Origin of the sequence: Pseudomonas sp. Sample_11 (genome assembly GCF_004307505.1) — a bacterium.
Lineage (GTDB): Bacteria > Pseudomonadota > Gammaproteobacteria > Pseudomonadales > Pseudomonadaceae > Aquipseudomonas > Aquipseudomonas atacamensis.
In genome coordinates this window covers 56710-97212 of record NZ_RCOD01000004.1, presented here as the reverse complement: position 1 = coordinate 97212, position 40503 = coordinate 56710, and the positions used below count along the sequence as shown (strand labels likewise).

Annotated in this window: 44 protein-coding genes and 1 pseudogene (1 of these 45 only partly in view); 25 read left to right on the top strand and 20 right to left on the bottom strand. The window is 60.5% G+C overall.

The genetic code is table 11. The annotated features are described in order from the left end of the window. The coding region (locus D8U60_RS00875; protein ID WP_130899285.1) for a phage infection protein at window positions 1–425 on the bottom strand (425 nt) is incomplete at its 3' end. 124 nt (window positions 426–549) lie between these two features. After that, complete coding sequence (locus D8U60_RS00870) at window positions 550–1119, bottom strand: chorismate mutase (RefSeq protein WP_130899264.1); 570 nt, start codon at window positions 1117–1119, stop codon at window positions 550–552. A gap of 199 nt (window positions 1120–1318) precedes the next feature. Between D8U60_RS00870 and D8U60_RS00865 the strand changes: the two genes are divergently transcribed. The 3 genes from D8U60_RS00865 (at window position 1319) to D8U60_RS00855 (ending at window position 4083) form a co-directional block, all read left to right on the top strand. Further along, window positions 1319–2677: an MATE family efflux transporter gene (locus D8U60_RS00865; RefSeq protein ID WP_130899263.1), complete on the top strand. Its 1359-nt coding sequence runs from the start codon at window positions 1319–1321 to the stop codon at window positions 2675–2677. A 74-nt stretch (window positions 2678–2751) separates the two neighbouring features. Beyond that, window positions 2752–3309 carry a YceI family protein gene (locus tag D8U60_RS00860; protein ID WP_130899262.1) on the top strand — a complete coding sequence of 186 codons (558 nt, stop codon included), beginning with the start codon at window positions 2752–2754 and terminating at the stop codon, window positions 3307–3309. Window positions 3310–3396: 87 nt separating this feature from the next. Next, window positions 3397–4083, top strand: a complete 687-nt coding sequence (locus tag D8U60_RS00855; protein WP_071171786.1) for a GNAT family N-acetyltransferase — start codon at window positions 3397–3399, stop codon at window positions 4081–4083. A 63-nt stretch (window positions 4084–4146) separates the two neighbouring features. On the opposite strand, the gene D8U60_RS00850 is transcribed toward D8U60_RS00855, so the two are convergent. After that, on the bottom strand, window positions 4147–4587 hold the full coding sequence (locus D8U60_RS00850; RefSeq protein WP_130899261.1) for a hotdog fold domain-containing protein: 441 nt from the start codon (window positions 4585–4587) through the stop codon (window positions 4147–4149). Window positions 4588–4746: 159 nt separating this feature from the next. Here D8U60_RS00850 and D8U60_RS00845 point away from each other — a divergent pair, with 159 nt between their 5' ends. Beyond that, the gene (locus tag D8U60_RS00845) at window positions 4747–5379 is read left to right on the top strand and encodes a TetR/AcrR family transcriptional regulator (RefSeq protein ID WP_130899260.1); all 633 of its coding nucleotides are present in this window, start codon (window positions 4747–4749) and stop codon (window positions 5377–5379) included. A gap of 216 nt (window positions 5380–5595) precedes the next feature. On the opposite strand, the gene D8U60_RS00840 is transcribed toward D8U60_RS00845, so the two are convergent. Together D8U60_RS00840 and D8U60_RS00835 are read right to left on the bottom strand one after the other, a co-directional pair. Then, the gene (locus D8U60_RS00840) at window positions 5596–6720 is read right to left on the bottom strand and encodes a P1 family peptidase (protein ID WP_130899259.1); all 1125 of its coding nucleotides are present in this window, start codon (window positions 6718–6720) and stop codon (window positions 5596–5598) included. 73 nt (window positions 6721–6793) lie between these two features. After that, window positions 6794–7897 (bottom strand): polyamine ABC transporter substrate-binding protein, encoded by a 1104-nt coding sequence (locus D8U60_RS00835; protein WP_130899258.1) that lies wholly within the window; start codon window positions 7895–7897, stop codon window positions 6794–6796. Window positions 7898–8008: 111 nt separating this feature from the next. Here D8U60_RS00835 and D8U60_RS00830 point away from each other — a divergent pair, with 111 nt between their 5' ends. Next, on the top strand, window positions 8009–8788 hold the full coding sequence (locus D8U60_RS00830) for a helix-turn-helix transcriptional regulator (RefSeq protein WP_122612162.1): 780 nt from the start codon (window positions 8009–8011) through the stop codon (window positions 8786–8788). Between the two features lie 37 nt (window positions 8789–8825). Here D8U60_RS00830 and D8U60_RS00825 read toward each other — a convergent pair whose 3' ends face one another. After that, on the bottom strand, window positions 8826–9767 hold the full coding sequence (locus D8U60_RS00825) for a class I SAM-dependent methyltransferase (RefSeq protein ID WP_130899257.1): 942 nt from the start codon (window positions 9765–9767) through the stop codon (window positions 8826–8828). Between the two features lie 198 nt (window positions 9768–9965). On the opposite strand from D8U60_RS00825, the gene D8U60_RS00820 reads away from it, so the two are divergent. The 4 genes from D8U60_RS00820 to D8U60_RS00805 all read left to right on the top strand — a co-directional run bounded on the left by D8U60_RS00820 (window position 9966) and on the right by D8U60_RS00805 (window position 12685). Further along, window positions 9966–10379: a response regulator gene (locus tag D8U60_RS00820; RefSeq protein WP_024013374.1), complete on the top strand. Its 414-nt coding sequence runs from the start codon at window positions 9966–9968 to the stop codon at window positions 10377–10379. 56 nt (window positions 10380–10435) lie between these two features. After that, entirely contained in the window at window positions 10436–11104 is a 669-nt protein-coding gene (locus D8U60_RS00815; protein WP_130899256.1) for an HAD-IA family hydrolase, read from the top strand. Window positions 11105–11455: 351 nt separating this feature from the next. Next, complete coding sequence (locus D8U60_RS00810) at window positions 11456–12253, top strand: SDR family oxidoreductase (RefSeq protein ID WP_130899255.1); 798 nt, start codon at window positions 11456–11458, stop codon at window positions 12251–12253. Window positions 12254–12274: 21 nt separating this feature from the next. After that, window positions 12275–12685, top strand: a complete 411-nt coding sequence (locus D8U60_RS00805) for an SRPBCC family protein (RefSeq protein ID WP_130899254.1) — start codon at window positions 12275–12277, stop codon at window positions 12683–12685. 131 nt (window positions 12686–12816) lie between these two features. On the opposite strand, the gene D8U60_RS00800 is transcribed toward D8U60_RS00805, so the two are convergent. Together D8U60_RS00800 and D8U60_RS00795 are read right to left on the bottom strand one after the other, a co-directional pair. After that, a complete protein-coding gene (locus tag D8U60_RS00800) occupies window positions 12817–14211 on the bottom strand; it encodes a HAMP domain-containing sensor histidine kinase (protein WP_130899253.1) in 1395 nt (464 codons plus the stop codon). Next, window positions 14189–14872 carry a response regulator transcription factor gene (locus tag D8U60_RS00795; protein ID WP_016775228.1) on the bottom strand — a complete coding sequence of 228 codons (684 nt, stop codon included), beginning with the start codon at window positions 14870–14872 and terminating at the stop codon, window positions 14189–14191. Before D8U60_RS00795 ends, D8U60_RS00800 begins: the two co-directional genes overlap by 23 nt. A 308-nt stretch (window positions 14873–15180) precedes the next feature. Here D8U60_RS00795 and D8U60_RS00790 point away from each other — a divergent pair, with 308 nt between their 5' ends. The 4 genes from D8U60_RS00790 (at window position 15181) to hcnC (ending at window position 19501) form a co-directional block, all read left to right on the top strand. Beyond that, window positions 15181–16110 (top strand): hypothetical protein, encoded by a 930-nt coding sequence (locus D8U60_RS00790; protein WP_130899252.1) that lies wholly within the window; start codon window positions 15181–15183, stop codon window positions 16108–16110. Between the two features lie 418 nt (window positions 16111–16528). Further along, window positions 16529–16843 carry a (2Fe-2S)-binding protein gene (locus tag D8U60_RS00785; protein WP_123442157.1) on the top strand — a complete coding sequence of 105 codons (315 nt, stop codon included), beginning with the start codon at window positions 16529–16531 and terminating at the stop codon, window positions 16841–16843. Further along, complete coding sequence (gene hcnB, locus D8U60_RS00780) at window positions 16840–18249, top strand: cyanide-forming glycine dehydrogenase subunit HcnB (RefSeq protein ID WP_130899251.1); 1410 nt, start codon at window positions 16840–16842, stop codon at window positions 18247–18249. The genes D8U60_RS00785 and hcnB overlap by 4 nt, the downstream gene beginning before the upstream one ends. After that, on the top strand, window positions 18242–19501 hold the full coding sequence (gene hcnC, locus D8U60_RS00775) for a cyanide-forming glycine dehydrogenase subunit HcnC (RefSeq protein ID WP_130899250.1): 1260 nt from the start codon (window positions 18242–18244) through the stop codon (window positions 19499–19501). The genes hcnB and hcnC overlap by 8 nt, the downstream gene beginning before the upstream one ends. A 147-nt stretch (window positions 19502–19648) precedes the next feature. Here the strand turns inward: hcnC and D8U60_RS00770 are convergent, their stop codons facing one another. Continuing rightward, on the bottom strand, window positions 19649–21457 hold the full coding sequence (locus D8U60_RS00770; protein WP_123442160.1) for a monovalent cation:proton antiporter-2 (CPA2) family protein: 1809 nt from the start codon (window positions 21455–21457) through the stop codon (window positions 19649–19651). Between the two features lie 250 nt (window positions 21458–21707). Here D8U60_RS00770 and D8U60_RS00765 point away from each other — a divergent pair, with 250 nt between their 5' ends. Continuing rightward, a complete protein-coding gene (locus D8U60_RS00765; protein WP_130899249.1) occupies window positions 21708–22622 on the top strand; it encodes a LysR family transcriptional regulator in 915 nt (304 codons plus the stop codon). Here D8U60_RS00765 and D8U60_RS00760 read toward each other — a convergent pair. Together D8U60_RS00760 and D8U60_RS00755 are read right to left on the bottom strand one after the other, a co-directional pair. Next, entirely contained in the window at window positions 22612–23382 is a 771-nt protein-coding gene (locus tag D8U60_RS00760) for a substrate-binding domain-containing protein (RefSeq protein WP_130899248.1), read from the bottom strand. The two genes, D8U60_RS00765 and D8U60_RS00760, sit on opposite strands and share 11 nt — an antisense overlap. 12 nt (window positions 23383–23394) lie before the next feature. Then, window positions 23395–24687 (bottom strand): MFS transporter, encoded by a 1293-nt coding sequence (locus D8U60_RS00755; protein ID WP_130899247.1) that lies wholly within the window; start codon window positions 24685–24687, stop codon window positions 23395–23397. 396 nt (window positions 24688–25083) lie between these two features. On the opposite strand from D8U60_RS00755, the gene D8U60_RS00750 reads away from it, so the two are divergent. Both D8U60_RS00750 and D8U60_RS27575 read left to right on the top strand, forming a co-directional pair. Beyond that, on the top strand, window positions 25084–25392 hold the full coding sequence (locus D8U60_RS00750) for an RcnB family protein (RefSeq protein ID WP_130899246.1): 309 nt from the start codon (window positions 25084–25086) through the stop codon (window positions 25390–25392). 87 nt (window positions 25393–25479) lie between these two features. Then, on the top strand, window positions 25480–25992 hold the full coding sequence (locus tag D8U60_RS27575; protein WP_177435430.1) for a hypothetical protein: 513 nt from the start codon (window positions 25480–25482) through the stop codon (window positions 25990–25992). Window position 25993: 1 nt separating this feature from the next. Here D8U60_RS27575 and D8U60_RS00740 read toward each other — a convergent pair whose 3' ends face one another. Together D8U60_RS00740 and D8U60_RS00735 are read right to left on the bottom strand one after the other, a co-directional pair. Continuing rightward, window positions 25994–26305, bottom strand: a complete 312-nt coding sequence (locus tag D8U60_RS00740) for a protealysin inhibitor emfourin (protein ID WP_130899245.1) — start codon at window positions 26303–26305, stop codon at window positions 25994–25996. A 14-nt stretch (window positions 26306–26319) separates the two neighbouring features. Continuing rightward, window positions 26320–27366 carry a M4 family metallopeptidase gene (locus tag D8U60_RS00735; protein WP_130899244.1) on the bottom strand — a complete coding sequence of 349 codons (1047 nt, stop codon included), beginning with the start codon at window positions 27364–27366 and terminating at the stop codon, window positions 26320–26322. Between the two features lie 131 nt (window positions 27367–27497). Between D8U60_RS00735 and D8U60_RS00730 the strand changes: the two genes are divergently transcribed. Continuing rightward, on the top strand, window positions 27498–27836 hold the full coding sequence (locus tag D8U60_RS00730; RefSeq protein WP_041477007.1) for an FKBP-type peptidyl-prolyl cis-trans isomerase: 339 nt from the start codon (window positions 27498–27500) through the stop codon (window positions 27834–27836). Between the two features lie 58 nt (window positions 27837–27894). Here the strand turns inward: D8U60_RS00730 and D8U60_RS00725 are convergent, their stop codons facing one another. The 5 genes from D8U60_RS00725 to ftrA form a co-directional block, all read right to left on the bottom strand. Then, window positions 27895–28230 carry a hypothetical protein gene (locus tag D8U60_RS00725; RefSeq protein WP_130899243.1) on the bottom strand — a complete coding sequence of 112 codons (336 nt, stop codon included), beginning with the start codon at window positions 28228–28230 and terminating at the stop codon, window positions 27895–27897. A gap of 8 nt (window positions 28231–28238) precedes the next feature. Beyond that, window positions 28239–28478 (bottom strand): pyocin S6 family toxin immunity protein, encoded by a 240-nt coding sequence (locus D8U60_RS00720; protein WP_130899242.1) that lies wholly within the window; start codon window positions 28476–28478, stop codon window positions 28239–28241. A gap of 14 nt (window positions 28479–28492) precedes the next feature. After that, window positions 28493–29713 (bottom strand): colicin E3/pyocin S6 family cytotoxin, encoded by a 1221-nt coding sequence (locus tag D8U60_RS00715; RefSeq protein WP_130899241.1) that lies wholly within the window; start codon window positions 29711–29713, stop codon window positions 28493–28495. 108 nt (window positions 29714–29821) lie between these two features. Further along, complete coding sequence (locus tag D8U60_RS00710; protein WP_130899240.1) at window positions 29822–30085, bottom strand: XRE family transcriptional regulator; 264 nt, start codon at window positions 30083–30085, stop codon at window positions 29822–29824. A gap of 247 nt (window positions 30086–30332) precedes the next feature. After that, window positions 30333–31307, bottom strand: coding sequence for a transcriptional regulator FtrA (gene ftrA, locus D8U60_RS00705; RefSeq protein WP_130899239.1), 975 nt, complete (start codon window positions 31305–31307; stop codon window positions 30333–30335). A gap of 101 nt (window positions 31308–31408) precedes the next feature. Between ftrA and D8U60_RS00700 the strand changes: the two genes are divergently transcribed. The 4 genes from D8U60_RS00700 (at window position 31409) to D8U60_RS00685 (ending at window position 35189) form a co-directional block, all read left to right on the top strand. After that, window positions 31409–31837: a rhodanese-like domain-containing protein gene (locus D8U60_RS00700; RefSeq protein WP_130899238.1), complete on the top strand. Its 429-nt coding sequence runs from the start codon at window positions 31409–31411 to the stop codon at window positions 31835–31837. 337 nt (window positions 31838–32174) lie between these two features. Then, window positions 32175–32954 carry an ABC transporter substrate-binding protein gene (locus D8U60_RS00695; RefSeq protein ID WP_071172858.1) on the top strand — a complete coding sequence of 260 codons (780 nt, stop codon included), beginning with the start codon at window positions 32175–32177 and terminating at the stop codon, window positions 32952–32954. 199 nt (window positions 32955–33153) lie between these two features. Next, complete coding sequence (locus D8U60_RS00690; protein ID WP_130899237.1) at window positions 33154–34266, top strand: succinylglutamate desuccinylase/aspartoacylase family protein; 1113 nt, start codon at window positions 33154–33156, stop codon at window positions 34264–34266. A gap of 206 nt (window positions 34267–34472) precedes the next feature. Next, the gene (locus tag D8U60_RS00685; RefSeq protein WP_130899236.1) at window positions 34473–35189 is read left to right on the top strand and encodes a dienelactone hydrolase family protein; all 717 of its coding nucleotides are present in this window, start codon (window positions 34473–34475) and stop codon (window positions 35187–35189) included. On the opposite strand, the gene D8U60_RS00680 is transcribed toward D8U60_RS00685, so the two are convergent. Then, window positions 35179–35736, bottom strand: a complete 558-nt coding sequence (locus tag D8U60_RS00680) for a hypothetical protein (RefSeq protein ID WP_071172855.1) — start codon at window positions 35734–35736, stop codon at window positions 35179–35181. The two genes, D8U60_RS00685 and D8U60_RS00680, sit on opposite strands and share 11 nt — an antisense overlap. An 84-nt stretch (window positions 35737–35820) precedes the next feature. Further along, window positions 35821–36594 carry a hypothetical protein gene (locus tag D8U60_RS00675; RefSeq protein ID WP_076563451.1) on the bottom strand — a complete coding sequence of 258 codons (774 nt, stop codon included), beginning with the start codon at window positions 36592–36594 and terminating at the stop codon, window positions 35821–35823. A 146-nt stretch (window positions 36595–36740) separates the two neighbouring features. On the opposite strand from D8U60_RS00675, the gene D8U60_RS00670 reads away from it, so the two are divergent. The 4 genes and pseudogenes from D8U60_RS00670 to D8U60_RS00655 form a co-directional block, all read left to right on the top strand. Then, window positions 36741–37277, top strand: a complete 537-nt coding sequence (locus D8U60_RS00670) for a chalcone isomerase family protein (RefSeq protein WP_041476996.1) — start codon at window positions 36741–36743, stop codon at window positions 37275–37277. Between the two features lie 131 nt (window positions 37278–37408). After that, entirely contained in the window at window positions 37409–38677 is a 1269-nt protein-coding gene (locus D8U60_RS00665; protein ID WP_241663507.1) for an Nramp family divalent metal transporter, read from the top strand. Between the two features lie 154 nt (window positions 38678–38831). Next, the gene (locus tag D8U60_RS00660) at window positions 38832–40052 is read left to right on the top strand and encodes a putative DNA modification/repair radical SAM protein (RefSeq protein WP_130899235.1); all 1221 of its coding nucleotides are present in this window, start codon (window positions 38832–38834) and stop codon (window positions 40050–40052) included. Then, window positions 40049–40503: pseudogene (locus D8U60_RS00655) on the top strand (TIGR03915 family putative DNA repair protein) (its annotated part continues 364 nt past the right edge of the window); the annotation flags it as partial. The gene D8U60_RS00660 and the pseudogene D8U60_RS00655, both read left to right, overlap by 4 nt.

The window sequence follows — 40503 nt, the reverse complement described above, 5'->3', positions numbered from 1 at the left end:
TCGATCAGACGATCAGAGCCACCTTCAGCGACGCGGCGTTCGATCAGACGATCAGAGCCACCTTCAGCGACGCGGCGTTCGAGCAGACGATCCGAACCGCCTTCAGCAACGCGGCGTTCGAGCAGACGGTCCGAACCACCTTCGGCAACACGGCGTTCGAGCAGACGATCCGAACCACCTTCGGCAACACGGCGTTCGAGCAGACGATCCGAACCACCTTCGGCAACACGGCGTTCGATCAGACGGTCCGAACCACCTTCGGCAACGCGGCGCTCGATCAGACGATCTGAACCACCTTCAGCCAGACGGCTTTCGATCAGCTTGTCCGAGCCGCCTTCAGCGACCAGGGTGTGAGCAGGCGTTACTGCAAAAGCGTTAACTGCGAAAACCGAGAAAGCGATGCCGAGAAGGGTTTGGCGTTTCATGATCGTGTGCTCCAGAAAGTTGTTTGTTTGTCTGGAGCCGATGTTACGCCGCGCAGTTTTTATGAGAACTTCATTGACGTGATGGTGAACATCGACGCCGATGATGTTTGCCAGGAGCGTTGATTCAGAGCGCTTTCGCCCGGATGCACAACTCGCCGCTGGCACGAATCAGCGCCAGGTCATGCAGCGAATCGGCGGCCAGACCGTTGCGGACATCGGCCAGCCAGGCCGGGCAATTCGGATCCTGGCGATAGGGCGCGAAGGCGGCGTACTGCTGCAACAAGCGCTTTTGCAGTTCATCCAGGCGCGGGCGGATCTGTTTGCCCAGATCCGGACGCGGTGTGTCCGGTGCAGCACCTGCCGCTTGCCATTGCGCGAGCAGACCGTATTGCACCAGTTTGTTCGCTTCCATCTGTGCGGCGATCAGTTGCGCGACGTCGTCCGGATCGAGTTTGTGTTCGGTGGCCAGAGTTCGGGCATTGGCGATGACCTGCGCCTCACGCGGGCTGTCCTGAACAGGCTTGCCGCTGTCCCATTTGGTCAACGCAACCAGATCACCGATGCTCAGGCGTTCATTCAAAGTGGCCAGTAGCGGTTTCAATGAAGCAGGCGCTGCTGCGGGTTCGGCTGCCTGCGCGTAGGCGGCCGACAGAGCGAGGAGGGAGCCAAGCAGAAAATTTGCAACGTTACGCATGAACCGAGCCTCAATAGTACGTGTCGACAGAGTCGCTGATTTACCACAGCCGCAACACTGACACAAAGCGATGCACGGCATTTACACAAATGCAAAACAGACAATCAACACCGTCTGGAAATGTTGATTGCACGCTGCACGCAACTCACCGAAGCTATCGTCAATCAGGCCTGCCGCCGTCGAGATGGACCTCCATTCAATGCATAGCGCCACCTTCGCCAAACCGCTCTGGCAAACCTATCTGCTGTTTCTCGCGCCGATGGTGCTGTCGAACTTCCTGCAATCGATGTCCGGGACGGTCAACAGCATTTACATCGGTCAGATGCTCGGCACTCAAGCACTGGCGGCCGTATCCGGTATGTTTCCTGTCGTGTTCTTTTTCATCGCCCTGGTCATCGGCCTCGGCGCTGGCGCGGGCGTGTTGATCGGTCAGGCGTGGGGCGCGCGCGAAACGCACATGGTCAAGGCGATTGCCGGAGCGACGCTGCTGCTGGGTGTGTTGATCGGTTTGGTCGCGGCGGTGCTGGGCACGGTGTTTGCGCGACAGGCACTGACGGGGTTGGGCACGCCGGCGGATGTACTCGACGACGCGGTGGACTACGCCCACGTCATGTTGTGGATTCTGCCATCGCTACTGGTATTCGTGCTGTTCACCCAATTGCTGCGCGGGGTCAGCGATACGCTCTCACCGCTGCTCGCGCTGATCGTCTCCACTGCCGTCGGGCTGGCGTTGACTCCGGCGTTGATTCGCGGCTGGCTGGGCTTGCCGCCACTGGGCATTCAGAGTGCGGCGTATGCCGGGCTGGCGGGGAATCTGTCGGCAATGGCGTGGCTGGCCTGGCGGCTGATTCGCAAGAGCCATCCGCTAGCGCCGGATCGAGAGTTCTTCGCCGCATTGCGACTGGACCGGGTGATCCTCGGTAAGGTTTTGCGCATCGGCCTGCCGACCGGGGTGCAGATGATCGTGCTGTCGTTGTCGGAGCTGGTGATCCTGGCACTGGTCAACCAGCATGGTTCTCAGGCGACAGCGGCCTATGGCGCAGTCACCCAGATCGTCAACTATGTGCAGTTTCCGGCGCTGTCGATTGCGATCACCGCGTCGATCCTCGGTGCCCAGGCGATCGGCGCCGGGGATCTGCAACGCATGGGTCCGATCCTGCGCACCGGGCTGTTGATCAATGTGTGCCTGACCGGTGGCCTGATTGTGCTGGGTTATCTGTTATCGCACTGGTTGCTGGGCCTGTTCCTCACCGAGGACTCGACCCGGGCGATGGCCGAGCATCTGCTGCACATCATGCTCTGGAGCCTGTTGGTGTTCGGTTTCCAGGCCATCATCGGCGGGATCATGCGTGCCAGCGGCACGGTACTGGTGCCGGTGGTCATTTCGATTATCTGTGTGGTCGGCGTGCAGTTGCCAGCGGCTTACTGGCTCGACGGGCAGTTCGGTTTGCAGGGTGTGTGGATGGCGTTCCCGGTTGCCTATTTGGGGATGCTGATTTTGCAGACCCTGTATTACAAATTGGTGTGGAAGCATCAGAAGATAGAGCGGTTGATATAGGCGCTGGCATAACAACGGGTTGTTTGCTTAAGTCAACCAAGGCCCTCGACGACACACGCCGCCCGGAGAATGTCATGCCGTTGCGATTGCTGCTGTTTGCCGCGTTTACATCGTGCGTCATGGTCGGTGCGCAGGCCGCTGAATACAACCGGGTCAACACCAGCGCCAGCCAGATCAGTTTCACCTACAACCAGATGGGCTCGCGAATGTACGGCACCTTCGGCAGATTCGAGGCGACGCTGGACTTCGATACCGACGACCTCGGCAAAGCCCAGACCACGCTGCATATCGATCTCGCCAGCATCGATGCCGGCAGTGAAGACGCCAATACCGAACTGGTGAAACCGGCGTGGTTCGACACCGGGAAATTCCCGCTCGCGGTGTTCAAGTCCAGCCGTTTTACTCAAGTGGACGAGCATCGTTACCAAGTCGCCGGTCAGCTCACGCTCAAGGGCATCACTCGCGAGGTCGAGGTGCCGGTGGAGTTGAAACCGGACAACGCCATCGGCATCTTCGACGGTGAGCTGGTGCTCAATCGAGAGGAGTTCGGCCTCGGCGCAGGGGAGTGGGCTGACAGCGTGGTGTCGAGGGACATCAACATCAAATTCAGGGTGGTGGCGCCACAACAGTAACGGTTCAATAGATCCGGCACGGTATGATGTCGCGGTTCGTCGACGGCTCTGATCATCGGCAACGTTTTTTATCGCCGGAGTTTGCCCATGCCACGCATCACCCACTACACCTCCCCATGCCCGGAAAGCGTCAACAGCCAGATCCTGCAAATGGTCGTCGACTACCTGACCGACATCAGTGCGGTCGGCCTCGGCCCGAGCAATCTGCTGTACAACGTTTATCAGTACGCGGTGGGTTATGAGGTGCATCTCTACCTTGAGGCGTTGAACGGCCAGAAGGGCACCGAGGTGGAATTGCTGGTGGCCACTAACGATGAAGACCCGGAGCAAGTCATCGGATTCCTCATCTGTCTGCCGGTGCAGGGCGATTGGGAGGCGTGCAGCGTCGCGTACATGGCGGTGCGTGAAGGCCATCGGCGCCAAGGTGTGGCGCGGGCGATGCTCGCGGACATGGTCGGGCGCTATCCGCATGCGGAAATGGCCTGCAGCATTGGCAAGGTCCCGTATTTCGAGGCACTGGGTTTTGAAGTGATCGGCCAGCGCGAAACCCAGGTGCTGATGAGCACGCGGCATTACCGCAGCAACGGCCTGCGCGGGTTCATCGACACCACGCCGATCTATCGCTCGCTGGAAGTGCAGCAGATTCACACCTATCTGCTGCAGAAGAACGGCAAGCGCGCGATGCTCGATGCGGAAAAACAACGCGATCGCCATCTGGACCAGACCAGCCGCCACGTAGAAGAATTCGTCCGTCAGCGCCTGACCCTGCACTGATCGTCGGCCAATCAAAAGCCCTTGCTGCGCATCCCGCGGCAAGGGCTTTTTTGTGCCTGCTTCTCAACCGAGCTTGACGTTCATGGTGATGCGCGCGGTGAAGACTTTTTTACCCTCGCAATCGTGAATGTCGACGTTGACTACCTTGTCGCCATCGCTTTGCCAATCCACACCTTCAGCGCTGGCCACAGCGGTGACGTCGGTTTTCGCCTTGGCCAGATATTCCACGGTCATGCCTTTGGGAATCCAGCGCGCGCCGGCCGGGATCGACACGTCGGTCATCATTCCGCCGGCCAGTTCCGCCGCGTTGCACAGGGCGATCGCATGCACCGTGCCAAGGTGATTGGTAATTTCCTTGCGAAACGGCACTTGTACGGTGGCGGCGTTCGGGCGCAATTCGCTGATCAGCGGATTGATGGTGCTGAAGTACGGGGCGAACTGACAGGCCATTTTGCTGAATGCATCCGCGCCGACGCTGTTGAACATGCTGAGAGATTGACTCATGGGTAGGCTCGCTGGGTAGTTTGCAGAATGATGTTCCGTTACAGAATAATGTTCTGTAACGGAACGGTATTCTGTTCGCGGCAAATCTGTCAACCTAGGCGCGATTTGTTCACGGGCACTTGATGCCTTTTTCAATCTCCGTTTTTGGACCCGAGCAGCATGGACACCGCCGATCTACTGGAACGCAGCTACCCCGGCCGCCGCGCCGAACTCAAACGCGATATCTTTCGCAAGGCCCTGAGCCTGTTCAATGAACAGGGGATCGAAGCCACCACCATCGAAATGATCCGTGCCGAGTGCGACACCAGCGTTGGCGCGATCTACCACCATTTCGGCAACAAGGAAGGGCTGGTCGCGGCGCTGTTTTTCACCGCGCTGGAGGATCAGGCGCGTCTGCGTGATGCGTATCTGGACGCGGCCAATACCACGGAGGAAGGAGTGCAGGCGCTGGTCTTCAGCTATGTCGACTGGGTCGAGCAGCAGCCGCAGTGGGCGCGTTTTCAGTACCACGCACGATTTGCAGTGACCAAAGGCCCGTTCAAGGAAGAGCTGGCCGAGCGCAACAAGACGCGCAACCTGCGCTTGGGCCAGTGGTTGGCCGAATCGGGTCGCGCCGCTGAGCTTAAGGATTTGCCTGCGGAGTTGCTGCCATCGCTGATCATCGGCCAGGCGGACAGTTACTGCCGGGCTTGGCTGGCAGGGCGAGTTAAGGGCAGTCCGATGGCTTATCGCGAAGTGCTTGCGCAGGCGGCATGGCGGTCGATTCGCGCCGAAGGTCTCGCCGAGAACTGAAATACGCAGACAAAAAAGAGCCTCCAAGCTCTTTGATGGGGAGGAAGTAGAGCCCGTGAGGCTCAAGAGGCGTGTGAAGCAAAGCGTGGGCTTGATTGAGGTTCAGAACACCCACGCCTACGCAGCGCCGGATCAATCCAGTCACCGCGTAGCTTCATCCTAGGAGCGTGCAATGGACGACTCAAGTACCGCCAGTCGTCCTTGCACAATGCCGGTTCACGCCGGGCGCGATCCAGGCCAACCGGATTTTTTCAGCGCCGCCAGAAGCGTCTGCCCATCCAGACCCGGCACCGAATGGCCGTTGCCCTCGCTGCTGTCGCTGGCGAGCAGGGCATTGATGATCGCTTCTTCCACGGCTTCGGTCGCGGCCAGAAACAGCTCGCTGATGTGGTCGTTGTTGACCATGCGCAAACCGTCGCAGGTGGCTGCGCGTTTAGCCTCGTAAGCGGCAGGCGGGACGTGATCATTGCCAGTGGCGAAGGCTATGAAGATGTCGCCGCTGTGGTCTTCGTTACCGCCGCCGGTACGCGCCAGGCCCAGGCTGGCACGCTGTGCCAGACGCGTGCATTGATGGGGCAGCAGCGGCGCATCGGTGGCCAGGCAGACGACGATCGAGCCCATGCCCGGGTGCGGCAGCGCTGCCCGCAGGAACGGTGAATCCTTCTGTTCCATATAGCGCCCGACCGGGTAACCATCGACGCGTAATTCACTGCGAATGCCGTGGTTGGCCTGCACGATCGCGCCAACGGTCCAGCCACCCTGGGCAGCACTCAAACGGCGCGATGCGGTGCCGATGCCACCCTTGAATTCGTGGCAGATCATGCCGCTGCCACCACCCACCGCACCTTCGCCTACCGGCCCATCCGCGGCGCCGTTCAGTGCCTCGGCGACATGCTCGGGTTTGACGTGAAAGCCGTTGATGTCATTGAGCAGTCCGTCGAAGGTTTCCAGCACCACCGGCATATTCCAGTAAAGCCGTCCGTCATCCGGCTGCTGCTCTCGGTCCAGCACAATCAGCGCATCACGCACCACACCCAGGCTGTGGGTGTTGGTAAAGGCAATCGGACTGGTCAGCAGACCGGCCTCGCGAATCCATTCCAGGCCGGTCGCATCACCGTTGCCATTGAGTACATGCACGCCGGCAAAGCACGGTTGCTGGCTGGTCGAGCCGGGGCGCGGCCCGATCAGCGTGACGCCGGTGCAGATGTCACGGCCGCTGCTGCTGCGACCACGTACATTGCTGTGACCGACGCGCACCCCCGGCACATCGGTAATTGCGTTGAGCGGGCCGGGTTGCATCTGGCCAATCAGGATATCGAGATCACGGGCACGCGGATTCATAAGATTCAGTCTCTTCATTGAAAAGGTCGGGCGGCTTACCGCTCGGATGAGGCAGGCAGATTTCTTGCGCGGGTTACTGGCCGTTCTTGACCTTGCTCCACACCCGCGTACGCACGCGTTCGACGGCTTTGGGCAAGGGTTCGAGGGTGTAGAGGGTGGCCATGGCGGCAGGGGACGGGTACACCGCCGGGTTGTCGCGAGTGGCTGCTGCCACCAGCGTTGTCGCGGCGCGATTGCCATTCGGGTACGACAAGTGATCACTGACCGGCGCGATCACTTCCGGTCGCAGCAGGTAATCGATAAACGCCAGGCCTTGGGCGCGATTGGGGGCGTCCTTGAGCAGCACCAGAGTATCGAACCACACCGGCGCGCCTTCCTTGGGCAGGCTGTAGGCGATCTTTACGCCGTTATTGGCCTGCTCGGCATTGGTCTTGGCTTCGAGCATCGCCCCGGACCAGCCAACCGCCACGCAGATATTGCCGTTGGACAGATCGCTGATGAACTTCGAAGAGTTGAAGTAGGCGATGTGCGGGCGCAGCTTGAGCAGCAGTGCTTCGGCTTTTTTGTAGTCCTCGGGATCGGTGCTGTTCGGCGGCAAGCCCAGGTAATGCAGGGCGACCGGCAGCATTTCCGACGGCGAATCGAGCATCGCCACGCCGCACTCGCCCAGTTTGGCCAGATTGGCTTCGTTGAACAGCAACTCCCAGGAATCCACCGGCGCTTTGTCACCCAGCGCGGCGCGGACTTTGTCGACGTTGTAGCCAATGCCGTTGGTGCCCCACAGGTAAGGCACGGCGTACTGATTGCCCGGATCGTTGACCGCGAGTTTCTTCAGCAGATCGGGGTCGAGGTTTTGCCAGCCTGGCAGTTGATCGCGAGGCAACGGGGCGAGGGCGCCGGCTTTGATCAGGGTCGGCAGGCTGAAGTTGCTCGCCACGACAACGTCGTAGCCGCTGCGGCTGGTCATCAGTTTGCCTTCGAGCACTTCGGCGCTGTCGAAGGTGTCGTACACCGGCCGGATGCCGCTGTCGCGCTGGAAATCATGCAGGGTGTTCGGCCCGATGTAGTCGTACCAGTTGTAGACATGCACGCTCGGCTCGTCTGCCGCCATGGCAACCGAGGAGAGACAAAAACAGGCCAGCAGGCCCGGGTTGATAGATCCACGGTGACGACGCATGATGCGGCACTCCTGGCCTGTCGCAGGCCGGTGATGAACTGGAGTGGTCAGGCTAACGGGCCGGTCACACCAGCCCTATTCCCATCATGGGTTACTCGAAAGGGGTAGTGCGTGGACGCGTTGTTGCAGGAACTGCCGGTGCATCAGAGTCTGGCGCGGGTATTTTCTCACCTCGGGCAGGACGGTTTCTGGCGCGCGCTGGTCGACACCCTGCGCCTGCTGGTGCCGCTGGACAATGCCCTCGTCGCCCTGATGCAGGCCGGCCAGCCGCCGCGTTTGCTGATCGACTTCGACAGCAAGGGCTACGTGGACGACCAGCAGGAGCTGGCCGGTTATACCGCCGGCATGTACCTGCTCGATCCGTTTTATCAAGCCGCCGTCAGCGGGATCAGCGACGGCCTGCACAGCCTGGCCTCCGTTGCGCCGGATCAGTTTCTGCACAGCGAGTATTACCAGAGCTACTTTCGTGCCGTGGTGGGCGAGGATGAATTGCAGTTTCTGATCAACGTCGAAGGCGCGGTACTCGGCTTGTCCCTGGGCCGCTCGACCGCGTTTGGCATGGCCGAGCAGGGCCGACTGTTGTGCGTTCGTGACTGGGTATTGGCGGCGATGCGTCGCCACATGCAGTTGCTGCCGCCGCAAGGGCCGGTGGCTGAAGCGGTGGTGGGTGATCTGGCGACGTTGCTGGACCGTTTCGATGCCCGGCTGACCGCGCGCGAGATCGACACGGCGCGTCTGATCCTGCAGGGCTTTTCCAGCAAGGCGATGGCCCAGCAGATGGGGATTTCGCCGGAGACCGTGAAGGTGCATCGGCGCAATCTCTATCACAAGCTCAATGTCACCGGGCACGGTGAGTTGTTTGCACTGGTGCTGCGGCCGACGGTTTTTTGATCCACACAGAACTTGTGTGGGGGCGAGCCTTGGTGTTTCAGCTGATGCGCTGGAAGACCAGGGCTTTCAGGCCGCTCTCTGGATCGATATCGGGAAACTCCGGCGGGTTGTCCAGCCGATGCTCGAAGCGCAGGCTCGGCGCTTCCTGGGTCACGCCATCAATCAGAAAATCGGAACCGAACGACGGGTCGTTCATGCACGCGAGCACCGTGCCTTGCGCGGTGAGCAGTTCCGGCAAGCGGCGCAACACCCGTTGATAATCCTTGGTCAGCAAAAAGCTGCCTTTCTGAAACGACGGCGGGTCGATGATCACCAGATCGTACGGGCCGCTGTTGATCACCTTGCCCCAGGACTTGAACAGGTCGTGGCCGAGAAAGCTGACCTTGCTCAGGTCGTGGCCGTTCAAACGGTGATTGTCACGTCCACGGCTCAGCGCGGCGCGGGACATATCCAGGTTGACCACATGGCTGGCGCCACCCTCGATTGCCGCCACGGAAAAGCCGCAGGTGTAGGCGAACAGGTTCAACACCCGCTTGCCCACCGCCTGTTCGCGCACCCAGTTGCGTCCGTAACGCATATCGAGAAACAGCCCGGTGTTCTGCTTGCGCCCCAGGTCGACGCGGTACTGCAAGCCACCCTCGACGATGGTCATTTCTTCGATTTCCTCACCGATCAGCCATTCGGCCGTGCTTTGCGGCAGATAACGGTGCTGGATCAGCAAAGTGTGCGCGCCGGACTGCTGCCACTCGGCCGAGGCGGCGAGGAGCAGCAGCGAATCCCGCAGATCTTGCAGCTGCTCAGGCGCCGGTTCCTTGAACAGCGACACCAGCACCACGCCCTGCAACCAGTCCACGGTCAGCTGCTCCAGCCCCGGCCAGCAGCGCCCGCGGCCGTGAAAAAAACGGCGGGTTTCGCTGGGCGCCGTTGCCAGTGCGGGCAGCAAATGAGCGTGGAGGGTCGCGAGGGCTTCAGGGGTCATGGATCAGGATCGGCCAGTCAAAGGGCCGGCATTTTAACCACAAATGAGGGGATTCGATGGGCGCTGCGCTTCGAAAAACAACACCTTGGCGAAATCCTCTGTATCAAAAATGAATTTCTTCAGGGCGCGCTGCTCATACCAGATAAGCAGCGGATTCAAAACCGCTTATCAAAAATGTAATTCGGGGGAGTGCTGTTCATGTGCCCTACACCTACGTCGAGCGCGCACCTTCCTGGCGGGTTGATTCTGATTGTCGAGGACGACCCGTTGATTCTGGAGTTTCTCTGCGAAATTCTCCAGGAGGAAGGGTTCAAGGTCGAACCGCAAACCAGCGCCGACGCCGCCTCACTGTATCTGGAAAAACATGCAGCCGACGTTGCGCTGCTGCTGACCGACATCACCATGCCCGGCACGCTTAACGGCGCGGACCTGGCCAATCTGTTCGGCGACCGCTGGCCGGAGAAACCGGTGATGGTCATGTCCGGCTATGAAACGCCCGAGACTTCCGGGGTCAAGCATTCGGTGGCGTTCATCAAGAAGCCGTGGGCGATCGGTCAGTTGCTCGATTGTGTGGAAAGCGCGTTCAAATCCAAGGCGCCGCAGTTGCACTGACAAGTGCTACATTGCCGGGCCAGGCTGCCCGGCCAACTGTCAGAGGATTTGCTCTCTTGTCTGCACAAGCATCGGTTTTTGATCGCGCGTTCGGCGCGTTCCTGTTCGACATGGACGGCACCGTCCTCAACTCCATCGCCGCCGCCGAGCGCATCTGGTCAGCGTGGGCGGTGCGCCATGGCGTTGATGTCGAGACGTTCCTGCCGACCATCCATGGCGCGCGGGCGATCGACACCATCACCCGGCTGAATCTGCCGGGGCTGGATGCTGAGCAACAAGCAGCGTTCATCACCGCAGCGGAAATCGAAGACGTTGAAGGCATTGTCGAGATTCCTGCGGCGGCAGCCTTTCTCAACGCGCTGCCGAAAAATCGTTGGGCGATGGTGACGTCGGCGCCTCGCGATCTGGCGTTGCGGCGGATGGCGGCGGCGGGGATTCCGGAGCCGGCGGTGATGATCACGGCGGAAGATGTAAAGGCTGGCAAGCCTGATCCTGCGGGGTATCTCTTGGCTGCAAATAAGCTGGGAGTCGAGCCGGCTGACTGTCTGATTTTTGAAGACGCCACGGTTGGTATTCAGGCTGCGGAAGCGGCGGGCGCGGCGTTGATGATTATCACCACCACGCACCAGCACCCGATAGAAACGGCGCATGCGACGTTGGCCAGTTACGATGCGATCGGCGTCAGAGTCGGCGCCGATGGTCTGCTTCGTCTGACGGAAATCTGATCTGTTCCGAAATGCCCCTCACCCTAGCCCTCTCCCGCAGGGAGAGGGGACTGACCGGGGGATATTCAGGTAATACGCCGACGTGAAAGGTCTTCTCTGAATCCATAATCGCTATGGTCTTTCAGGTCGACGTCAAGTTCAGCACAACTCGGTCGGTTCCCTCTCCCCCGGGAGAGGGCTAGGGTGAGGGGCTACGGTCTGCCAGACACAGGGGATCGTCGATCAAACCACATCCCCGTCACCGGTCGGCAGCTCGACCATGCCGGCAATATCGCAACTACGCTGATTCATGCTTGTGAAATCGTCGCCAAAGTCGAGCGCGGTGGAACTCCTTGCTAATGAGGTAAACGCATGAAGATCGATCTAAGTGGAAAACTGGCCATCGTCAGCGGCAGTACCGGCGGCATCGGTCTGGGCATCAGCCAGTCGCTGGCTGAAGCCGGGGCGACGGTGGTGGTCATCGGTCGCGACACGGCCAAGGTCGAGCAGGCGCTGGCGAGCATTCGCCAAGCGGTGCCCCGCGCGCAGTTGCGTGGTCTTACCGCCGATCTGGGCACGGCCGAGGGCGCGGAAAAGCTTTTCGCCGCCGAACCGCGCGCGGACATTCTGGTCAACAACCTCGGCATCTTCAACGACGTCGATTTCTTCGAGACTCCCGACAGTGAGTGGACGCGCTTCTACGAGGTCAACGTGATTTCCGGCGTGCGCCTGGCGCGGCATTACGTGCCGGCGATGGTCGAGCAGGGTTGGGGCCGGGTGATCTTTCTGTCATCGGAATCCGGGGTGGCGACGCCGGCTGACATGCTCAATTACGGCGTGACCAAAAGCGCCAACCTCGCGGTGTCCCACGGCCTGGCCAAACGTCTGGCTGGTACCGGGGTCACGGTCAATGCGATCCTGCCGGGGCCGACTTTCACCGATGGCCTGCAGGACATGCTCAGAGACGCGGCCGCCGAATCCGGGCGCGACCTGCGCGACGAAGCCGACGCCTTTGTGCGCAAGGCCCGTCCGACTTCGATCATCCAGCGCGTAGCGGATGTTTCGGAAGTGGCGCATCTGGTCACGTACATTGCATCACCGCTGTCCTCGGCCACCACGGGCGCAGCGTTGCGCGTCGATGGCGGCGTGGTCGACAGCCTGACTATCTGAAATTTCCGAAAGAGAGGTTTTATGCCAACAGCATCTGCAACCATCGACATCCCGGCCTCGGCCGATCAGGTCTGGCAATTGATCGGCGGCTTCAACACGCTGCCGGACTGGCTGCCGTTGATCACCAACAGCGAACTGAGCGAAGGCGGGCGAGTGCGCACCCTGCAAACCGCTGACGGCGGCGTGGTCGTCGAACGTCTGCAGACCTTCGATAACGCCGCAAAAACTTACAGCTATTCGATTGAACAGGCACCGTTTCCCGCCAGCGATTATCTGGCGACGATCAAGGTTGAAGCCCAAGGGCAGGGTGCGCGGGTGACGTGGTCGGGGCGATTCAATGCGGTCGGCGTGAGCGATGAAGAAGTGGTGGCGTTGTTCAACGGCATCTACCAGGGCGGGCTCGAAGCCTTGCGGGCGAATTACCCAACCTGAGACGCCGATCGTTCCCACGCTCTGCGTGGGAATGCAGCCCGGGACGCTCTGCGTCCCATTTCGAAAGCCGGAACGCGGAGCGTCCCTTGAGGCATTCCCACGCGGAGCGTGGGAACGATCGGCGCGAGACGTCAGGCCTGACTGATCAAACTCTGCCGACAATCCAGTACCAGTTTCGCCCCACCCAAATCACTGCCGCCCACCTCAAGACTGAAGCCGTGCAAGCTCACAATCGCCGCGACAATCGACAGCCCCAGACCAAAACCACTCTGCGGCTGGCTACCCTCGGTGCGGTAAAACCGCTGGAACACCGCCTCACGTTCCGTCTCGGGAATTCCCGGGCCTGAATCGTGCACCTCGATCCGCGTCTGGCCATTGGCATTGACCCCACGCAACATCACCGTGCCGCCGGGCGGGGTGAATTTGATCGAGTTGCTCAGCAGGTTCGCCAGCGCTTCGAACAGCAACGCGCGGTCGCCATTGAGCGGCGGCAGCGTCTCCGGCATGTTCAGTTGAAAGCGCAGATCGCCTTCCTCGGCCAGCGGCAGATAGAACTCGTGCAACTCCTCCAGCAAACGCACCGGATCAAGTTCGACGAAACCTGAGCGGCGCTGGCGATCCTCCAGCTCGGAAATCCGCAACAAACCGCGAAACCGCGCCATCAGCGTGTCCGCCTCAGCCAGAACCAGATCCAGTTGCGCCGCTTCTTGCGAACCTTCACCCGCCTGTTGCTGCATCCGATACAACTGCGCGCGCAGGCGGGTCAGCGGTGTGCGCAAGTCGTGGGCGATATTGTCGCAGACACCTTTGACCTCGTTCATCAAGCGCTCGATGCGCTCGAGCATGGCGTTGACGATGGCGGCGAGCATGTCCAGTTCATCGCGGCGATTGGACAGCGGCAAGCGGTGCGTCAGGTCGCCGGCAACGATGGCCTGGGCGCTGTTCTGGATCGCGCGGATGCGCTGCAGCGGTCGACGCCGCAGCAGATGCCAACCGGCGACCCCGGGAATAATCGTCAGCGACACGCCCCAGAACAGCGCGTGCAAAATGATCCGCGTCACTGCGAACAGCGAGCCGTTGTCACGCAGCAGCACCAGCCAGCGCCCGTCGCGAGTCTGGGTGGCCACAGCATCGCAGCTGTCGCTGGGCAGAGTCGGATCGTCGGAATCGGCGCACTCGGCGAGCATGTGGATCTTGCCGTCGAGCGGCAGTCCTTCGGGAATTTGCTGAAGTGCGCCGCCCAGGTAAACGCCGTCAGCGCTGAACAGACCATAGGCGTCGATACCACGAATATCGAAGGTCATGCTCGCCGCGAGCGCGTCTTCGAGTTGCTCGCCGCGAAAATGCGAGAACAGATGCTGGCGTTGCATCAACGAATGTTTGGCGAGTTTGTCGAGGTAGCCGGACACCTCGTAATACATGACCCCCATGAGGATCGCGCTCCAGGCCACAAACAGCGAGCTGTACAGCGCCAGCAAGCGGCTGCTGGAGGAACGCCAGCCGTCAGACGGGTTCGGCAATGACATAGCCGGAGCCCCGTACCGTGCGGATCAGCGGAACGTTGCCGGCTGCGTCGATCTTCTTGCGCAGACGGCCGATGTGCACGTCGATCAGGTTGGTGCCCGGGTCGAAGTGATAACCCCAGACCTCTTCGAAAATCATCATCCGCGAGAGAATCTGGCCGCTGTTGCGCATCAGAAACTCGAGCAGTTTGTATTCGGTGGGCAGCAGCGTCAGCACCTGTCCGGCGCGGCGGGCTTCATGGCTGATCAGGTCGAGTTCGAGGTCGGCGACGTTCAATGTCGTGGCCTGGGTGGCGACGCTGTTTTGCCGACGCAGCAACACTTCGACCCGCGCGGCCATTTCATCGGTGGCGAACGGTTTGGTCAGGTAGTCATCGCCACCGGCGCGCAAACCGCGCACTCGCTCATCGACATCGGAGAGGGCGCTGATCATCAGAATCGGCGTCGCCACGCCCATAGTGCGCAGGGTGGTGACGATGGCCAGACCATCCAGCTCGGGCAACATGCGATCGAGGGTGATCAGGTCGTAGTTGCCGCTGACGGCGCGGTCGAGGCCTTCGCGGCCATTGTCGACCCAGTCGACATCCAGCCCGTGGCTGCTCAGTTCGGCAACGATTTCCCGCGCGGTCACGGCGTCGTCTTCGATGGTCAAGATACGAGTCATAGGCAGGCCTGCTGATCGGTTCAAACGGAATGGCAGCATTTTGCCAAGAATTTACCGTGACGCTTTAAATTAACTTTCATCTTCGTCGCGACGGTGAATCGGAACTGATCGGATTTGCCAGTCAGTCATCAATGCAGAAAACCCGCAGGCTCTGACCATTTATTGCAAATTGCACGGATCAGCGAAGTTCAAACTTTCTAACCTGTTGAAAATAGACAGTTTATTTAGTTTCTGTAACTGGCACGGTCACTGCAATTCCTCACCTGACGAGTTGTAACACCATTTTTCATGCCTGGAGCAGTACAACAATGAATAGATCCCCTGATGGCTATTATCCTGCCGTGGAAGAGTCGAGCAGCGTCTCAGGCGTGTCCTGGGGCGCGATCTTTGCCGGTGCTGCGGCGGCCGCTGCGCTGTCGATGATTCTCGTGCTGCTCGGTTTCGGTCTGGGCTTTTCGGCGGTTTCACCGTGGGCCGGAGAGGGCGTGAGCGCCAAGGGCCTGGGCATTTCGACGATTGTCTGGCTGGCTGTGACGCAGATCATTGCTTCCGGCATGGGCGGCTACATTGCCGGTCGTCTGCGGGTGAAATGGGCGAACATGCACGGTGACGAAGTCTACTTCCGTGACACCGCCCACGGCTTCCTCGCCTGGTGCGTCGCCACGCTGGTCACCGCTGTGCTGGTGGTCGGTTCGGTCAGCAGCGTCGTCAGCGGCGGTGTGCAGGCTGGGGCTAACGTCGTCGGCGGTGCTGCCGGTGCGATGAGCCAGGCCGCCGGTTCTGCCGCAGCCAATACTGACAGCGATCAGTACGGCTACTTCGTCGACAGTCTGTTCCGTGACGACCGTCCGGCTGCCGTCAGCGATGACGCCGCACGCGGCACCGTGACCCGCATCTTCGCCCAAAGCCTGGCCAACGGTCAGCTCAGCGCCGAAGACCGCACCTACCTCGCACAACTGGTATCGCAACGTACCAATCTGAGCCAGGTCGATGCTGAACGTCGTGTCGACGAAATCTACGCCAACACGCAGAAAGCCATCGCTGACGCGAAACTGAAGGCCCAGCAAGCTGCCGACACCGCCGCGAAAGTCGCTGCCTACACCTCGCTGTGGATGTTCGTCGCGCTGCTGGCCGGTGCGTTCTTCGCCAGCCTCGCAGCCACCTTCGGCGGTCGTCGTCGCGATGCAGTCGAGTACGTTGAAGTCGACACCTACACCACTACCACTCCGGTCCGTTAAAAAGGAGAGTCACCATGCGCTCATTACTGCTGTTCTTCCTCGGCGTACCGATCCCGATCATCATCCTGATCGCCCTGTTCGTACACTGATCCCTCTGAGGCAGGATGCCTCTGCCGCTTTCATCTTCGGGTGAAAGCGGCTTTTTCGCTTTCTGCGGGGCCAGTTCGTCTTCTCCAACTAACCGTTTCCATCCCGCCATTTTCACTGGCCTGGATCAATATTTCCCCTGGCGATATCGCCTACCGTAAATGATCCAGGCCTTTGCTGAGGTATGAGCTACAGTGCTTGTCGCGCACCTTGTTGCGCTGACGAAGTATCCGCGTCGACGTTGAAAACACAGCAATAAAAGCGTCGACGAGGCGTAGTGCAGCAAGGAGCTGACACAACCTCAACTGAATCTTCACGGACGAACACCGTAATGAACTGCCTAGAAAGAACCTTCGATATCCAGCCCTTGGTGCAGGCGGACATGACCGTGCACATCAACGGCCAAGCGGTCAGCGCCGCCATTGGCGAAACCGTTCTCAGCGTCATCCAGTCCCTCGGCGTGCGCCAGATCGCACGCAATGACCATGATCAGATCAGCGGCGCCTATTGCGGCATGGGCGTGTGCCAGTGCTGTCTGGTGAAAATCAACGGTCGCCACAAACGTCGCGCCTGCCAGACTGTGGTGCGCGACGGCATGCTGATTGAAACCCGAGTCAACCGCGTCGTCGCGCAGGAGGTTGTATGAGCCTGCAACCGTTGATCGTCGGCGGCGGGCCGGCGGGGATGGCGGCGGCCATCGAACTGGCGCGCCACGGCGTGCGCTGCACCTTGCTCGAAGAGGCTTCGCGCCTCGGCGGTGTGGTCTATCGCGGGCCGTTGCGCGATGGCGTGCAGCTGGATTATCTCGGGCCGCGTTATTCCGAAGCACTGGACAAACTGCACGGTGAATTTCAGCAGCAGTCAGGGCTGATCGACGTGCGCCTCAACCATCGGGTGGTCGGCGCCGAAGGCACCCGCGCAGTGGTGGTGCTCGACGGTGATGAGCAACTGCACGAGATCGCTTATCCGCAACTGCTGTTGGCCGCTGGATGTCACGAACGCAGTGTGCCGTTTCCCGGCTGGACGTTGCCGGGAGTGATTCTGCTCGGTGGTCTTCAATTGCAGATCAAGAGTGGCGTGGTCAAGCCGCGGGGGCCGGTGATCATCGCCGGCACCGGGCCGTTGCTGCCGCTTGTCGCGACCCAGTTGCATGCGTCTGGCGTGCGCGTCGCCGGCGTCTATGAGGCTTGCGCATTCGGCAAGATCGCCCGCGAGAGTCTGGCACTGCTGAACAAGCCGCAGCTGTTCCTCGACGGCTTGAGCATGCTCGCTTACCTCAAGTTGCACGGCATCCCGATGAACTACGGTTGGGGGGTGGTCGAGGCCCACGGCGAGGGCGAATTGAAAAGCGTCAGCGTCGCGCCGTATTCTTCGGCGTGGGAGGCAGATCTGTCGCGGGTCGAGCGTTTCAAAGCGCAGACGCTGGCGGTCGGTTACGGTTTTATTCCGCGCACGCAATTGAGCCAGCAGATGGGCCTTGATCACGGCTTCAGCGCCGATGGCTATCTGCGTGCCAATGCCAATGTCTGGCAGCAAAGCAGCGTGGTGCATGTGCATCTGGCCGGCGACATGGGCGGGATCCGCGGCGGCGAAGCGGCGATGCTCGCCGGCAAGATCGCCGCCACTTCGATCCTGCTGCAACGCGGTGTGCTCGACGCCGAGCTGGCCCGGGTGCGCCGCGATCGTTACGCGAGCAAGCTCAGAGCCATCGTGCGCTTTCGTGCGGCGGTGGATCGCTACACCGAGCGCGGCGTTGGTCAGATCGCTTTGCCCGCAGCCGACACGGTGATCTGCCGCTGCGAACATGCGACCCGCGCCGACATCGATCTGGCCCTGGAGCAGGGTGTGCAAGACATCGCCAGCCTGAAAATGCGCACCCGCGTGAGCATGGGCGATTGTCAGGGGCGGATGTGCGTCGGCTATTGCAGCGATCGCCTGCGCCATGCCACCGGACGTCAGGATGTCGGTTGGTTGCGCCCGCGCTTTCCAATCGATCCGGTGCCGTTTTCCGCGTTCCAGTCCCTCGGCAAGGAGGGCGCTTGCCATGAGTAAGTTCTACGACGTGGTCATTGCCGGTGGCGGCGTGATCGGCGCCTCCTGTGCCTACCAATTGTCCAAGCGCAAAGATTTGGAAGTTGCGCTGATCGACGCCAAGCGCCCCGGCAACGCGACCCGCGCTTCGGCGGGTGGTTTATGGGCGATCGGCGAATCGGTCGGCCTCGGCTGCGGGGTGATTTTCTTTCGCATGATGTCGGCCAACCGCAAGCGCGAAACCCAGGGCGCCGCAGTCGCGGTGGACGCCAGTACGCCGCATATTTTGCCAGCGTCGTTTTTCGATTTTGCCTTGCAATCCAACGCGCTGTACCCGGCGCTGCACCGCGAACTGAAAGACAACCACGGCATGGATTGCAAGTTCGAGAAGACCGGATTGAAATTCGTGATCTATGACGACGAAGACCGGCTCTACGCCGAGCACATCGTCGGCTGCATTCCGCATCTGGCCGATCAAGTGCGCTGGCTCGATCAGGCGGCGTTGCGCGCGGCTGAACCGAGTGTCAGCCATGAGGCGCGCGGGGCGCTGGAGTTTCTCTGCGACCATCAGGTCAGCCCGTTCCGCCTCGCGGATGCCTACATGGAAGGCGCGCGGCAGAACGGCGTCGACATCTTCGTCAACACCAACGTCACCGGCGTGTTGCATCACGGCACTCGCGTGACCGGCGTGCAGACGGCAGAAGCGGGCGTGTTTCACTGCAAGACGCTGATCAACGCCGCCGGTGCCTGGGCGGCGGACTTGAGCGAGTGGGCGACGGGTATCCGCATTCCGGTGAAACCGGTGAAAGGGCAGATCCTGCTGACCGAGCGCATGCCGAAAATCCTCAACGGCTGCCTGACCACCAGCGATTGCTACGTGGCGCAGAAGGATAACGGCGAAATCCTTATCGGCAGCACCACCGAAGACAAAGGCTTCGACGTCACCACCACCTACCCGGAAATCGCCGGGCTGGTGCAGGGCGCGGTGCGCTGTTTGCCGGAGCTGGCGGACGTCAACCTGAAACGCACCTGGGCGGGACTGCGTCCGGGCTCACCGGATGAGTTGCCGATCCTCGGGCCGATGCGTGGGATCGAGGGTTATCTGAATGCTTGCGGGCACTTCCGCACCGGCATTCTGACGTCGGCGATTACCGGTGTGCTGCTGGATAAACTGGTGAATGACGAACCGCTGCCGCTGGATATCACACCGTTTCTGGCGGATCGGTTTGCGGTTGCAGGCGTCGAGCCGGCGCCCGCGCTGGAACTGGCCTGATTCTCTCCCACATGATCGTTCCCACGCTCTGCGTGGGAATGCCTCAAGGGACGCTCCGCGTTCCAGCTCGGGAAGTGGAACGCGGAGCGTCCCGGGCTGTGTTACCACGCGGAGCGTGGGAACAATCAAATCAAAAGAACGCATGCATCAGGATTTGCGGGCTTCCTCTTCGAGCTGATCGGACTCGAACAATTTGGCCAGTTCCGCCCGGGCTTCCTGGGCGGTCTGCAGGACTTTGGCGGCGTCGTCGTAGACGGCGTGTTGCGCCTCCAGCACCTGTTCGTCGTGATGCTTGAAACGCTTGATCCGCGCATCGGCCTGGGCTTGGGTCAGACCGAGGCCGACCAGCGTGCGCCGGCTCATTTCCAGGCTCGAATAATAGGTCTCACGAATTGCTTCCGCGCCGACATCCACCAGGCGATGCACGTGCTGACGGTTACGCGCGCGGGCGATGATTTTCATGTGCGGATAGTGCTTGTGCACCACTTCGGCAGTCTTGATGTTGGTCTCCGGATCGTCCGTGGCGATGACGAAATACTCCGCCTCGCCAACCTTCGCCGCGTGAAGGATTTCCGGGCGCATCGGGTCGCCATAGAACACCGGCACACCGCCGAAGCTGCGCGACAGTTCGATGGTTTCCACCGAGGTGTCCAGCGCAACGAACTTGATGTTCTGCGCGCGCAGAATCCGCGCCACGATCTGGCCCATCCGGCCCATGCCGGCAATCACCACGCGTGGCGCCTCGGTATCGATCTCTCGGAATTTCTCCGGCACTTCCACCGGCTGCACTTTCGGGCTGACCAGCCGTGCGCAGATCAACAGCAGCAACGGCGTCAGCGCCATCGACAGGGTGATGGTCAGCACCAGCATGTCGTAGAGACGCGGCTCGAACAGGCCCTGATCGCGACCGATCTTGAACACCACGAAGGCAAACTCACCGCCGGCAGCGAGGACGATGCCGAGGCGGATTGCGCTGATCTTGTTCAGTCCGCCTGCCAAGCGCCCAACCACGAACAGCAGCGGCAACTTCAGACCGATCAGTAGCAGGGTCAGGCCCAACACGGTGATCGGCGCGCTCAACAACAGGCTGAGATTGGCGCCCATGCCGACGCTGATGAAAAACAGCCCGAGCAGCAGGCCCTTGAACGGTTCGATCTGCGCTTCCAGCTCGTGGCGATATTCCGAGTCCGCCAGCAGCAGACCGGCGAGAAACGCGCCCAGCGCCATCGACACGCCGACCAGATCCATCAGCCATGCTGTGCCGATCACCACAAGCAACGCGGTGGCGGTGGACACTTCCGGCAGACCGGTTTTCGCCACCACGCGAAACACCGGACGCAGCAGATACCGCCCGCCGATCACCACCACGGCAATGCCGCCGAGCACCTGCAAGCTGTGACGAATATCGTCGGCGGTGCTGGTGTGGTGATCGACACCGGCGAGCATTGGCACCAGGGCGATCAATGGAATCGCCGCGATGTCCTGGAACAGCAGAATCGCAAACGCCAGCCGCCCGTGGGGGCTGGTCAGTTCCTTGCGTTCGGCGAGGCTTTGCAGGCCGAACGCTGTGGAGGAGAGCGCCAGACCGAGGCCCAGCACAATGGCGCTGTTCAGCGGCTGGCCGAACACCGACAGTGCCAGCACGCCGATCACCGATGCGGTCAACAGCACCTGCGCCAGACCGACGCCGAACACCGATTTGCGCATCACCCACAAGCGGCGCGGCGACAGCTCCAGGCCGATGATGAACAGCAGCAACACCACGCCCAGCTCGGAGATATGCGCAACGCTTTGCGGGTTGCCGATCAGGCCGAGCACCGACGGGCCGATGATCACCCCGGCAAACAGATAACCGAGCACTGCGCCCAGTTGCAGACGTTTGGCCAAAGGCACGGTGAGCACGGCCGCGAACAGAAACACGACAGCGGCTTGCAACAGATTGCCTTCATGGGGCATTGGAACGACTCCTGACTACGGGTACGGCGGGGGGGACAAGGATAAGGGTTACGCGGTCTCCAGACCATTCGAGATCCAATGTGGGAGCGAGCCTGCTCGCGAATGCGGTGGGTCAGTCACCTATGCATTGACTAATGCCCCGCATTCGCGAGCAGGCTCGCTCCCACAAGGCCAGCTTTCATCAGGTCTGTAATAATTTGCATCAACTGGTTACATTTATAACCCCTGCGCATCAATTTCCGGAAACGCCATGGCCATCAACTTCGACCTCAACGACCTGCAAGCCTTTCGCGCGGTGGTCGAGCAGGGCAGTTTTCGCAAGGCTGCCGACACCGTGCGCCTGTCACAACCGGCGCTGAGTCGGCGCATCGAAAAGCTCGAAGACGCCCTCGGCGTGAAACTGTTCGAGCGCACCACGCGCAAGGTCAGCCTGACCCAGGCCGGGCGCGGCTTCATGCCCAGCGTCGAGCGCTTGCTGGATGATCTCGACATTGCCTTGCTCGGCATCAGCGAAGTCGCCTCGACGCGTCTGGGCCATGTCACCGTCGCCTGCGTGCCGTCGGCGGCGTACTACTTCATGCCCCGCGTGGTCGCGCGCTATCACCAGCAGTTTCCACGGATCAAGGTCAAAGTCCTCGATTCCAGCGCCCACGATGTGTTGAGTGCGGTGGTCAATGGCGAGGCGGATTTCGGTTTGAGTTTTCTCGGCACGCAGGATGCCAAAGTCGAGTTCGAACCGCTTGTGCAGGAGTGCTACGTTGTCGCCTGTCGTCGCGATCATCCGCTGGCCGGGCGCTGCAGCGTCAGTTGGGACGAGTTCTATCAACAGGATTACATCGCGCTGGACAAGACTTCGGGCAATCGCTTTCTGCTCGATCAGGCCTTGGGCGGGGTGGTGCCGCAGCGGCAGAGCATCTGCGAGACGCGGCATGTGACGACGATGATCGGTTTGGTGGAGGCGGGGCTGGGCGTGGCGGCGGTGCCGTTGATGGCGATGCCCGGGCCGGATCATCCGATCCTGACGCGGGTGCCACTGATTGAGCCGCAAGTGATGCGCAGTGTCGGCATCATCAAGCGCCGGGATCGCACGTTGACCCCGGCGGCTTTGGAACTGGAGCGGCTGGTCGTGGAAATGCGCGTCCAGCCGCCAACGATCAACGCTTGACCGAATCCAGCCCGGTGGCCTGCACGTCAGCCTGAGCGGCCGGTGCAGCGAGGTAGGCGAGCAGGGCCTTGGCTTCTTGCGGATGCTCGGCCTTGACCGGAATGCCAGCGGCAAAACGCGTCACCGACTGCACCGATTCCGGAATCTTCGCGACGAAGCTCACGCCCGGCACCGGCAGCAATTCGCTGACCTGCTGGAAGCCCAACTGATAGTCGCCAGTGGCGACCACCGAGCCGACCGGGATCCTGGCGATCATCTTGGCTTTCGGTTTCAACTGATCTTCGATGCCGAGTTTCTTGAACAGCTGCTGCTCGATGTACACGCCGCTGGCGCTGTCGGAGTAGGCCACCGATTGCGCATCAAGCAGGGTTTTCTTCAGGCCATCGACGCTGCTGATGTCCGGTTTCGCCGCGCCTTCACGCACCACCATGCCGATCCGCGAATCCGCCAGTTCAACGCGGGAGGCCGGGTCGACCTTGCCTTGTTTGATCAGCTCATCAAGAGCGTAACCGACCATGATCACCACGTCGGCGTGCTCACCGCGAGCCAGACGATTGGGAATGGCTTCCGGCGCCTTGCCCATCGACGGGCCGAGGCTGGTGGTCAGGGTGTTACCGGTGGCGGCGGCGAATTTCGGCCCGAGGATCTTGTAGGCGGCGGTGAAGCCACCGGAGGTCATCACGCTGAGTTCTTCGGCCTCGGCCGCGAAGTTGAAGGCGAGACCGGCGAGCAGGGCGGTGACAGTAAAAAGTTTTTTCATGGCGATTATTCCTCAGGCCGCGACAGGTTGTAGACGACCACCGGCACGGCGGTACAGATAAAGCGTGGCGCACAGGGCGCACAGGGCACCGATGCTCATCCAATAACCTGGCGCGGCTTTGTCGCCGGTGTACTGGATCAGGAAAGTCGACATCGCCGGGGTGAAACCGCCGAAGATCGCGGTGGCCAGGCTGTAGGCCAGGGAGAAACCGGCGACGCGCACTTCCACCGGCATGATTTCGGTCAGCGCCGGAATCATTGCGCCGTTGTACAAGCCGTAGATAAACGACAACCACAGCAGCGACAGCAGCATGTTGGTGAAGCTCGGCGCCTGCACCAGGAACGACAGCGCCGGATAAGTCGTGGCTAGCGCCAGCAAGGCCATGCCGATCAGCACCGGACGACGGCCGATGCGGTCAGACAACGCACCACCAATCGGCAGCCAGAAGAAGTTCGACACACCCACCAGCAGCGTCACCAGCAGCGCGTCGGAAGTGCTCAGGTGCAGCACGGTTTTACCGAAGGTCGGCGCGTACACGGTGATCAGGTAGAACGCGGTGGTGGTCAGCGCGACCATCAGCATTCCGCCGAGCACCACGCCCCAGTTCTGGCCAAGGGTGCGGAACACTTCGCGCATGCTTGGACGGTGTTTGCGTGCGGCGAACTCTTCGGTTTCCGCCAGATTACGACGCAGGAAGAAGATGAACGGGACGATCATGCAGCCGACAAAAAACGGAATGCGCCAGCCCCAGGCGGCCACGGCTTGCGGCTCCATCCACTGGTTCAGACCGTAGCCCAGCGCGGCAGCGACGATGATCGCCACTTGTTGACTGGCCGACTGCCAAGCGGTGAAAAAGCCTTTGCGACCCGGCGTGGCGATCTCGGACAGATACACCGAAACACCGCCCAATTCCGCACCGGCCGAGAAGCCTTGCAGCAGTCGTCCGATCAGCACCAGTGCCGGGGCGAACAGGCCAATGGTTTCGTATCCGGGCACCAGCACAATCAATATCGTGCCGCTGGCCATGATCGACAGGGTGACGATCAGACCTTTGCGCCGGCCGACGTCATCGATGTAGGCGCCGAGCACAATGGCGCCCAGCGGACGCATCAGGAAGCCTGCGCCGAACACTGCGAAAGTCATCATCAGGGAGGCGAACTCACTGCTCGCCGGGAAGAACACCGCCGCGATCTGCGTGGCGTAGAAGCCGAACAGAAAGAAGTCGAACTGTTCGAGGAAGTTGCCCGAGGTCACCCGGAAGATGGCACCGGCCCGCGAGCTGTTGGTAGGAATTGAGGCTGTCATTGAAAAGTACTCCACCGCTTTTATGACGTGCGCTACGGAGAAGCGGCGCACGGTTTTTATTGAGGTGGATGGTGGCGCAGATGTAACAATCTGTTAATTGCATTGTTGGCATGGATTGATGCGTGGGGCGGATCAATGGCTTCAGTGCTTGGCGCATTTGTGGGAGCGGTGGTGATCAGAGAATCAGCGTTCGCCAAGACTTGTGGGAGTGGAGCTCAGGTCAAAACTGTGGTGTAACACCAACCCTGTGGGAGCTGCGGTGCGACGATTCGAGTTGCCAGCGATGGCGGTCTGATGGACAAGGCCTCCTACGGCCACCTCCAGCAAAAAACAAGGAATGTTTCCAGCGCCACGCAGTCGGAGTTCAGGTACTACCCATCCGAAAGAGGTTCACCGATGAACAGTAAAACCCTAATCGCCAGCCTGGCCCTCGTTGCCGGTATTGCCGGGATCACGCCCATTGTTCAAGCGGCGCAAACCTCCAGCGAACCCGCCGTGCAATCGCCGACCAGCGACCGCCAGTTGAAGGTCAACGACCGCGCTCCAGAAATGTACCAGCGCAAAGAGGAGGCTCTGAAGAACTGGAAAGCCAAAGGTCTGAAAGCGCCGATCGACCAGTCGCAGTGGGTGCAGATCAATGACCAGTACGTGATGGTGATGATCACCAACGGTACGATTGTCGAGATGCAACCCGTCGAGCGATAGATCAGGTTTACAATTGGCCACGGATGGCCGATTGCATTCGAACGCCGTTCCAGTAAAACAGCGGACGTCTGGATGAGGAACAAGGGATTGGACAAGAAACCGCTCTATCGCAAAGTGAACACTCGTACGTGGGGTGTTCGTCGCCACGAATCAGTTGCGCATTATCGCGATCAGCGCAACAGCAAAGCTGCAAGCCGTGACGAAGGCATGCGAAGTTCGATGCACGCAGGCAAACAATACGGGCGAGATTACACGCCGTTGTTTCGCTTCCTGCTGTCTCGGGTGGGCGGTTCTTGGGATGCCATTTTCAGCGAAGCTGTGGCCCGACTGGATCAATCAGCGCCGGTTTTCTGGATGGTTGCCATCCATGAGAAGGATCGCGAAGAAGTCGTGCGACTGGGTGAGTCCAGTTATTTCAACGGGCTGTATGTCGACGAGAAAAATCTCCTGCAAATGGTCAATCCGAAGCTGCAGGCGCAGGACATGACGCCGAGCTGCGAGTGCTGTACCCACACGTTCAACGGTGTCGTATTCGGCCAGAACGCGGGCTTTGGCCCGCGCACATCGTCAGTTGTCGACGCAGAAGAGCCGCCAGCGTGAATCAGAGCAGCTCCCCCTTGTCCCACAAATGCACCAGCTCCCCCGGCGCCCGATCCTCCGGCACCTTCAACACCATTTCCCCGGACTGATAGCGCACTTCAATCTGGTAGAAGCGCTGATCCCCACGGCCCGATTCGCTGCTATCGAGTGGCAGGCAACCCTCAAGCACCGAGCAGATCCTTGAACGCTGACTGATATCGCACTGGGCAAATTCGATTTCCCGTGGTCGGCTCAGGCTGTGAATCGCTGCAACGCCACCCTGGCGAGATACGCGCAAAACGGAATCTTTACCCAGCTCGGGTAGCGTTTTCATACGGTCTCCTCGGATTATTCGATGCCGACCTGTGCCCAGGCTTGCTGCACCGTGTCGGCTGCTTCGGCGCCGAAACGCTCGCCGGCGTGGTTGATCGTCAGTTTTGCGAACGCGTCAAACGTTGCGTCCTGTTTCAAACGGTCATCACACAGCGTGTCGTACCAGACGCGTCCGGCTTTTTCCCAGGCGAAGCCGCCAAACGCTCGGGCTGCCAGGTAAAACGCGCGGTTGGGAATGCCGGAGTTGATGTGTACGCCGCCATTGTCTTCGCTGGTGATGACGAACTTGCGCATGTGATCCGGTTGCGGATCCTTGCCCAGCATCGGGTCGTCGTATGCCGTGCCGGGGTGCGACATCGAGCGCAGGCCCTTGCCTTGAATCTGTGGCATCAGCAGGTCGGCGCCGATCAACCAGTCTGCCTGCTCGGCGGTCTCGCCGAGGGTGTACTGCTTGGTCAATACGCCGAACACGTCTGACAGCGACTCGTTCAACGCGCCGGACTGGTTGGCATAAATCAGCCCGGCTTCGCTTTCGGTGACGCCGTGGGCCAGTTCATGGCCGATGACGTCGAGCGAGCGGGTGAAGCGCTGGAAGATCTCGCCATCGCCGTCACCGAAAACCATCTGCGCGCCATTCCAGAACGCGTTTTCGTAGGCTTGCCCGTAATGCACGCTGCCGATCAGCGCGAATCCCTGATTGTCGATCGAGTCGCGACCGAGCACCTTCCAGAAGAAATCATAGCTGGCGCCCAGCGCATCGTAAGCCTCGTCGACCGCCGGATCCCCCGATGCCGGTTGGCCCTCGAGGCGCACCGGCATGCCCGGCAAGAGCATTTTGTTCTGCGCATCATGCACGCTGCGCCGTGCCAGGCCAGGCTTGCTCGCCTCCGGCAGAATCGCCCGCGCCGGCGGTTGCGAAGGACGGCCGGGGTTGGGCAGCAGGCTGCGCACATGATTGAGCGTCTGCATCGCGGCGTTGCGCTGCGGCTCGGAACCGTGGGCAATGATGCGGTTGAGAATGTAGGGCGGGATGAAACTGCGCAGCAATCGAGAGTCGGTCATCTAAGCATCCTTGTCGTCATACGATGTCGATACACATGTGAGCGGCAAGGCGTGTTTTCGGTTCCATGGATTGCCATCGACGCCGGATTCTGCGAAAAACGCCGCCTGCGAACATCTCAAGAGCCAACGACATGACAGACGAACTGCAAATCATCGACCTGCAACCGGGCGACGGCAAAGCCGCGGTGAAAGGCGCGCTGATCACCACCCAATACACCGGCTGGCTGGAAGACGGCACTGAATTCGACTCGTCCTGGAGCCGAGGCAAACCGTTTCAGTGCGTGATCGGCACTGGGCGCGTGATCAAAGGCTGGGATCAGGGCCTGATGGGCATGCAGGTCGGCGGCAAACGCAAATTGCTGGTACCGGCGCATCTGGGCTACGGCGAGCGGACCATGGGCAAGATCCCGCCGAATTCGAATCTGGTGTTTGAGATTGAGTTGCTGGAGGTTTTGACGCGGGAGGATTGAGGTATGACGTGCGTCTGGATGAAGCAACCCTCATCCAAACGCGTTCAACTTCGGATGCTCAGGTGAACATCTCTATATCGTCAATCGTGTCCTCAATGACGCCCTGCAACGAGGGCATCCGACGCCTTACGTTTTCGAGCGCCGGCAAAACGGTTTCGGTATTCAGTCTTCCATGTCGACGAGCGATATGGCCCAGGGCGGTGATGGCAGAGGCAGCGATCGCTTCGGTTTCGCTGGAGAGATATTGGAGGCAGAAAGACTGGGCCCACATTGGGTCTTCCTCGCTCATACCGATGGATACTAATCCTGCTGCCATATTTTCGGCGACACCACTTGCAATAAGTCTCATCGCCACGTCGCGGGAAATAGATGAATCTTGATAGATGAGGCTCATCGTCGACGCTAGCCCCTGACGCCGATGAATAAGTCCAGCTCCTTCGGCAATTGCTCTCCAAGTATTTCGCTGATTCGTTGAGTTTGGTCCGCAGTCAGCAGCCATTCTCCGTCGGGACTTAGACTGAGATCTGGCCAGCCCATTACGGCCAATATCGGACGCTCAGATTTCGAGTGGACCGACAGCTCGAATTTCAGCGTATCGTCCTCGCTTTCGTCTGGTAAAAAACCACTAATCCATAAATACATATTTTTATTCCTCTTCACTTTGGAGTCCATCGCTCGGGATCGGCAGGATCGATTTGCTCGCCCGTTTCGTGATTAAACTCACCTAGATGTTTGCCTTGCTTGTTATAGAGTTCTATAGCCCCTGTTTTGCTATCCCATTCATAGATTCGACCTTTCTTGTCTTTCCATCTGCTGCGCTTGCCGCCACCACCTTGAACACTGCTTTTGGATTTGACGGGATAGGTATCCGGGAATGCTGGGAGAGTTACGGGAGGCCGGTGATATTTGATGTCACCGCCAAGAGTAGGTCTTGAAAGCACAACGTATAGAGGCTGTACTCCAGAGTCCGCCGGAAAGACCAGAATAAAGTCCTGGTATTCAGGCGGGTAAACCGGATTGACGATGATTTTGTCCGCCTGCTCGGTCGGCGGGTATATCCAGATGTGTGGAACCTGCGGCGCACCCTCCAATGGCGGAATTGCCGATCCCCGTGATGAGTCTACAGAGGGAGTCCAGAGTAGGGTTGACCCATTCCCAAAATCTGCGACGTACGAGGCGCCTTGCTTGACGAACTGGATGACGGGAATCATTTCCCAGTCGCTGCGCGTTTGAGTGTTGTATCCGTATCCTTTCAACGTCCCATCGGGCTGCTGTTCCACATGCAATCGAACCCGAGTCCGAGCCGTCTCAAGCGACTGTAGCTGCTCCTCTGTGTAGAGAGCACTATCGGCGAGACTCGATGGCCACAGCAGCGCAACCAACCCGAGCAACCCGCCTGCGACGACACCGGCGGTGGCCAGGCTTGTGGTTCTTGCGGCGGCAGTGCTGGTGCTCAGACTGCCAGAGCTGCCGAGAGCAAAAGCTCCGATCGACGCTTGCAAACTGGTCGCGCCAATTGTCTTGAGTGCGATATTCCCGGCCGAGTCGCGTTCATGCCCCGCAAGCAAGGAGAGCGTTCCATAATCCGAAATTTTCCCAACCGGTATAAATCCGGATGGATTGGCATCATTGATGACGCCGTTCGGCAGCTTGCAACTTTTCACGAAAACACAGCCGCTTATATTTTGCTGTTCATGTATGACCTGGTGGCCAAGTCGATCTTCGTGGGCCTGCTGCCGAGCCAGCATGTCTTCATAAGCGCCTTGTGCGGCCTCGCGCGCAGCAAGTTCGCTGGCAGTCATGTAGCGGGTGGTGATGTGGTGTCCGTCTCCCTCTGGCGGGTTCTGGATCCGGGGGATGTCTTTCTTGCAAGCCATGAGCGTCCTTGTCCGCTGTTTAATAACGAAGCGGACGCTAAAGCAACGAAGGAGTGATGGATGTAGGACGCGTCTGAAAGTGTTGCTGTTGTTACAACCGTAAGAAGATCAAGAAATTATCGAGTTCAGGTGTTCCAGATCACCTACAGAGAAAGCGCTGATATTTCCGCTGAGCAAATTATTCATCTTCGTCTTTGTGATTCTCATACGGGCGGATGCCTGTTCGTTTGCAAGACCTAAGGCTCGCAAGTTTTTTTGAAGATTGCGCAGTAGTTCTGCCCGCAACCGCATGGTGGCGGCCTCTTGCGGTGTGTCTTCCAGAGCTTCCCAGATGCTGGAGAAGCGCGTGGATGAAGCTTGATGATCATTCATGGTTGGAATTATTCCAAGCTAGTGGCGAGGCGTCTGTCTAATTGGCAAGCGATCAGTTCAGATCACTGAGTGCAAGCCAGCTTACTGGCGACGGCCAGCTCGCAAAAGCCAGCGGATTCGGGCGTAGCTGTAGGCAATGGCGCAAGATGCTGTAGCCTCTTGCTAGCCGGGAGAACGCTGCGTTTACCTGACGATTGGATTGGGAAATACCAGACGGAGCATTTCAATAAAGCCATTGCCAGACAGGTCAACAAATCGCCTTACCCGACCGCCCAAACCGCTCTCGATAAACCGACGGCGGTACGCCCACCACGCTGCGAAACGCCACACGAAAACTCTCCACCGAGCGATAGCCGCAGCGCTGGGCGATCTGCTCGGTGTGTTGATGGGTGCTCTCGAGCAGCTCTCGTGCTCGCGCCAGGCGTTCATGTTGCAGCCAGGACTTGGGCGTTTGCCCGCTGGCTTCGGTGAAGCGCCGCAAAAACGTGCGCTCGCTCATTGCCGCTTCGCTGGCCAGATCGCGGACTTCCAGTGGTTCGTGCAGGCGTTCGCGGGCCCATTGCATGACGCGCGACAGGTCGCTGCGGGGTGTCGGGCTGACCGGGGTGGGGATGAATTGGGCCTGGCCGCCGGTGCGTTGTGGCGACATGACCAGTCGCCGCGCGACGGCGTTGGCGACATGCGTGCCGAAGTCACGTGTCACCAGATGCAGGCAGGCGTCGATGCCGGCGGCGCTTCCGGCGGAGGTGATCAGTTGACCGGCGTCGACGTAGAGCACGTCCGGATCGACCTCGATCGCAGGGAAGCGTTGCGCCAGTTCACCGGTGTAGCGCCAGTGCGTGGTGGCGCGGTGGCCGTCGAGCAGGCCGCTGGCTGCAAGGACGAACACCCCGGAGCAGATCGACAGCAACCGCGCGCCTCGGTCATGGGCCTGACGCAACGCGTCGATCAGCGCAGGCGGTACCGGGGCGTTGCGGCAGCGCCAGCCCGGAATGACGATGGTGCGCGCTTCGGCGAGCAATTCCAGGCCACCATCGGCCAGTACCTGAATGCCACCCATGGCGCGCATCGGGCCTGGATCGACTGCAGCAATCGCATGCTCGTACCAAGGGAAATCGAACTCTGGTCGGGCCAGGCCGAAGATCTCCACGGCAATGCCGAACTCGAACGTGCAGAGGCCATCGTAGGCCAGAATGGCAACCAGATTGGGCTGAGTGAGCATTTGGCGGAAAACTCCCGGTCGGTGTCTTGCGCGCCACTGTAGCGGCAGGCGCCGTCTCGATAAAGTCTGTTCATCCCCCACAGACAAAGGAGCAACACAACATGACCAGCCTGGTTCGCGAAATCCCCGCCGCACCTTCGGCGATTGCCCTGATGCATTTCAGCAATCGTCTGACCTTCGAAACCGATTGTTCCGACGTGTTCAGTAGCCACGAGGCCGGGGAGGTCGATTTTGTTCTGGTGGATGTGCGCGGCCCATTGGCGTTCGAGGGCGGCCATGTGCCCGGCGCGATCAATATCCCGACCCGCTTGCTCACGGCGGAGCGCTTGGCCGATCACCCGAAAAGCACGTTGTTCGTGGTCTATTGCGCAGGGCCGCATTGCAATGGGGCGAACAAGGCGGCGGTGAAGCTCGCGGCGTTGGGTTATCCGGTGAAAGAGATGATTGGCGGTGTCACCGGATGGCTCGATGAGGGTTTCGAACTGAGCGTGGCGTCAGTGGCCAATACACCTGTCGCCTGCGAATGCTGACGTTTCTGTAGGAGCTGCCGGAGGCTGCGATCTTTTGATCTTGATCTCAAAAAAACAAGATCAAAAGATCGCAGCCTCCGGCAGCTCCTTGTACAGGAGGATCGGTGTTTCTTGCTCTGAAAACAGTCTTGTCCTACAGCCTTCGCACCACCACGGCGCACGCGTTGACCCTCGTCAATGCGTGCGCCGATGTTCTGTAAGTAATTGTCGCTTAAAAACAATTGCCTCCCTGCGCGCCGCCATAGACTGCCGGCCACGTCGGTTTTTGCCGTTAGAACGCCATGACCGAACGCTGACTCGAAAGCTGCCAATAAAAGCCTCCGCACGGGAGTAATAAATGAAAAAGCTAGTGATGTTCGGTGCCCTGGCACTGTCGATGTTGTCCCTGACCGCCGTGGCCGAAGACGCCAAGCCGATCCGCATCGGTATCGAAGCCGGGTACCCGCCATTCTCGATGAAAACCCCTGACGGCAAACTCACTGGTTTTGACGTGGACATCGGTGACGCACTGTGCGCGCAGATGAAGGTTAAATGCACTTGGGTCGAGCAAGAGTTCGATGGCCTGATCCCGGCGCTGAAAGTGAAGAAGATCGACGCGATCCTGTCGTCGATGACCATCACTGACGATCGCAAGAAAAACGTCGATTTCACCATCAAGTACTACCACACCCCGGCACGTTTCGTGATGAAGGAAGGCTCGGGCGTGAAAGACCCGCTGACCGAACTCAAGGGCAAGAAAGTCGGCGTGCTGCGCGCCAGTACTCACGACCGTTACGCGACCGAAGTGCTGGTTCCGGCCGGGATCGAACTGACGCGCTACGGCTCGCAGCAGGAAGCCAACCTCGACATGGTGTCCGGGCGTATCGACGCGATGCTCGCTGACTCGGTCAACCTCAGCGACGGTTTCCTGAAAACCGACGCCGGCAAAGGCTTCGAATTCGTCGGCCCGACCTACGAAGACGCCAAGTACTTCGGCGGCGGCGCTGGCATTGCCGTGCGCAAGGGCGATACTGCGCTGGCTGAGCAATTCAACAAAGCCATCACCGAAATCCGCGCCAATGGCGAGTACAAGAAAGTCCAGGACAAGTACTTCGACTTTGACGTATACGGCCATTAATACGCCGTGAAAAAAAGTGGCCCCGTTTGCGCGGTGGCCACTTTTTTTATGTTCTTTTATTGATGGAAATTCTCTGTGGGAGCGAGCCTGCTCGCGAAAGCGGTCTGACATTCGACATCGTCATCGTCTGACCTGACGCATTCGCGAGCAGGCTCGCTCCCACAGGGATTTGCGTAACCCAGCTATTAAGGAGTTTTCCATGCAACGCATCGACCACGTTCTGCCCTGGAGCCACTTGGGCAGCGAGCGCTCCCTCAGCGTGTTCCGCTACGGCGCCGGCAGCCGCAAGGTGTATATCCAGGCCAGCCTGCACGCCGATGAACTGCCGGGCATGCGTACCGCGTGGGAACTCAAGCTGCGTTTGAACGAACTGGAACGGCAGGGCCGTTTGCAGGGCGTTATCGAACTGGTGCCGGTGGCCAATCCGATCGGCCTGGATCAGCATCTGCAAGGCAATCACATGGGCCGCTTCGAACTGGGCAGCGGCAAGAATTTCAACCGCGCATTCGTCGAACTCAGCGCCCCGGTCGCGGCGCTGGTTGGCGAGCGTCTGGGCGCGGATGCCGAGGCCAACGTCGCGCTGATCCGCCAGGCCATGGCTCAGGTCTTCGAGGAATTGCCAGCGCCGGCCTCGCAACTGGAAGCCTTGCACCGCTTGTTGCTGCGCCACGCCTGCGACGCCGACATCACCCTTGACCTGCATTGCGACTTCGACGCTGCGATTCACCTCTACGCGCTGCCACAACACTGGCCGCAATGGCAATCGCTGGCGGCGCGGTTGCAGGCCGGCGTCGCGTTGCTCTGCGAGGATTCCGGCGGTAGCTCGTTCGATGAGTCGTGCTCGACGCCGTGGCTGCGTCTGGCCAAAGCATTCCCGAACGCGGCGATTCCGGCGGCGAATCTGGCGACGACGCTGGAGCTGGGCAGCATGGGCGACACCCGCGTCGATCAGGCTCAGGCCAATTGCGAAGCGATTCTGGGCTTTCTCGCCGAGCAGGGTTTCATCAGCGGCGAATGGCCGGCGGCGCCGAGCGAATGTTGTGAAGGTCTGCCGTTCGAAGGCACCGAATACCTGTTCGCCCCGCACCATGGCGTGGTCAGTTTCTTGCGCAATGCCGGCGAGTGGGTAGAGCAGGGCGATGCGCTGTTCGAGGTCGTTGACCCGTTGCAGGATCGCGTGACCACCGTGCGCGCCGGCACCAGCGGGGTGCTGTTCGCGATTGATCGCGGGCGCTATACCGAGCCGGGGATCTGGCAGGCGAAAGTGGCGGGGCGGGTGCCGTTTCGTACCGGCAAGCTGACCAACGACTGATGGCTCTTCGCTGAATTTGCTGACCTCATCGCTGGCAAGCCAGCTCCCACAGGGTTGCGGTTGATCTCAAATTTCGGAGACGCCGCAATTCTTGTGGGAGCTGGCTTGCCAGCGATAGCGGCATCAGCCACGCCACAAAATTTGGATCCTCAGCCGAGAATGTTAGGCTCCCCGGCGAACCCGACACTCTGTGAAGGAACGCTGCAATGCTCAAATTGTTCGCCCTGCTGACCCTGCTCGCATCCACCGCCGTTCACGCGCAAACCACCCTGCAATCCGACCTGCCGCTCAAATACCTCGAACAGGTCCACGCCGACGCCGAACCACGTCCGCTGGTGATTTTCCTGCACGGTTACGGCAGTAACGAGGCCGATCTGATCGGCATGAAATTTCAGCTGCCGCCGCAGTACAACTACCTATCGGTGCGGGCACCGATGACGTTGGGTGAAGGACGTTTCCAGTGGTTTCGCAAGAAAGGTGAAGGCGCCTACAACGGCGAGACCGATGATCTGAAGGTCAGCGGCCAGAAGCTGCGCGACTTTATCGCCCAGGCGACGAAGAAATATCACGCCGCGCCGGACAAGGTGTACCTGATCGGCTTCAGCCAGGGCGCGATGATGAGTTACGAAGTGGGCCTGCGCGCGCCAGCGGTCGTGGGCGGGTTTGCCGCGTTGAGCGGGCGCTTGTTGCCGGTGCTCAAAGCCGAACTCAAGCCCGGGCAAGCGCCACTGCCGCTGAGCATATTTATCGGCCACGGCACCGCTGATGATCCGGTGCCTTACCGTCACGGCACCGAGACCAACGCGCTATTGCACAAGCTCGATTACCAGCCCGAGTTTCACGCGTATCCGGGAGTCGGCCACAGCATCAGTGCGGCCGAATTGCGCGATTTGAACGGCTGGTTGCAGCGGCTCAATCCTTGACGATGGCTTTGACCAAAGCATCGTGACCCTTCTTGTCGCTGGCGCGGGAAATCACCTGCACCAGCGCCATCTTCGTCCCCGAGCCGGCCAGCAATGTGGTGTTCAGCGTCTGGCCACCGCCCTGGGTGGCGGTGCTGTCAACCTGACGCAGACCCAGGCCGGTACCTTTCTGGGTCAGGCTTTTCTCGCTGAGTTTATTGAAGTCCGGCAGGGCCTTGCGCTGATCGTCGATGAAACTCGACACGCTGCCGTCAAGAAACTCACCGTCGTTGTCCTTGACGTTCTGCCCAGCCGGGATCTGGTTTTCGGCGGCGATGACCACGGTCTTGGTGGTCTGGTTAGTGTACATCGTGCCCTTGGCCCCGCTCGGGCTGGCGGGCAGCGGGTCGGCGACAAAGCCTTTGGGCAGGACGAAGGCGAATTTGCCGTCGAGCAGCGTAACCTTCTCGGTTTTGACCTTTTCCTTGGCGGCGTGCGCGTTGATCGCGGCGAAACCGGCGACGGCCGCCAGCATCAGGACGACGGCTTTTTTGCTCAACAATGACATGTGAATCTCCGGTGAATGGTCGCGCGAGGCGGGCGATCATCCCACGGAGCGTGCCGGGCGTTCCAGCGCGATTCGTCCGGGCGGTTATTGCGCTTGCGCCTTGGCCAATGGCCGCGCCAGCAGACGCCGGGTCACCCCGAGCATCGCCACCGACACTGCCACGCCTACGACAAAACCGCTGAGGCCCATGCTCGGCAGCGTCAGGGCCGACACCAGGCAGAACGCCGAGAACGAATACATGCCGGTCGCCGTTGCGCGCAATAACGCAGCGGTAAACGCCGGGCCGCGAGTTTGTTGCGAGAACACTGCCATGACGCTGCCGAGCACCGGGAACACCGCGAGCAGGCCGCTCCAGCGTTCGCCGACGGTGCTGGCGAGCATCGTCACCACCAGCGTCAGCGCCGCACCGGCGATCATCCGCCAGATCAGTTTGTCCGACTTCGGTGCTGGCCCGTTCAACACCGGCTGCACCTCGGGGAACAGATAAGGCGAAGCGAGCAGTGCCACCGCTGCCGCAATCACCGAGAACGGCAAGGACGAGGGGATCACCGACAACACCGTCGCCAGCGCGGCCCACACCGCCAACGAAATGGTCAACGCCCACGGCCAGTTCGCCCGCTGCGCCACCTGCGCATAAGTGATGCAGAAAGCGATCATCGCGAACATTGCCGACAGCGCCGCCACCGCCGATTGCGCGGCAAACTGCGGCCCTTGTTCAATCGCCAGAAAGAACAGAATCGGCCCGACCACTACCGGCAATCCTGACAGCCACCCGGCCACGCTCGGCCCCCAACGTTTGCCTGCCAGGGAAATCAGCAGGAGAAAACCGGGAATCAGCAGCAGTTTGAGGATCAGCACGCGGGTGTCTCCGTCGGGTCAGGATGAGCCACGTTAGCACTGCCGATTAAAGATTGCTGCCTATGTTCGCAATTTTTGTATACAAAAAATCAGGCGCGAATCCAGCTATGCTTTGATCATCACAATGCAGCGGAGACGATACGGCGATGAACAGAACACCCAAGCTCGTACGCGGCTGTTGTGGCATCGGCTTGTGGGCACTGTTGCTGACGCCGACATGGGCCAATTGGCAGGACGCAGTGCCGGGCGCGCAAATCATCGGCAGCGGCGATTTCAGCGTGTTCGGCTTCGATGTTTACAGCGCGCGGTTGTGGAGTGCCGCGCGGCCTCTGGCGGACGGCCAGCCGTTTGCCCTGGAGCTGATCTACCGGCGCAACATTTCGCGAGACGATCTGGTCAGCACCAGCGTCGATGAGATCAAACGCCTGGCCGGTCCTCGGGTCACTTCAGCGCAATTGGCCGGCTGGCAAAAGCAGATGCAGCAATCGTTTGTCGACGTTCAGGCCGGCACGCGCATAACCGGCGTGTATCTGCCGGGGCAGGGCGCGCGGTTTTTTGTCGGCCAGAAGCTCCAGCATGAGATTGAGGATCCACAGTTTGCCAAGGCGTTTTTCGATATCTGGCTGGATCCGCGAACACGCAGTCCCGAGTTGCGCGAGCAGTTGCTGGGGGTGAACCCATAGGTTCAGTGATTTTTGCGCTTCAAGGCATCAGGCGAAACGACTAAGCTGCCGGGCTCCCGTTTTTGTTTCTGGATGTGTGCGTGAAATTCAGCCTGCCCAAAATCGCCACCGCGCCGTTTTGCCCGCCGGAAGTGGCCGGCAGTGTTGCGGTCGATCCGACTGCCTCGTTCTTCAAACGTGTGCTGCGTTTCGCCGGTCCCGGTTTGCTGGTGTCGATCGGCTACATGGATCCGGGCAACTGGGCGACCGCGATCGAGGCCGGTTCGCGTTTTGGCTACAGTCTTTTATTCGTCGTGTTGCTGGCGAGTCTGGCCGGCATGGTGGTGCAGTGCCTGTGTTCGCGGCTGGGCATCGCCACTGGTCGCGATCTGGCGCAGTTGTCCCGCGAGCGCTACAGCACGCCGACAGCGCGCCTGCAATGGCTGCTGGCGGAAATCTCGATCATCGCCACCGACCTCGCCGAAGTGCTCGGCTGCGCTCTCGCGTTTCACTTGCTGCTCGGTTGCTCGCTGACCTTCGGCATCGCTCTGACGGCTTTCGACACGCTGTTGGTGCTGGCCCTGCAGAACCGGGGATTCCGCCGTCTCGAAGCGATCATGCTGGTGCTGGTCGCGACCATCGGTGTGTGTTTCTTCGTCGAATTGTTGTTGATCAAACCGTACTGGCCAGACGTGGCGCTGGGCTTCAAACCCTCGCTGTCCGCGATCAGCGATGCGGCGCCGCTGTATCTGGCCATCGGCATCCTCGGCGCCACAGTGATGCCGCATAACCTGTATCTGCACACCTCGATCGTGCAAACGCGGATGATCGGCAAGGACCTGGCGAGCAAGCGGGACGCGGTGAAACTGGCGCGCATCGACACCATCGGTTCCCTGGCCCTGGCGCTGCTGGTCAACGCGGCGATCCTGATTCTCGCAGCGGCGGCGTTTCACCAGTCCGGGCACACCGATGTGGTCGACATTCAGGACGCCTATCACCTGCTCGACCCACTGGTTGGCGGTGCGCTGGCCAGTGTGCTGTTCGGCGTGGCACTGCTCGCGTCGGGGCAAAGTTCGACCTTCACCGGGACCATCGCCGGGCAGGTGATCATGGAGGGCTATCTGAACCTGCGCATCCCGTGCTGGCAGCGGCGTTTGATCACTCGCGGGCTGGCGCTGATTCCGGCGTTCATCGGCGTCTGGCTGCTCGGTGATGGCGCGATCGGCAAACTGCTGGTGTTGAGCCAGGTGGTGCTCAGCCTGCAACTGCCGTTTGCCTTGTACCCGCTGATCCGCATGACCAACGATCGGCAATTGATGGGGCCGTTCGTCAATCGCTGGCCCACGCGGGTGCTGGCCTGGGGGCTGTTTGTGTTGATCAGCGGGGCGAACAGCTGGTTGATATTGCAGTGGGCGGTTTGATCACTGAGTTGCGGTGACTGGCAGGGCCTATTCGCGAGCAGGCTCGCTCCCACACGCCGCAATCTGGATGGCCAGCCGACGAGGGGTCATCCATCAACTTGTTTCGCGGCGGGCGAGCCTATACTGTATGTGCACACAGTAAAGAGCCCGCGCCATGCAAATCATCGACAAGCTGAGCATCCTCGCCGACGCCGCCAAGTACGACGCCTCCTGCGCCAGCAGTGGTGCGCCCAAGCGCAGCTCCGAGGGCAAGAGCGGGCTCGGTTCGACGGACGGCATGGGCATTTGCCACAGCTACACGCCGGACGGGCGCTGTGTGTCGTTGCTGAAAATCCTGCTGACCAACTTCTGTCTTTACGATTGCCAATATTGCGTCAACCGCCGTTCCAGCGATGTGCCACGTGCGCGCTTCACCCCGGAAGAAGTCGTGACGCTGACCATGGATTTCTACCGGCGCAACTGCGTCAGCGGGCTGTTTCTCAGCTCCGGGATCATTCGCTCGGCGGACTACACCATGGAGCAACTGGTGCGCGTCGCCAAGTTGCTCCGCGAAGAGCACGAATTTCGCGGCTACATCCATTTGAAGACCATTCCGGAAGCCGATCCCGCCTTGATCGAAGAAGCCGGGCGCTATGCCGATCGCCTCAGCGTCAACATCGAACTGCCCACCGATGCCAGCCTGCAGACACTGGCGCCGGAGAAGGACATCACCTCGATCAAGCAAGCGATGAACACCATCTACACCGGCGTGCAAACAGTGTTGAACGAGCCGCGCTCGGCAAAATTCGCCCCGGCCGGACAAAGCACGCAATTGATCGTCGGTGCCGATGACACCGACGACAGCACCATCCTCCACAGCGCTCAGTCCCTTTATGGCAACTTCCGTTTGCGCCGGGTCTATTACTCGGCATTCAGTCCGATCCCCGACAGCCCGAAAAGCGTACCGCTCGCCGCGCCACCGCTGATGCGTGAGCACCGTTTGTATCAGGCTGATTTCCTCCTGCGCAGCTACGGCTACAGCGCTGAGGAATTGCTCAAAGGCCCGGGCAATCTGGCGCTCGATATTGACCCGAAGCTGGCTTGGGCGCTGGAAAATCGCGAAGTGTTCCCGCTGGACCTCAATCGTGCCGACGCGACGTTGATCGCACGCATCCCGGGCATCGGCTTGCGCACCACCGAGCGCCTGGTCGAGTTGCGCCGTCAGCGCCGCATCCGTTACGAAGATGTGGCACGGATGCGCTGTGTGCTGGCCAAGGCCAAGCCGTTCATCATCACCAGCGATTACCACCCGCAACAGGCGGAAGTCACCAGTCACATGCTCTACCAGCAATTGCGCGACCGGCCGATGCCGCAGCAGATGGGGTTGTGGGGATGATCAGTCTCGATTGTGACGATCTGTTCGACACCTGGCGCCAGCAGGCGCGCTGGTTGCTCAGCCATGAAATCGACCCAAGTCTGGTGAGCTGGGCGGCGGAAGGGGTGGGCGATCTGTTTGCCAGCGATGATCACGTGCCCGAAGGGCAGGGGCCGTTTCAGGCGCGTATTCCCCGTGCGCTGCTCGCCACCCTCGAACAAGCGGCGCGCTATCGCGGCGAACAGCGCTGGAGCCTGTTGTATGAAGTGCTCTGGCGCGTCAGTCACGGCGACCGCACGGCGATGATGGCGGGCGACAAGCTCGGCAGCGAATTGCAGCGGCGCATCAAGCAGGTCAGCCGCGAGGCCCATCATCTGCATGCGTTTGTGCGTTTCATCGAGCGGTCCAAGGATCTGCCTGGTCCACAATACGTGGCGTGGCACGAACCGGCGCATGACATTCTGCACAGCGC

Bases quoted from the DNA above. Each gene is read 5' to 3' on its own strand.
- D8U60_RS00870 (WP_130899264.1), bottom strand. From the start codon at position 1,119: ATGCGTAACGTTGCAAATTTTCTGCTTGGCTCCCTCCTCGCTCTGTCG.
- D8U60_RS00715 (WP_130899241.1), bottom strand. From the start codon at position 29,713: ATGGCTTGCAAGAAAGACATCCCCCGGATCCAGAACCCGCCAGAGGGA.
- D8U60_RS00825 (WP_130899257.1), bottom strand. From the start codon at position 9,767: ATGACCCCTGAAGCCCTCGCGACCCTCCACGCTCATTTGCTGCCCGCA.
- D8U60_RS00785 (WP_123442157.1), top strand. From the start codon at position 16,529: ATGAACTGCCTAGAAAGAACCTTCGATATCCAGCCCTTGGTGCAGGCG.
- D8U60_RS00805 (WP_130899254.1), top strand. From the start codon at position 12,275: ATGCCAACAGCATCTGCAACCATCGACATCCCGGCCTCGGCCGATCAG.
- D8U60_RS00850 (WP_130899261.1), bottom strand. From the start codon at position 4,587: ATGAGTCAATCTCTCAGCATGTTCAACAGCGTCGGCGCGGATGCATTC.
- D8U60_RS00660 (WP_130899235.1), top strand. From the start codon at position 38,832: ATGCAAATCATCGACAAGCTGAGCATCCTCGCCGACGCCGCCAAGTAC.
- D8U60_RS00840 (WP_130899259.1), bottom strand. From the start codon at position 6,720: ATGAATCCGCGTGCCCGTGATCTCGATATCCTGATTGGCCAGATGCAA.
- D8U60_RS00820 (WP_024013374.1), top strand. From the start codon at position 9,966: ATGTGCCCTACACCTACGTCGAGCGCGCACCTTCCTGGCGGGTTGATT.
- D8U60_RS00770 (WP_123442160.1), bottom strand. From the start codon at position 21,457: ATGCCCCATGAAGGCAATCTGTTGCAAGCCGCTGTCGTGTTTCTGTTC.
- D8U60_RS00760 (WP_130899248.1), bottom strand. From the start codon at position 23,382: ATGAAAAAACTTTTTACTGTCACCGCCCTGCTCGCCGGTCTCGCCTTC.
- D8U60_RS00710 (WP_130899240.1), bottom strand. From the start codon at position 30,085: ATGAATGATCATCAAGCTTCATCCACGCGCTTCTCCAGCATCTGGGAA.
- D8U60_RS00755 (WP_130899247.1), bottom strand. From the start codon at position 24,687: ATGACAGCCTCAATTCCTACCAACAGCTCGCGGGCCGGTGCCATCTTC.
- D8U60_RS00690 (WP_130899237.1), top strand. From the start codon at position 33,154: ATGCAACGCATCGACCACGTTCTGCCCTGGAGCCACTTGGGCAGCGAG.
- D8U60_RS00680 (WP_071172855.1), bottom strand. From the start codon at position 35,736: ATGTCATTGTTGAGCAAAAAAGCCGTCGTCCTGATGCTGGCGGCCGTC.
- D8U60_RS00725 (WP_130899243.1), bottom strand. From the start codon at position 28,230: ATGAGCCTCATCTATCAAGATTCATCTATTTCCCGCGACGTGGCGATG.
- D8U60_RS00800 (WP_130899253.1), bottom strand. From the start codon at position 14,211: ATGTCATTGCCGAACCCGTCTGACGGCTGGCGTTCCTCCAGCAGCCGC.
- D8U60_RS00670 (WP_041476996.1), top strand. From the start codon at position 36,741: ATGAACAGAACACCCAAGCTCGTACGCGGCTGTTGTGGCATCGGCTTG.
- D8U60_RS00855 (WP_071171786.1), top strand. From the start codon at position 3,397: ATGCCACGCATCACCCACTACACCTCCCCATGCCCGGAAAGCGTCAAC.
- D8U60_RS00730 (WP_041477007.1), top strand. From the start codon at position 27,498: ATGACAGACGAACTGCAAATCATCGACCTGCAACCGGGCGACGGCAAA.
- D8U60_RS00860 (WP_130899262.1), top strand. From the start codon at position 2,752: ATGCCGTTGCGATTGCTGCTGTTTGCCGCGTTTACATCGTGCGTCATG.
- D8U60_RS00810 (WP_130899255.1), top strand. From the start codon at position 11,456: ATGAAGATCGATCTAAGTGGAAAACTGGCCATCGTCAGCGGCAGTACC.
- D8U60_RS00700 (WP_130899238.1), top strand. From the start codon at position 31,409: ATGACCAGCCTGGTTCGCGAAATCCCCGCCGCACCTTCGGCGATTGCC.
- hcnB (WP_130899251.1), top strand. From the start codon at position 16,840: ATGAGCCTGCAACCGTTGATCGTCGGCGGCGGGCCGGCGGGGATGGCG.
- D8U60_RS00795 (WP_016775228.1), bottom strand. From the start codon at position 14,872: ATGACTCGTATCTTGACCATCGAAGACGACGCCGTGACCGCGCGGGAA.
- D8U60_RS00790 (WP_130899252.1), top strand. From the start codon at position 15,181: ATGAATAGATCCCCTGATGGCTATTATCCTGCCGTGGAAGAGTCGAGC.
- hcnC (WP_130899250.1), top strand. From the start codon at position 18,242: ATGAGTAAGTTCTACGACGTGGTCATTGCCGGTGGCGGCGTGATCGGC.
- D8U60_RS00740 (WP_130899245.1), bottom strand. From the start codon at position 26,305: ATGAAAACGCTACCCGAGCTGGGTAAAGATTCCGTTTTGCGCGTATCT.
- D8U60_RS00765 (WP_130899249.1), top strand. From the start codon at position 21,708: ATGGCCATCAACTTCGACCTCAACGACCTGCAAGCCTTTCGCGCGGTG.
- D8U60_RS00835 (WP_130899258.1), bottom strand. From the start codon at position 7,897: ATGCGTCGTCACCGTGGATCTATCAACCCGGGCCTGCTGGCCTGTTTT.
- D8U60_RS00750 (WP_130899246.1), top strand. From the start codon at position 25,084: ATGAACAGTAAAACCCTAATCGCCAGCCTGGCCCTCGTTGCCGGTATT.
- D8U60_RS00865 (WP_130899263.1), top strand. From the start codon at position 1,319: ATGCATAGCGCCACCTTCGCCAAACCGCTCTGGCAAACCTATCTGCTG.
- D8U60_RS00695 (WP_071172858.1), top strand. From the start codon at position 32,175: ATGAAAAAGCTAGTGATGTTCGGTGCCCTGGCACTGTCGATGTTGTCC.
- D8U60_RS00720 (WP_130899242.1), bottom strand. From the start codon at position 28,478: ATGTATTTATGGATTAGTGGTTTTTTACCAGACGAAAGCGAGGACGAT.
- D8U60_RS00845 (WP_130899260.1), top strand. From the start codon at position 4,747: ATGGACACCGCCGATCTACTGGAACGCAGCTACCCCGGCCGCCGCGCC.
- D8U60_RS00735 (WP_130899244.1), bottom strand. From the start codon at position 27,366: ATGACCGACTCTCGATTGCTGCGCAGTTTCATCCCGCCCTACATTCTC.
- ftrA (WP_130899239.1), bottom strand. From the start codon at position 31,307: ATGCTCACTCAGCCCAATCTGGTTGCCATTCTGGCCTACGATGGCCTC.
- D8U60_RS00685 (WP_130899236.1), top strand. From the start codon at position 34,473: ATGCTCAAATTGTTCGCCCTGCTGACCCTGCTCGCATCCACCGCCGTT.